Here is a 56302-nt window from a genome sequence, read left to right on the forward strand (position 1 = left end):
TGCTACCGGCTGATGGATGACGACGTCCCTACCCCAGCACCCTCCCACTGCGGAAGGCGCATCTACACCATACAAGGATGACGAAGGGGCAGTCCGGAGCGAACGCTCCGGACCGCAATCGTAGCCCCGCCATCCCCCGCCTGCCCCGACACCCGCGGCTAAAGAACCCAACCCGCCGCAAAAAGAACTCTAAGCAAGTTCCTTCAACAACAACTCCCAAAACTTCAACCGCTGCTCCAACGTAGAAACCAAGATGTACTCATTCAACGTATGTGCGCCGTCTCCGTCCGCCCCAAGGCCATCCAGCGTCGGAATCCCCATGGCCGAGGTGAAGTTGGCGTCGCTGCCGCCGCCGGTCATCGGCGCGTCTTCCAGCAGGAAGCCGGCGCGTTCCGCGTAGCCTTGCACCAGCGCCAGCAGCGCGGCGGCTTCTTCGGTCTTCACCATCGGCGGGCGGTTCAGTTCCACGTCGATGTCCAGTTCCACATCCGGGCCCACCGCGCACAGCTCGCGCATGCGGCGCAGCACGTCTTCGGCCGCGCCCATGTCGGGCACGCGGAAGTCCACCACGCAGCGGCACAGCGCCGGCACGGTGTTGGTCACCGTGCCGCCGGCGATGGTGCCCACGCTCACGGTGATGCCGCGCTCGTAGTCCGTCATCGCTTCCAGCGCCAGCACCTGGTGCGCCATTTCGCGGATCGCGCTGCGGCCCTTCTCGTGCCGCATGCCGGCGTGGGCCGGGCGGCCCTTGACGTTCAGGTTCAGCATGCCGGTGCCCTTGCGCGCCGTCACGCACTTGCCGCCGTTGGGGCGGGCCGGTTCGCACACCAGCGCGTACTTGGCGTTGGCGGCGAAGCGCTCGATGTGCACGCGCGAGGCGTGGCTGCCGGTCTCCTCGTCGGGCACCACCAGGAAGTCCACCGGCAGTTGCGTCGCGCCGGGGCGGGCCACGCTGGCCAGCGCCGTCAGCGCCAGGTAGATGCCGGCCTTCATGTCATAGCTGCCGGGGCCGTAGAGGCGGTCGCCGTCGATGCGCACCGGATTCTCCAGCAGCGTGCCGACCGGATGCACCGTGTCCATGTGCGCCAGGATCAGGATGCCGGGGCGGGTGTCGCCGGGGGCGCGGTTGGTGGCGTACAGCAGCGGGCCGGTGGTGGGGCCGAGGGACGACAGTTCCACCGTCAGGCCGGCCGCGGCGGCGTAGTCGGCGATGATGCGGGCCATCGCGGCGATGCCGTCGGGGAAGTTCGAGGGCGATTCGCATTGCAGCCAGCTCTGGATGCCGGCGACGAGTTGTTCAGTGCGGGAAGTGGACATGGCGATTCTGCTAGCGGGAATGAAAGGGAACGTTCAGGCGACCTGCTGGCCGGCCAGGCGGGCCAGCTCGGCATCGCTCGGCATGGCGCCGTCGAACCACAGGCTGGCGCAGACCGCGGACATGGCGCGGCCGTCGTGGCCGATGCCGGGCACCACCTGCAGCGTCCAGTTGAACGGCACGCCGCGGCGCTCGGCTTCCTTGCGGCCGGCCTCGAAATAGTTGTGGGCGCGAGCGAAGCGGTGCGGGCCCTGGCGCATGGCGGCCGGTTCCGACGGCAGGTTGGGATCGTCGGTGGCGATGTCCTGGTCGCCGGCCAGGATCGTCATCGGGTACGCCAGCAGTTTGACCAGGTGGTCTTCGGTCAGGCCGACGCCGTCCATGCCTTCGGGGAACGGATGGTCGAAGGTCGGCAGCGTGTACCAGCCCGGGTTGCCGGCCGCCACGGCCTTGAACGGCGCGTGCGACTGGCTGCTCATCAGGCGGTGCACGAACTGGCCGCCGGCGGAGTGGCCGAACAGGTAGACGTTCTGGCCGTCGGTGATCTCGGCGTCGATCATGTCGCGGATCACGTTGCCCACCAGCGCGTAGGTCCAGCCGTCGATGTGGCGCGGGTTGCCGCCGGCCGAGAACACGCGGCCGTTGTTGTAGCTCTCGACGCCCGGCCAGATCTCGTTGGAGAAGGTCAGCGCCACGATCAGCAGCTTGTGCTTGTCGGCGGCCTCGACCCAGAAGTCGCGGTATTCGTCGCCGTTGCGCAGCACGCCGTGCTGCACGATCACCACCGGACGGTCCGGGGTGTAGCCGTAGGGGCGATAGGTCTGCAGCTTGAACGGGCGATCGGAATTGCGATCCTCGTCGATATAGGCGATGGCGTTGCGGCCGGCATGGCCCATTTCGATGGCGATGCGGTCCACGTTGGACATGTCAGAGGGTTTCATGGCGTTCAGGCGGTGGCTTCGTTCAGATGGCAGGCCGACCAGTGGCCCGGAGAGATTTCCTTCAACGTCGGCGCCTGCTCGCGGCAGCGCGGCATGGCGTGCGGGCAGCGCGGGTTGAAGGTACAGCCCGACGGCGGGTTCAGCGGCGACGGGATTTCGCCCTTGATGGGCGTGAACTTGCGGCCGCGGCGGGCCACGTCCGGCACCTCGGCCATCAGGGCCTGGGTGTACGGATGGTTGGCGCGCGCGAAGATCTCGGCCGAGGTCGAGATCTCGACGATCTTGCCCAGGTACATGATAGCCACGCGATCCGAGATGTGGCGCACCACGCCCAGGTCGTGGCTGATGAACAGGTAGGTGAAACCGTGCTGCTCGCGCAGGTCCATGAACAGGTTGATGACCTGCGCCTGGATCGACACGTCCAGCGCCGCCACCGGTTCGTCGCACACCAGGAACTTGGGCGCCACCATCAGCGCGCGGGCGATGCCGATGCGCTGGCGCTGGCCGCCCGAGATCTGGTGCGGGAAGCGGTCGCGGTACTCGGTGTCCAGGCCGACTTCGGTCAGCGCCTGGTCGATGCGCGCGGGAATCTCGGCCGACGGCGCCAGCTTGTGCACCTTGAGCGATTCGCCCAGGATCTGGCGCAGGCGCTGGCGCGGATTGAGCGAGGCCTGCGGATCCTGGAAGATCATCTGCACGCCCAGCGTATAGGCGAGCTTGTCGGCGCCGCGCAGGCGGCGCGCGTCCTGGCCCTGATACAGCAGGTCGCCTTCGGTCTGGCGGTGCAGGCCGGCGACGACGCGGCCCAGGGTGGACTTGCCGCAGCCGGACTCGCCCACCAGGCCGACGACTTCGCCGCGGCCGATGCGCAGGTCGACGCCGTTGACGGCATACACGGTGCGGCGGTCGATCGGGCGGCCGCCCAGGGCCAGGATGCGCTGGGCCAGGTCGGGACGCTGTTCGAAGCGCTTGTGGACGTTCCTGAGCTCGATGACAGGGGTATCGGCTTGACTCATGCTTGCTCGGCCTCGCGGGCGATCGGGACGTAACAGCGATAGCTGCGCGAACCTTCGGTGGTGACGGTGGGGGCTTGCTCGGTGCAGCGCGTGACCGCGTGGGTGCAGCGCGGCCGGAAGGCACAGCCCGACGGGCGGCCGGCCAGGCTCGGCGCCATGCCGTTGATCTGGTGCAGGCGCGCGCCCGGCGTGGTGGCGCCAGGCATCGAGTCCAGCAGGCCCCGGGTGTAGGGATGGCGCGGCGCGTCCAGCACCTGTTCGACCGGGCCGCTCTCGACGATGCGGCCGGCGTACATGACCGCGACGCGGTCGGCCAGCTCGGCCACCACGCCCAGGTCGTGGGTGATCCAGATCAGCGCCGTGTTGTGCTCGCGGCAGATCTCCTGCATGCGGTACAGGATCTGGCCCTGGATGGTCACGTCCAGCGCCGTGGTCGGCTCGTCGCAGATGATCAGGTCGGGCTTGTTGAGCATGGCGATGGCGATCGCCACGCGCTGGCGCATGCCGCCCGAGAATTCGTGCGGGTAGCTCTTCAGGCGCTTCTCCGGCGACGGAATGCCGACCATGGCCAGCGCCTCGCGGCAGCGTTCCATGGCCTCGGCGCGCGGCACGTCCTCGTGCGTCAGGATGGCTTCCATCATCTGCTCGCCGATGCGCAGGACCGGATTGAGCGTCATCAGGGGGTCCTGGAAGATCATGGCGATGCGGTTGCCGCGCAACTGGCGCATCTGCTCTTCTGAGAGCTTGCGCAGGTCGTTGCCCTTGAACTTCACTTCGCCGTCGACGACTTCTCCGGGCGGATCGATCAGCCCCAGCAGCGAGAAGCCGGTGACCGACTTGCCCGAGCCGGACTCGCCGACCAGGCCCACGATCTCGCCGCGGCGCACGGTCAGGTCGACGCCGTCGACCGCCAGCCAGGCGCCGGCCTCGGTATGGAATGCGGTGCGCAGGCCGCGCACATCAAGAAGGACGTCACTCATCGCTTGGGGTCCAGGCTTTCGCGCAGGCGGTCGCCGACGATATTGATGGAAAGGATAAGCAGCAACAGCGCAATGCCCGGGAACAGACTGATCCAGTAGTCGCCCGACAGCAGGTACTGGAAGCCGTTGGAGATCAGCAGGCCCAGCGAGGGTTCGGTGATCGGCACGCCGACGCCCAGGAACGACAGCGTCGCTTCCAGCGCGATGGCAGTGGCGATCTGGATGGTGGCGAACACCATGACCGGACCCAGGCAGTTGGGCAGCAGGTGGAACACCATGATGCGCCAGGCCGGAAAGCCCAGGTTGGCGGCGGCCTCGACGTATTCCTTGCGGCGTTCCTGCAGCGCGCGGCTGCGCATGATGCGGGCATAGTGGCCCCACTGCACCAGCACCAGCGCCAGGATCACCTTGTCGACCCCGCGCCCCAGCACCACCAGCAGCACCAGCGCCACCAGGATGGTCGGGAAACCCAGGATGAAGTCGACGATGCGCATCAGCACGGTGTCGACCAGGCCGCCAATATAGGCGGCCACCAGGCCGACCGCGCCGCCCACGGCGGTGGCCAGCACCACGGCCGACAGGCCCACCATCAGGCTGATGCGCAGGCCATAGAGAATGGCGCTGAGCATGTCGCGGCCCTGGTCGTCGGTGCCGAGCCAGGCGATGCTGCCGTCCATCAGCGCCTGGCGCGGCGCCAGGCGGCCGTCCATCAGCGACAGGTTGGCCAGGTCATAGGGATTCTGCGGCGCGAAGTAGGGCGCGAACACCACCAGCAGCACCAGGATGGTGAGCGCGATGACCGAGCCGCGCACGGTCGGCCGGGCCCGCAGTTTCTTCAGGATCGAGGCGCGCTTGGGCGTATCGGCCAGGGGCTGGACGGTACGGGTGCGGCCGGTATTGGGAGATTGAGCCATGGCGATTATTGAGCGGGGGTCACGAGCTGCACGCGCGGATCGAGCGCGGCGTACAGGATGTCCACAACCAGGTTGATGACCACGAAGATCAGGGTGACCAGCATCACGTACGCGACCACCACGGGCCGGTCGAGCTGGTAGACGCTGTCGATCAGCAGCTTGCCCATGCCGGGCCACGCGAACACGGTCTCGGTGATGGTGGAATAGGCGATCAGGCTGCCGAATTCCATGCCGATGACGGTGACCACCGGGATCAGGATGTTGCGCAGGATGTGGCGGCGCACGATGCGGCCGGGCTTGATGCCCTTGGCGCGCGCGAACTTCACGTAGTCCTGGCTGCGGGCCTCGACCACGCCCGAGGCGGTCAGGCGCAGCACCAGCGCGATGTTGGCCAGCGCCAGGTTGATCGCCGGCATGATCAGGTGCGACCAGCCGTCGGCCGTCAGGATCGACAGGCGCACGCCGAGCACCGTCACGGTGTCGCCGCGGCCGGTGGCGGGCAGCCAGCCGAGCCACACCGCGAACAGCAGGATCAGCATCATGCCCTGCCAGAAGTTGGGCAGCGAGAAGCCCAGCACCGACGACGCCATGATGCCGCGGCCCAGGGGTGCATCGCGGTACAGGCCGGCCACCAGGCCCAGCGGAATGCCGATCACACAGGTCAGGCCGATGGCCACGATCACCAGCTCGAAGGTGGCGGGGATGCGTTGCACGATCAACTCGATGGCCGGGATGCCGTGCACGAACGACGTGCCCAGGTCGCCGTGCAGCGCGCGCCACAGGAATCCTGTGTATTGCTGCCACACGGGCAGGTCCAGGCCGAGGCGGGCGATCATCGCCTCGCGCGCCGCCTGGCTGGCTTCGGGGCTGACCAGCAGTTCGATCGGGTCGCCCACGGCATACACCGCGAAGAAGACCACGACCGAGACGGCCAGCAGCACGAACAGACTCTGGATCAGTCTGCGTAGGATGAAAAGGGCCACGTGATATTTCCTTGGTGGGCTCGGGGTTGCAGGCGCCGGAAACGGCGATCTTAATTAGCGGGCTTGGCCGACATGGCCAGGGTGTATTGGTCGGCGCGGCCTTCGTACGTCAGGCCCTTGCGGAACGCCCAGATGCTGCTCTCGAAATGCAGCGGAATGCTGGGCAGGTCGGCCAGCGCCAGGGTCAGGGACTCCTGCAGCAGCTTTTCGCGCACCGCCGGATCGACGGTGGTCAGGGCGCGCTTGAAGACCTTGTCGAAGGCCGGATTGTTATAACCGCCGTAGTTGCTGGTGCCCAGGCCGTGTTCCTTGTCGAAGGCGCTGACCCAGTACTGCAGGAACGACGAGGCCTCGCCGGTTTCCGACGACCAGCCGCCCATGGCGAAGCTGAACTCGCGCTTGGCGCGCTTGGGGAAGTAGACCGAGCGCGTCATGGCGTCCACGGTCGTCTTGATGCCCACGCGCGACAGGTACTGGGCCACGGCCTGCGAGATCTGCGCGTCGTTGATATAGCGGTCGTTGGTCGACGAGATGGTCAGCTCGAAGCCGTCCGGGTAGCCGGCCTCGGCCAGCAGCTTCCTGGCGGCGGCCGGATCGTACTTCAGTTCGGGCGGCGGCTGCAGCGTGCCGAACATGCCGTCGGGCAGGAACTGGTTGGCCGGGGTGGCGGCGCCGTCCATGATGCGGTCGGTGATGGCCTTGCGGTCGATCGCCATCGAGATGGCGCGGCGCACGCGCACGTCCTGCAGCGGGTTCTTGCCGTCGGCGGCGCGCACCATCGGGCTGGGGCTGCGCGCCACGTCGAACTGGAAGTACACCACCCGCACCGACGGCGTGATGACGTAGCCGAAGCCCGGCGTTTCCGAGATGCGCTTGACGTCGCGCGCGGCGGGGTTCTCGATCAGGTCGAAGTCGCCGGCCAGCAGGCCGGTCAGGCGCGGGCCGGCGGCCGGCACCGGGATCAGGCGCACGTTCGGCCAGGCCGGCTTGTCGCCCCAGTAGGCGTCATTGCGCGCCAGCTCGATGGCGCTGCCCTTGACATAGGACTTGAGCGTGTACGGGCCGGTGCCGATGGCGGACTTGCCGCTGTTGAAGTCGCTGATGGTCGGCCAGGGGCCGGTCACGCCGCAATTGTTCTTGGGCTCGAAGCGGATCGGGCCATGCTCGACGATGCCGCTCCACAGCATGGCGTTGCGGGTCAGGTCGTTGGGCAGCAACGGGTAGGGCAGGTGGGTCTTGATGACCAGCACGTTGCCGTCGCGCACGTCGATGCTGGCCAGCTTCTGCACCACGCTCAGGTACGAGCCGCCGATCGACTGCTCGTTGTGGAACGCGCGGCACAGCGTGAAGATCACGTCCTGCGGCGTGAACGGCTGGCCATTGGAAAATTTCACGCCGTCGCGCAGCGTGAATTCCCAGGTGGTGTCGTCCACCGCCTTCCAGGCGGTCGCCAGCCGCGGCACCAGGTTCATCTTGGCGTCCTGGCCGATCAGGGTCTCGAAGATGTGCGAGGTCATCGCGTCGTTGGGCGTGACCTGGTGGTAGTGCGGGTCCATCGCCGTGGGTTCGGACGACAGGCCGATCCGCAGCGTCTGCGGGGCCGTTTGGGCCATGGCGCCGGGCGCCCCGGCGGCCAGGGCGGCCGCCAGCGTACAGGTCGATAACGCGCTGCGGATGAAAACGTTTGCGGACATGCTGCTTCCCTTGGTGGTTTTTTATAGAAGGCGGCGCGCCGTCGAGGGCGCGCCGCGCAATGGCTCTAGCCGATCGGTTGCGCCAACCGCACCACCGTCACCCCGGCCCGCAGGTTGGCGGTCGACGGCATGATCAGGACGCAGTTGTCGTACGGCGTGGTCACGGCCTCGCCCTCGGACCAGCCGATGACGGTGCCGGCGCGCGCCAGCGTCTCCAGGCCCTTCCAGGGCTCGGCGAAACGGAAATCTGCGCTCTTGGCGGCGATCGCGTGGGTCACGCGCAGCGCGCGCTGGGCGCTGGCCTGGGGGGCGAACCAGGCAGCGGGCAGGTCGGCCTCGTCCACCGTGCCGGCCGCCACCAGGAAGCGCGCCATCTGGTCGAGCGCCACGCCGCGCGCCTCGGGCGCGCCATGGAAGCCGCATTCGATCAGCAGCGAGCGGGTGCCGTTGTCGCCGGCTTCGCCGAAGCGGCCGTAGTCGCGCATGCGCACGCCTGCGGCGTGGCCGGCGTCGGCGATGATGGTGGCGGGGTTGCCCAGCGACAGGGCCAGGTCGATGTTGCGCTGTTCCATGCCGGTCAGCTGCAGCGGCACGTCGGAATTGCTCATCGAGTGGAAGTCCAGCAGCCAGTCGGCCTGCGCCACCCACGGACGCAGGGCGGCGGCGCGGCGGCGTTCCTGGCTGATGGGCTGGGCCAGCTTGTCGTCGCTCCAGACCCGGTTCATGTCTTCGTCGACGAAGCGCGCCGGCGCGTAATTGGCGGGATCGAAGCGGTCGAACGCGGCCAGGTTGCAGAACGCCAGCGTCAGCGAACCGCGGCGCGGGCGCAGGCCGGCGGCCAGCGCGTCCTTCAGGGCCCAGGCGCCGCACAGCTCGTTGCCGTGGACCAGGGCGCTGAGCATCACGCGCTTGCCCGGCACGCCGGAGTCGAAATGCCAGACGCCGGGGGTATCCGTGTTGCCCACGCGCTCGGCCGCCAGATCCGGACAGGCGAGAAGGAAGGGACGCGGACGGGGCGCGGGAGAGGACGAGGACATGGGAACTCCGATCAAGCGAGGGGGATTGTATAAGGGATGGCGCCCGGAGGCGGTCAGGTGGCGGTCAGGCGCCCGCGTTGCGCGGCCACGGCCGAGCCTTGCTCGCCCAGGTCCCAGAACAGGCCGGCCATCACGGCCGCGCCCTCGCGCGCCACCGAGGCGAGCAGATGTTCGTCGGGGCCATGCTGGCAACAGGCGGGATACGAGTGCGGCACCCACACGGTGGGCAGCCCCAGCACGTCCGAGAAGGCGTCGTTGGGCACGGTGCCGCCCAGGTTGGGCAGCAGCGCGGGCGTCTTGCCGGTGGTGGCGGCCAGCGAGGCCACGGCCCAGCGCGCCCACGGATCGTCCGGGTCCAGCCGGGTGGCCGGCGTGCCGCGCCGCACGCGGACCTGGACCTGCCGCAGGCCCCGCGCGTCCAGGTGCCGGCGCAGGATGCCCTCGGCCTGGCGCCAGTCGGTGCCGACCACGAAGCGCAGGTTGCAGGTGGCGCTGGCGCGCGGCGGAATCGCGCCCACCGGGTTGTCGGGGTTGCCGGTCTTGTAGGCCAGCACTTCCAGCGTGTTCCAGCCGAACAGGCGCTCGGCCAGCGACAGGCCGGGCTCGCCCCAGTCCGGGTCGATGTCGGGGGCGTCGTCGTCCTGGCCGACCTGGATGTCCGCCAGCGCCTGGCGCACGGCGGGCGGAATCGCCGGCGGACGCAGGCCGTCCACCAATAGCCGGCCGCGCGCGTCCACCAGGCTGGCCAGCGCGTTCGCCAGGATGATGCCGGGATTGGGCAGCACGCCGCCCCAGTTGCCGGAGTGGTGGGCGTGGCCGCGCAGGTCCACCGTCAGGTCGAACAGCAGCGTGCCGCGCGACCCCAGGAACAGCGTCGGCAGGTCGGCCGCCAGCCGCGGCCCGTCGGAGGCGATGAAGAAGTCCGCCGCCAGCGACTCGCGCCACGCGGCGCAGGCCTGGTGCAGGCCGGGCGAGCCGACTTCCTCGCCGCATTCCACCAGCATGCGCAGATTGAAGCCCAGGCGTCCGCCGCGTTCGGCCCGCACCTGTTCCAGCGCGGTCATGTTGACGCAGTACTGTCCCTTGTTGTCGGCGGTGCCGCGGCCGTACCAGCGGTCGCCCTCGGCGGTCAGCCGCCAGGGCGCCAGGCCGTCGCGCCACTGCTCGTCGTAGCCGCGCACCACGTCGCCGTGGGCGTACATCAGCACGGTGGGCAGGGCGGGGTCTTCGATGCGCTCGGCCAGCAGGAACGGCGGGCCGCCGGCGACGGGGGTGTCCTCGACGCGCCAGGAACAGCCCAGCGCTTCCAGGCGCGGGGCGACCGCCGCGCGCAGGTAGTCGTAGAGCGCGGCGCGCTGGTCCGGGTTCTGGCTTTCGGTGCGGTGCGCGACCAGCTCCGCCAGGTCGCGCTGCAAGGCGCCGCTATCGGCGTACGCGACCGCGCGGCCGATGGCGGCGGCGCGGCTGGCGCTCGTGACTGCTGCTGGCACGGACTTCCCCTTGTCTGGCGGGGCGCGTCATTGCGCACCCTGCTGAATCGTTGCGCAAATTCTAGGATCAGGGAAGCTTTCTCTACAATTAGAATATTTATCGGAAGCTTTGCAAAAAAGGCAAAGCTATTTTCATCGGCGTCAGGCCCCAGCGAGGGGGAAACATGCACAGCATCGCCCTGCGTTACTTTGTCGAGGTTGCCCAGGCGGGCAGCCTGAGCGGGGCGTCCGAACGCCTGCACGTGGCGGTGTCCGCCATCAGCCGCCAGATCGCCAAGCTGGAGGAAGAAGCGGGCGCGCCGCTGTTCGAGCGCGCCGCGCGCGGCATGGTGCTGAGCGAGGCCGGCCGGCTGCTGCTGACCCATGCGCGCCGCACGCTGCTGGAATCGGATTCGGTGCTGCAGGAGATCGCCGCGCTCAAGGGCATGGCGCGCAACGAGATCCGCATGGCGGCCGTCGAGGGCGTGGCGCGCATTTTCCTGCCGTCGGCCATGGCGCGCTTTCGCCGCGACTGGCCCGAGGTGCGCTTCGACCTGCACGTGGGCACGCCGGCCGATGTCGCGCGCCGCGTCGCCGAAGGCAGCGTCGAACTGGGCATGACCTTCAACGTCGAGCGTCTCAGCGGCGTCAGCGTGCGTTATTCGCGGCGCGCGCCGGTGCACGCCGTCATGGCCGCCGGCCATCCGCTGGCCAGCCGCAAGAGCGTCAGCCTGCAGGACCTGGGCCGCTATCCGCTGGCGCTGACCGGCCCGGGCACCACCACCCGCCACCTGTTCGAGATGGGCTGCCTGCTGGAGTCGGTGCAGCTCGAACCCACCCTGACCTGCAACGATTCCTCGCCGCTGCATGGTTTCGTGTTCGGTTCCGACGCCATCATGCTCAGCGGCTACATCTCGGTGGCCTGGAGCCTGAAGCGCGACGAACTGGTGGCGGTGCCGATCTCCAACGCGCAGTTGCAGTCGCGCACCTTGCAGCTGCACGTCATGCAGGGGCGTCAGCTGCCTTCCAAGACGGAAGCCTTCATCGACCTGTTGTCGCGCGAGCTGGACGTGCTGCTGGCGCAAGGGCCGGGCGCCTGAGGCGGCCGCTGGCTCGCGACGCCAGCCGGGGGCGCTGCAGGCGCGCAAAGAAAAACGGCTGCCCGAAGGCAGCCGTTTTCATAGGGCGCGCGCCGGATTACTTGGCGTCGGGCTTGACCGAGGTGGCCAGCGTGAACTGGTCGCGGCGGCCTTCATAGGAGATGCCCTTGCGGAAGGCCCAGATGCTGCTTTCGAAGTGCAGCGGGATCAGCGGCACGTTGTCCAGCGCGATCTGGGTGGCTTCCTGCAGCAGCTTCTCGCGCTTGGGCGCGTCGACCGTCACGATGGCCTGCTTGTAGACCTTGTCGAAGTCGGCGTTGGTGAAGCCGCCGTAGTTGCTGGTGCCCAGGCTGTTGGGCGAGTCGAGCGAGGCGACCCACAGCTGGAACAGCGCCGAGGCTTCGCCCGTTTCCGCCGGCCAGCCGCCCATCGAGAAGCTGAACTCGCGCTTGGCGCGCTTGGGGAAGTAGATCGAGGCGGTCATGGCGTCGACGTTGGTCTTGATGCCGACGCGGGCCAGGTACTGGGCCACGGCCTGCGCCACCTGGCCGTCATTGACGTAGCGGTCGTTGGTCGACGACAGCGTCAGCTCGAAGCCGTTGGGGTAGCCGGCTTCGGCCAGCAGCTTCTTGGCGCCTTCCGGGTCGTACTTGATTTCCGGAGCCTTGGGCAGCGCGCCGAACATGCCGTCCGGCATGTACTGGTAGGCCGGGGTGGCCATGCCGTCCATGATGCGGGCGGTGATGGTCTTGCGGTCGATGGCCATCGAGATGGCCTTGCGCACTCGCAGGTCCTGCAGCGGGTTCTTGCCGTCGGCGCTCTTGACGAACGGGCTCGGGTTGCGCGCCACGTCGGGCTGGAAGAACACCAGGCGGGTCGAGGGCGTGGCCACGAAACCGAACTTGGGATTGTCCTTCAGGCGCTGCAGGTCGCGCGCGGCGGGGTTCTCGATCATGTCGAAGTCACCCGACAGCAGGCCGGTCAGGCGCGGGCCGGCGGCCGGCACCGGCACGAACTTCACTTCCTTCCAGTAGGGCTTCGGGCCCCAGTAGTTCTCGTTGCGCACCAGTTCGATGCCGGTGCCCTTGACGTAGGACTTCAGGGTGTACGGGCCGGTGCCGATGGCGTCCTTGCCGTTGTTGAAGTCGGCCACCGTCGGCCAGGCGCCGGTCACGCCGCAACCCTTCTTCGGGTCGAACGTCAGCTTGCCGTGCTCGACGATGCCGTTCCAGATGATCGGCAGCGAGCGCGCCATTTCGGCGGGCATCAGCGGGAAGGGGGCGCCGGTCTTGATGATGACGGTATGCGCATCCGGCGTCTGCACGTCGGTGATCAGCTTGGTCGTGTCCATGTAGGACTGCGACACGTTGGTCTCGTTGTTCAGCGTGCGGCAGATCGTGAACAGCACGTCTTCGGACGTGAACGGCTTGCCATTGGAGAACTTGACGTCGTCGCGCAGCTTGAATTCCCAGGTCAGGTCGTCCAGGTTCTTCCAGGACGTGGCCAGCGCGGGCACCAGCTTCATGTCGGCACTGCGGCCCACCAGCGAACTGTAGACGTGCGCGGAGAACGCGTCGTTCTGCGTCATCTTGTGGTAGTGGGGGTCGGCCGAGGTGGGTTCGGCGGACAGGCCGATCTTCAGCGTCTGGGCCTGGGCAGCGGCCAAGGGAATGGCGGCGGCCACGAGGGCCAGGGTGGTGCGCAACTTCATGGTGACAACTCCGGATGGGGAACGAACCGGATCGTGCTGGCGGCGGGGAACAGCGGGCGGGCCAACCGGGGAAACGCAACGTCGGCCGGGGGGGGGCTTGCGGTGTTTTTGGCGCCAGGCACGACGGCAAGGGGCCGATTATCGGTAGGGGGTTCGCGCGCTGTCAATGCGCGCCGGGCCGACGCTAGGGTAAACGCCGAGAGGGGAGAATGCCGCCGTTGCCGCGCACAAAATGACCATCGCCCCGGTGCGAGGCGGTCCCGCTTCGGGACGGCTTCGCGCTGGGGCGACAGGGGTATTGCGTCGTGGAGGGCGTCGCGGGGGCCCCGTGAAGGGGCCGGCGCGGCGCGATGGCGCCCGGTGAGGGGGAGGGCCCGAGGCCCCGGGCGCCGGGTCCGATGCGACGGGCGCCGCGTGGGCGGCGGGCGTCACACCGGCAGCGCGCCGGGCCGAATCGCGGGAGATCGGTCGCGACTCAGCCTGGCACGGCTGGTCTTACCACTGCGAACCGGAGAAGCGCGAGCTGGCGGCGCGGGCCTTGTTCATCGATTCGTTGACTTCGTCGATGAAGGCGAACACGCCAGCAACGGCGGCGGCGATCGCCTGGCCAGCCTTCTTCAGGTTGGTCAGCGGGTGGGAATTCGGTTGGTTCTCGAGGGCGCCGCGGAGCAGGTCACGCTCCAGCGCGTCGGTCAGGCGGGCAGTGTGGTTCAGGGTCAGTTCGCTCATGGTTGGCTCCAGTCCGTTTCGTCTTGGGGTAAACCATTATAGGGATAACCCTAAATCAAAAGCAACGCGTTTTTAGGGGAAAACCCTAGTATGTTGTAAAAATGTATTTGCCCCGGGGACTTAGGCCTGCGGACCGCCATTGCGCAGCTCCCGGGCGGCGTCCGCCAGCTCCCCGGCGGTCAGCCCGATCGGCCCGATGCCCCGGGCCACCAGGGCGTCGGCGGCAGCGCCATGCAGCCAGACCGCGCCGGCCACGGCCTGCGCCAGCGGCAGGCGCTGGGCCAGCAGCGAGCCCAGGATGCCGGCCAATACGTCCCCGGTTCCGGCCGTGGCCAGGCCAGGGTTGCCGCTGGTGTTGCGGCGCCACGTGCCGTCCGGGGCACAGACCACGGTGCCCGCGCCCTTCAGGACCACCCAGGCGCCAAATCGTCGCGCCAGCGCCTGGGCGGCGGCGGGGCGGTCGGCCTGGATGCCGGGGGTGTCCAGGCCGAGCAGCCGGCCGGCCTCGGCCGGGTGCGGGGTCAGCACCACCGGGCCGTCGCCCCAGTTGGGCTGGATGCCGCCGTTGGCCAGCAGGTTCAGGCCGTCGGCGTCCAGCACCAGCGGCGCGCCGCCGCGCAGCACGAACAGTTCCGACAGGGCGTTGGCGGCGGCCGCGCCGGCGCCGATGCCGCACCCGGCGACCCAGGCGGTGACGCCCCAGTCCGCCTCCAGCAGCGAGCGCGCGTCGCGCAGCATCAGTTCGGGTTGCAGTGGATCGCAGGGCAGCGGCGCCGTTTCCTGGGCGAAGCCCACCAGCACCTTGCCGGCGCCGGTCTTGAGCGCGGCGCGCGCGGCCAGCAGCGCCGCGCCTTCCATGCCGCGCCCGCCGCCCACCACGCCGACGGTGCCGAAACTGCCCTTATGGGTGTCCGGGTCGCGCACGGCGAACAGGGCTGGCAGGTCGTCGCGGCGGATCTCGCCGGCAAAGGAGGGGGCGGGGGTGTTCATGGGCTGAGGCTCCGGGATCGGCGGGGGCGTCGGGGCAGGGGCTATCCACTATAGTGCCCCAAAACGCGCGGCCTTCCGCCCGCGCCACCGGAGACGACGATGACCGATATCACGCTGGAACACTATTCCGCCTACGAGTCCCTCAAGCTGCGCCGCCATCCCAACGGCGTGCTGGAACTGATCATGGGGTCCAAGGACGGCAAGCCGGGCAAGCTGTCCACCGCCGACGACCGCATGCACCGCGAGCTGGCCGACATCTGGCGCGATATCGACACCGACCCCGATACCCGCGTGGTGGTGATCCGCGGCGAGGGCAAGGGTTTCTCGGGCGGCGGCGACCTGGACCTGGTGCAGCAGATGGCGGACGACTTCGACGTGCGCACCCGCGTCTGGCGCGAGGCGCGCGACCTGGTCTACAACATCATCAACTGCAGCAAGCCGATCGTGTCGGCGATGCACGGCGCCGCCGTGGGCGCCGGCCTGGTGGCCGGCCTGCTGGCCGATATCTCGATCGCCGCGCGCGACGCCCGCATCATCGACGGCCACACCCGCCTGGGCGTCACGGCCGGCGACCACGCCGCCATCGTCTGGCCGCTGCTGTGCGGCATGGCGCGCGCCAAGTACTACCTGATGCTGTGCGAAACCGTCAGCGGCGAAGAGGCCGAGCGCATCGGCCTGGTGTCGCTGTGCGTGGACGAGGCCGAGCTGATCGGCCGCGCCTTCGAGGTGGCCAACCGCCTGGCGGCCGGTTCGCAGACCGCGATCCGCTGGACCAAGTATTCGCTGAACAACTGGCTGCGCATGGCCGGCCCGACCTTCGATACGTCGCTGGCGCTGGAGTTCATGGGATTTGGCGGCCCGGACGTGCGCGAAGGCGTTCAGTCGTTGCGCGAGCGGCGCGCGCCGAACTTCCGGCCCGACTCGCCGTTCTGAGGGGGCGGCTGCCGACCGCATCCGGCCGCGCGCCGGGCCGGATTCACTTCTTGAAGAACGCCGCGAACGCGGCTTGCGCTTCGTCTGTCTGCAGGCGGGCGCGGAACTGCTGCGCCTCGTAATCGAGCGTGTCCTGGATTGCTTGCCTGTCCGGCCGCTTGAGCATGGCCTTGGTCAGCCGCAGCGCGGCTGGCGGCTGCCTGGCGAGGCTGGCGGCGGTGGCCTGCGCGGCCGCCAGGGCGCCGCCCTTGGCGGTGACCGCGGTGGCCAGGCCGGCGTCGCAGGCTTCCTGCGCCGAGAACGCCTTGCCCTGCAGCAGCCATTCGGCGGCGCGGCGGGCGCCGGCCAGGCGAGGCATCAGCAGGCTGGACGCGCCTTCCGGACAAAGGCCCAGCGCCACGAACGGCATGCGCAGGGTGGCGCCCTCGCCGACATAGACGAAGTCGCAATGCTGCAGCAGCGTCACGCCGATGCCGATGGCATAGCCCTCGACGGCGGCGATGACCGGCACGTCGGCCTGCGTCAACGCGCGCAGGAAGGTCAGGCCGGCGCTGTCGCCGGCGCCGCGCTCGGCCTGGAAATCGCGCAGGTCGTTGCCGGCCGTGAAGTGTTCGCCGGCGCCGGCCAGGATCACCGCCGACACGCCGGTGTCGGCGGCGGCCAGCGAGAGCTGTTCGGTCAGCGCGGCGTAGGTGGCCGTGTCGAGGGCGTTGCGGCGGTCCTGGCGGTCGATCACCAGCGTCAGCACCGCGCCGTCGCGCGTGACCCGCAGCCCGGCGCTCATGCGAAGGTCCTGGCGGCCAGTTGCGTCCGGGCCTCGGCGTACTCGCGGCGCAGCGTATCGACGATCTGATGCGTCGGCTGCACGCTGCCGATGTTGCCCACGCCCTGGCCCGCGCCCCAGATGTCCTTCCACGGCTTGACGCGGCTGGAGCCGAAATTGGAGGCGCCGCTGTCCGGCTGCGGCAGGTTGGCCGGATCGAGGCCGGCGGCGCTGATGCTGGCCTTCAGGTAGTTGCCGGGGATGCCGGTGAAGAACGGGGTGTAGAGGATGTCGGAGGCGCTGGCCTCGACGATGGCGGACTTGTAACCCTCGCTGGCGTTGGCTTCCTCGCTGGCGATGAAGCGCGTGCCCATGTAGGCGAAGTCCACGCCCATGGCGAGCGCGGCCAGCACCTGGGCGCCGGAGGTGATGGCGCCCGACAGGATCAGCGGGCCGTCATAGAAGCGGCGCACTTCGGATACCAGCGCGAACGGGCTGAGGGTGCCGGCATGGCCGCCCGCGCCCGCGCACACCAGGATCAGGCCGTCCACGCCCGCTTCCAGCGCCTTTTCGGCGTGGCGGATGGTGGTGACGTCGTGGAACACCTTGCCGCCCCAGTCGTGGACGCCTTTGACCAGGTCGCCGGGGGCGCGCAGGCTGGTGATGATCAGCGGCACGCGATGGCTGGCGCACACCGCCAGGTCCTGTTCGAGCCGGTCGTTGGACTGGTGGATTATCTGGTTGACGGCATAGGGCGCGACCGCGGCGCCGGGGTTGGCCTCGCGGTACGAGGCCAGGCCGGCCTGGATCTCGTCCAGCCAGTCGGTCAGCAGGCTCTGCGGGCGCGCGTTCAGCGCCGGAAACGAACCGACGATGCCGCTCGTGCATTGCGCGACGACCAGCTTCGGGTTGGACACGATGAACATGGGGGCGCTGATGACCGGCAGGGACATCTGGCCATACAGATCTGTCACTAGGGAGTGGGGCATAACGGCGTCACGTGTGGTTTCGGGTTGAGCGCCCAAGCCGCGCTTGCATGGCGGAAAGGGATGTGCCTACAATTACCTACCGACCGTCCGGTAATTAATTAATCTTTATTTAACGGCAAGCGTCGAACCGCTGTCAATGGAACGGAACCGCCCGTGGTCCGGCATTGGCTTCCTCGACGTCGCCCCAACCAGGCCTGCCCATGGCGACTTCCCCTGCCCCCGCTTCCAAACGCGCCCGCGCCGGCCGTCCGCCGACCCTGGCGGCGCCGCGCGAACGCATCCTGGCCGAAGCCGCCAAGCTGTTCGCGCGCAGCGGCTACGACGGCAGTTCGGTGTCGGACCTGGCGGGCGCCATCGGCGTGTCCAAGGCCGCCATCTATCACTACTTCACCACCAAGCAGGACATCTACGACGCCATCATCCTGGCGGTGCTCAATGGCCTGAACCAGAGCGTTGGCCAGGACGTGGCGCGCGCCGAGGGCGGCGCCGCCCGCCTGCGCGCCTTCATGGTGGGCCACGCCCGCTATTTCGAGCAGCACCACGCCGAGTTCGTCACCATGCTGATCGGCTATTCCGGCATGGCGCTGCCCGAGCGCGAGGACGCTGCGCGTCTGCGCGACGGCTACGAGAAGCGCCTGCGCGACCTGATCGCGCAGGGCGTGACCGAAGGCGCGTTCCGTCCGCTGGACGTGCCCGCCACCGGCCGCGCCGTGCTGTCGATGCTGAACTGGATGGTGCGCTGGTACAAGCCCGGCCAGGGCGACAGCGCCGAGGCCATCGCCGCCGGCTATTTCGATTTACTGGTTGGCGGCATGCGCCCCTGAGCGCCGCCGCCCCGCACACCCGAGAGACTCAGATCATGGCCCTGGATACCGAAACCCTGACCCTGTTGCTGGACGCCGTGCGCCGCTTCGTGCACGAACGCCTGATTCCCGCCGAGGACGAACTGGCCGCCAGCGGCCAGGTGCCGCCGGACATCGTGGCCGAAATGCGCGAGCTGGGCCTGTTCGGCCTGTCGATCTCGCCCGACCACGGCGGCCTGGGCCTGACGATGGAAGAAGAAGTGAAGGTGGTGTTCGAACTGGGCCAGACCTCGCCCGCGTTCCGTTCGCTCGCCGGCACCAACATCGGCATCGGCTCGCAGGCCATCGTGCTGGCCGGCACCGACGAACAGCGCGCCCGCTACCTGCCGCGCCTGGCCAGCGGCGAGCTGATCGGCTCGTTCGCGCTGACCGAGCCCGACGCCGGCTCCGACGCCATGGCGCTGCGCCTGTCGGCCGAACGCGATGGCGACCACTACGTGCTCAACGGCACCAAGCGCTACATCACCAACGCGCCCATCGCCGGCCTGTTCTCGGTGATGGCCCGCACCGCGCCCGAGCGCCGCGCCAATTCCATTTCGTGCTTCCTGGTCGAAGCCGGCACGCCGGGCCTGATCATCGGCAAGCCCGACAAGAAAATGGGCCAGGCCGGCGCGCTCACCAGCGACGTGGTCTTCGACAACTGCCGCGTCCCCGCCTCGGCCCTGCTGGGCGGCGAGGAAGGCAATGGTTTCCGCACCTCGATGCGCGTGCTGGACAAGGGCCGCCTGCACATCTCGGCCCTGTGCGTCGGCATCGCCGACCGCCTGCTGCGCGACGCCGTCAAATACGCCACCGACCGCAAACAGTTCGGCCAGCCCATCGCCGAATTCCAGCTGATCCAGGCCATGATCGCCGACAGCCAGGCCGAACTCTACGCCGCCCGCTGCATGGTCCTGGACGCCGCCCGCCTGCGCGACCGCGGCGAGAACACCACCATGCAGGCCGCCTGCTGCAAACTCTACGCCACCGAAATGGTCGGCCGCGTCGCCGACCGCGCCGTCCAGATCCACGGCGGCGCCGGCTACATGTCCGAATACGCCGTCGAACGCTTCTACCGCGACGTCCGCCTGTTCCGCATCTTCGAAGGCACCTCGCAAATCCAGCAACTGGTCATCGCCCGCGAGGTCATCAAGGCCAACAGCTGAGCAGGGCGACGGCGTGGCGGGCATCGACCGCCACGCCCGATACCGGAACCTCATCAATAGGGCAGGGCGCCATGCATCATGTGCCGCGGGCGCCCATGCAACCTGCAGGTCCTCCACCCACGCGCAGCATCATTAATCAAACGCAAGAGCCCATGTAAGCCAAAGAAGGCTGCCCGCGCAGCCGCCTTTGGCGGGCCCCGCACTACCTCTCCACCCCCCGATGGTCGTCACCAGAATGCCAAGCACACCGTCCGTCCCAGCACCCGCCATGAGCCTTCAGCGCAGCCCTTTGCTGTGGGGCGCGGGGTGCGGGGGGCGTGTAGATGCGCCCGACGGAATCCGAAGGAGTCGCCGCGGGCGAGGACGAGGATGAGGAAGGGGCAGTCCGGAGCGAACGCTCCGGACCGCAATCGTAGCCCCCCGCACCCCGCGCCCCACAGCAAAGGGCGTCCCAAGAACCCAGACGCGTCCGCCCACCGACCACCCCAACACACCCAAGCCCCCACCGGCTAATATCCCCACTGACCTAATACTCTTTGGCGAAAAGATAAAAGATGTCGCAACGTCCCGCTCCCCTGACAGGCATCCGCGTCCTGGACCTGACCCGCGTCCTCGCCGGCCCCTGGTGCACCCAGAACCTGGCCGACCTCGGCGCCGAAGTCATCAAGATCGAGCGCCCCGGCGCCGGTGACGACACCCGTGCCTGGGGCCCTCCGTACCTGAAGGACGCGGCCGGCGACGACACCACCGAAGCGGCCTACTACCTCTCGGCCAACCGCAACAAATTCTCCGTCGCCCTCGACATCGCCTCGCCGCGCGGCGCCGAACTGGTGCGCGAGCTGGCCTTGCAGAGCGACATCCTGGTCGAGAACTTCAAGGTCGGCGGCCTGGCCAAGTACGGCCTGGACTACGCCAGTCTCAAGGAAGTGAACCCGCGCCTGATCTACTGCTCCATCACCGGCTTCGGCCAGACCGGCCCCTACGCCAGCCGCCCCGGCTACGACTTCATGATTCAGGGCATGGGCGGCCTGATGAGCATCACCGGCGAGCGCGACGACCTGCCTGGCGGCGGTCCGCAGAAGGCGGGCGTGGCCGTGGCCGACCTGATGACCGGCATGTACTCCACCGTCGGCATCTTGGCCGCGCTGCACGAGCGCTCGGTCAGCGGCCTGGGGCAGCACATCGACATGGCGCTGCTGGACTGCCAGGTCGCCATGCTGGCGAACCAGAACCTGAACTTCATGACCTCCGGCAACGCACCGCGCCGCGCCGGCAACGCGCACCAGAACCTGGTGCCGTACCAGGTCTTCGCCGCCAGCGACGGCCACCTGATCGTCGCGGTCGGCAACGACAGCCAGTTCCGCAACTACTGCGGCGCCATCGGCCTGCCCGAGCTGTCGGCCGATCCGCGTTTCTCCACCAACCCGCAGCGCGTCAAGAACCGCGAGGCGCTGGTGCCGCTGCTGGCCGAACGCATGGCCACCGGCGCGCGCGACCATTGGCTCGCCTCGCTCGAGGCCGTCGGCGTGCCGGCCGGCCCGATCAATACGCTCGACCAGGTCTACGAAGACCCGCAGGTGCTGGCGCGCGGCATGAAGCGCGAGCTGCCGCACCCGACCGCGGGCACCGTGCCGATGGCCGCCAGCCCCCTGAAGTTCTCGGGCAGCCCGGTCGAATACCGCCGCGCGCCGCCCATGCTGGGCGAGCACACCGCGCAGGTGCTGACCGAAAAGCTCGGGCTGTCGGCCGCGGAAATCCAGGCGCTGGCGCAAAGCCCGTCCTGATTCGCCGGCGCCATCCGGTCGCCGCGCCTGGCGCGGCGCACACACCATTCCAATGACAGGCAGGAGAAGTTGATGACGGAGATTCAAACCATCGGCGTCGTGGGCGCCGGGGCCATGGGGCGGGGCATCGCCCAGATCGCGGCGCAGGCCGGCCTGCGCGTGCGCCTGTACGACACCAGCGCCGACGCCGTGGCCGCCGCGCGCGAGTCGCTGCGCCAGACCTGGGACAAGCTGGCCCAGAAGGGCAAGCTGACCGCCGCCGACGCGCAGGCCGCGCTGGCGCGCGTCGAGTCCGCCACCGCGCTGACCGACATGTCGCAATGCCAGCTGGTGGCCGAAGCCATCGTCGAGCGCCTGGACGTCAAGCGCGACCTGTTCGCCGCCCTGGAGGGCGTGGTGGCCGACGACTGCATCCTGGCCTCGAACACCTCGTCGCTGTCGATCACCGCCATCGCTGCGGCCTGCAAGCTGCCGCAGCGCGTCGCGGGCTATCACTTCTTCAACCCGGTGGCGCTGATGAAGGTGGTCGAGGTCATCGACGGCCTGCGCAGCGCGCCCGAGACCGGCGACGCGCTGGCCGAGCTGGCGCGCCGCATGGGCCACACGCCGGTGCGCGCCAAGGACATGCCCGGCTTCATCGTCAACCACGCCGGTCGCGGCATGAACACCGAAGGCCTGCGCGTGGCGCAGGAATCGGTGGCGAGCTTCGCGCAGGTCGACGCCATCATGCGCGAGCAGGCCGGCTTCCGCATGGGCCCGTTCGAGCTGCTGGACCTGACCGCGCTGGATGTCTCGCATCCGGTGATGGAATCGATCTACCGCCAGTTCTTCGACGAACCGCGCTTCCGTCCGTCGCCCATCACCACCGTGCGCCTGGCCGGCGGCCTGATCGGCCGCAAGGCCGGCGAGGGCTTCTACAAGTACGTCGACGGCCAGAAGCAGGTGCCGGCCGAGCCGCCCGTGCCGGCGCTGCCGGAAGGCCTGAAGGTCTGGGTCAGCCCGCGCCACCCTGAGGGCTACGCGCGCGCCATCGCGCTGCTGGAAAAGCTGGGCGCGCCGCTGGTGTCCGGTTCCACGCCGGCGGCCGACACGCTCATCATCGTCACGCCGTTCGGCGAGGACGTGTCCACCACCGTGTCGGCGCAGGGCCTGGATCCGGCGCGCTGCGTCGGCCTGGATACCCTGTTCGCCTTCGACAAGGCCGCCCGCCGCACCGTCATGGCGTCGCCGGCCACGCAGGAAAAGTGGCGCGACGCCGCGCATGCGCTGCTGGCGGGCGATGGCGTGCCGGTCTCGGTGATCGAGGATTCGCCGGGCTTCGTGGCCCAGCGCATCATGGCCATGATCGTCAACATCGCCGCCGACATCGCGCAGCAGCAGATCGCCACGCCGGAAGACATCGACCGCGCCGTGACGCTGGGCCTGGGCTATCCGGTGGGACCGCTGGCCCTGGGCGACGCGCTGGGCGCCGAGCGCATCCTCGAGATCCTCAAGAGCCTGCAGCGCGTCACGGGCGATCCGCGCTATCGCCCCAGCCTGTGGCTGCAGCGCCGCGTGCAACTGGGCATGTCGTTGCTGAAGACGTCCGCGGCCGATTGAGGCCGCGCCAAATGAAAAGCCCCTCGATGCATCGAGGGGCTTTTTTTCGCCTGCGCGGCGTTGGGGGCGCGCGGCGGGAGAGCGGTGCGCGGCTTACTTGGCCGCGTCCACCATGTACTGCACGGCCGCGCGGATGTCGTCTTCCGAGGCGTTGGCCGCGCCGCCCTTGGGCGGCATGGGCGGCTTGCCCTGCATGGCGACCTTGACCATCGCGTCCATGCCCGTCTTGATGTACGGGTCCCAGGCGGCCTTGTCGCCGAACTTGGGCGCGTTGGCGACGCCGGTGGCGTGGCAGGCGAAGCAGACGCTCTTGTAGAGCTTCTCGCCGGCGGGATTGACCGCGGCGGCCTGTTGCGGCGCGGGCGCGGCGGCGGGCGCCGGTGCTGCTGCGGCCGGTGCGGCCGCGACAGGAGCCGGGGCGGCCGGGGCAGCCGCCGCGGGGGCGGCAGCAGCCGGCGTGGCAGCGGCCGGCGTGGCAGCGGCCGGCGTGGCGTCGGCTTCCTTCTTGGCGCCTTCTTCAGCGGGCGCGGCCGGTTCGGGCAGCGAGCCGCCGGACTTGTTGGCCATGTAGACCACGGCGCGGGCGACTTCGAAGTCGGACAGCGTCGGGTTGCCGCCCTTGGCCGGCATGCCGCCCTTGCCGTGCAGGGCCACGTTCATCATGGCATCGAAGCCCGACTGGATGAAGGGCGCCCAGGCGGCGCTGTCGCCGATCTTGGGCGCGCCGGCGACGCCGGCGGTATGACAGGCCGTACAGACGGCGGTGAAGACTTGCTCGCCGGTCTTGAAGACCTTGGGCGCGTTGGCGTCGACGAGGGCGAAACCCGCGACCGGGGCAATGCGTTTAGTGACGGCTTCGCTGGACAGCGTATCCGAGCCGGCGCCCACTTTGGTGCCCGAGGTCACCATGTTCACCAATAGGATGATGATGGCGATGGGAACCACGAAGGCCAGAACGACCGTGACGATCAGTTGCTTCGGGGTCTTGATGGGGGAGGAGTGCTCTTCTATGTGTTCCTGCTCGTTGCTCATGACCAAATCCTGCTAACGGGTACCGGGGCGCCTGGCGGCGGCAACAGAAAATCAGTACTGCACAAAGGGCGGCAAAAAGCAGACCGCCTTGCAAGCAAACGCTGGATTATATAACGGTGTCATGGACACTCGTCCAACGGCCGGACAGGGGTTTTCGATGAGTTTGCGGCCGGATTTGATCCACTTCATGCAGACCGCATAAAACTAGGTACAATACCGCCTCCTTGCGCTGCGCCCGTAGTTCAATGGATAGAATGAGAGTTTCCGAAGCTCTTGATACAGGTTCGATTCCTGTCGGGCGCGCCAATTTCAGATAAACCCGTCAAAAAAACCGCCGCAAAGTCGCTGCGAAAGCGCGCCCAAAGCGCCGCGGACAAGGATAGCGTCGGGCCATGCTGGTTCAATAACCGGTCATCCAATCAGCCCATGCGCCTGCGGTCGCCAAGCTGCCTCGCCTGCTGGCGGGTTTTCTTCCCTTCAGTTCTTCCCTTCAGTTCTTCCCTGCGCTGACGGCATGGTCCGTTGCTTTCGTCTCGCCATGGCGGCGTCGCGCGGATGGTCATGCCAGGGGCGTGGTCCGCTTGATCTGATCGATGAAGTGGCGCACGGCCGGTGAGCGCTCATGCCGCCGGTAGAGCGCGGCGACCTCCGAATCGATGGCGGCCCCCGCCAGTTCCCGAAAGACGACGTTCGGCAGTTTCACGACCTCGACCAGCACGCTCGGCACGACGGCCACGCCCATGCCGAGCGAGACATGCGTCAGCACGGTCAACAGGCTGCCGGGAGTCGAGGCTACGCCGGGCGTGAATTTTCCGCGCCGCGCCACTTCCAGCAGGCCCAGGATCTGCTCGGGCACGATGAAGGCTTCCCTGGCCAGTGAACGCGCGGTGATGGCGCCCGTCGCCGATGCGAGCGGATGGTCGCCGGGCAGCGCGACGCAGAACCGGTCGCGGATCAGCATGTGGCTGGCGATCGACGGCGGCAAGGTGATCGGCATGCGCACGAAGGCGATGTCGATGCGGCCGTCCTCGAGCGCGCTCGCCAGTTGGTCCGTGGGCATTTCGCGGGTCTGCACCAGGACCTCGGGCCAGGCCGCGTGGAACCGCCGGCATTGGTCCTGCAGCACGCCAAAGAACACCGCCGAACCCACATAACCGATTTCGACTCGGCCCAATTCGCCACGCCCCGCGCGCAGCCCGACGTTGAGGGTGCGCTCGAGTTGTTCGAGCGTGTTGCGCGCCTCGATCAGGAAGACCTCGCCGGCCGAGGTCAGCGCGACGGACCGTTTGGTGCGGTTGAACAGGCGGACCTGCAGCGCGCGCTCCAGTTCCTGGATATGGGCGGTCAGCGTGGGCGCGGACAGGTCGAGCTGTTCGGCGGCCTGCGCGAAGTGCAGCGTGCCGGCGAGCGTCACGAAGGCCTTCAGATGGCGGATCTCCATGCGCTGGCCCCTGCCGCGTTGGTGGAAGTGACGCCATCATATCGCCTGCCCGGCCCGCCACAACCTGGCCTGGCATGACGACATGACACTGGGCGACACGGCGCGACACCGTGCGCTCAGCGCGCGGGGCGGGCGTCGCGCATCAACAGTTGGACCGCCAACGCGCAAGCCGCGGCCATGGCCGCGGCCAGGGCGAAGGCGCTGGCGAAGCCGACGGCGTAGCTGTCGCGGGCGATGGGCATCAGTACCGCGGCCACCGCGGGGGAGTAAGCCGCCATTGCCCGGTCGAGATCGCCAGCGATGATCTGGTCGTAGTAGTTGGCGGCAACGTGCAGGCCGGCGCGCTGCGTCGCCGCTTCGGCGTAGTGATGAATGCTGCTCGCCAGCACCGCGCCGAAGCCGGAGAACCCCAGCAGGATGCCGGTGAAGCGGGACGTGGTGCTGATGCCCGACGCCATGCCGGCGCGGCCATGGGGCAGGGTGCTCATGATGGCCTTCTGCGTCTCGCCGTTGAGCAGGCCGCCGCCCATTCCCAGGATGGCCATGCTGCCGATCAGCGGATAGCCGCTGGCCTGCCGGGTCGCCAGGATCATGAGCAGGTTGCCGATCGCCACCACCGCGAGGCCGATGCTGAGCACGCCGCGGGAATCCAGGCGCGCCGACAGTCTGCGGCCGACGTGGGGAAACACCAGCATCGCCAGCGCGAAGGGCAGCATGCTGGCGCCCGCCGTCAGTACGGTCTGTCCGCGCGCGTTCTGCAGGTACATGGGAAGCACCGATGCCATCACCTGCGCCGTCGAGGCGTAGGCGAACATCGCGATGACGGCGCCGACGAACGGCTTGCTGCGGAACAGTTCCAGTTCCACCAGCGGATGGGGATTGCGCGATTGCGAACGCAGGAACGCGCTCAGGCACAGCAGGCCGAGGACTGCGACGATGGCCACCGTCGGGCTGCGCCAGCCGATGGCCGGACCCACGATCAGCAGCCAGGTGGCGGAGAACATGGAGCCGGTGAAAAACAGGATGCCGACCGTGTCCAGCGGGCGGTTGTCCGGCTCCCGCGATTCATCGATGCAGCCGCAAGCCGCCAGATAGAGGATGACGCAAATCGGCAGGTTGATATTGAAGGCCCAGCGCCAGCCCAGCAGGCTGCCGATCAGGCCGCCCAGCAACGGCGCCAGCACCATCGTCAGGCCCATCACGCCGCCCCAGGCGGCCCAGGCGCGATTACGCGCCTCGGGCTGGTGGAACGCATTGCCGATGACGGCCAGCGCGGGCGCCAGGAGAAAGGCCGCGCTCAGGCCCTGGCCGGCCCGCGCCAGGTACAGCACCGTGGCCGAGGGGGCCAGGCCACAGAACAGCGAGGTCGCGGCAAATGCCAGGATGCCCAGTTTGAACACACGCTTGCGGCCGTACCGGTCGGCAATCGAGCCGGCAGGCAGCAGCATCGCCGCGAAGCACAGGACGTAAGCGCTGATCACCCACTCGATGTCGGCGAACGAGGCGTTCAAATCGCGGGCAATGGCCGGCAGGACCACGCCGACGACATTGGCGTCCAGCACCGTCATCGCGCAACCCGCGGAGGCGACGAGCAGCACGGCGCGGTCCCGGGTGGGGGATGGGGAGAGGGCGGAAGAGGGCAGCGCGGTGGGCAAGATGATGTCCTGTAAGCGTGGGAGGCGGTGGACCCGCCGCGCTCATTTCAGCATCGCCGTCTGCGAGGTTCAATACGCGAAAACCGATGAATAATTCGGATTTTCCGAATGCCGAATTCAGTGCGAATCCCCCATTCGCTCGGTTGGGCGGCCATCAACGGCGCCGCTTTTCTGGGCACATTGCGATGACTGGCCGTGGCGCGAGGGCGATGTCCGGGCGGTTGTCGGCTTCCCGACACGGATACGTCTGATTTCGGTCGAGCGCCGGGTCAATGCTGATAGCGCTCAAAATGGTTGAGTTGCAGCGTTCCTAGAATCGGTTCCAGTCATGCGCGGAAATGGCCGCCCGTGTGGCGTGCCGATCCGCATGCGCATGTCTTGTCAATCAACGGGAATCTGTAATGAAAAAAGCTCTGCTCGTCACTGCTCTGTTCGCCGTGCTGTCCGGCGCGGCGCAGGCTGAAACCGCGGTGACGCTGTATGGCCTGATCGACACCGGCGTGGGCTTCCAGCGCATCAAGGGTAACGACGGCTACAAGGAATCGAAGGTCGGCGTGGCCAACGGCGTGTCCAGCGGTTCGCGCTGGGGCCTGCGTGGCGCCGAAGACCTGGGCGACGGCCTGAGCGCCGTGTTCACGCTGGAGAGCGGCTTCAACTCGGCCAACGGCCAGTCGGGCCAGAGCGGCCGCCTGTTCGGTCGCCAGGCCACCGTCGGCCTGAAGGGGGATTCTTGGGGCCTGCTGGAATTTGGCCGCCAGACCAACGTCGCCTCGAAGTACATCGCCGCGATCAATCCGTTCGGCACCAGCTACGGCCAGGCCAGCGTCGGCACCGCCTTCAGCGCCGCAAACACGGTCCGCCACGACAACATGGTCATGTACCAGACCCCGTCGTTCAGCGGCTTCCAGTTCGGCCTGGGTTATTCGTTCAGCGCTGACGACACCAAGAATGGCGCCGCCCAGTTCAATGCCGATGGCACGCGCAAGAGCAACCCGTCGCAGACCGGATTCCGTACCGCCAACAACACCCGTGCCATCACGGCAGGCCTGCGCTACGTCAACGGCCCGCTGAACGTGGCCCTGACGTACGACCAGCTGAATCCGGCCAACCAGCTTGGCACTGACGGGAACCCGAAGCAGTGGATCCTTGGCGGTTCGTACAACTTCGAAGTGATCAAGCTGGCGCTGGCCTACGGCCAGACGCGCGAGGGCTGGTTGACCGGGCGGTCGCTCAACGCCTTCGGCAGCGGCAGCCCGGTCGCCAAGAGCTTCGGCAGCAACATCGTTGCGAAGGATTTCAAGTCGAATTCGTACCTGGTCGGCTTGTCGGCTCCGGTCGGCGGCGCGGGCAGCATCCTGGCCTCGTGGCAGCGTGCCGACGCCAACAACACCAAGCTGACCGGCGACGATGCGACCATGAACATCTTCAGCCTGGGCTACACCTACAACCTGTCCAAGCGCACCAACCTGTACGCGCTGGGTTCGTATGCCACGAACTTCGCGTTCATCGACGGTGTGAAGAGCACGGTCGGTATCGTGGGCGTGCGTCACCGCTTCTAAGCGGCGACCCGCTGTCCGGCGGCGCGTGCGGGTTGCGCGTCGCCGGACGCCGCGGTTGCATTGAGCGGACTGGGCGTCTTACCCGGCCACAGACGCGAAAAAAGCGGCCACCTCCCTAGCTCCACTCTCAGTCCGCTCACCCCAACCCTGTGTGGGATGAGCTCCCCGAAGCGGCATGTGCGCCGCCGGCATGCAGATGCCGGCGGCGTTTTGCTTTGCGCGCGGCGCTCAGTCGTCGAGTGACGGCACGGTGCCGATCTGCGCGAGGATGCGCGGCGATTCCATGTCGCCGGTCTCCTTGTCGATCATGACCTCGTAGGCGGCCACGCCGGCAAACTTGGAGGCCATGGAGTTGGCGATGCGGATGGCGCCGAACTCGCTGCTGGCGGGGCGGATTTCGCCGGGGGCGACGCCATTGGCGGCGGCGCGGTAGGGAATGACGATGTATTGGACGACGTGGGTCTGGGCGATTTGAGCGGCTTCGGACACAGGAGTCTCCTGGACGACGTTGTGCGGGCGAGCGAAATGTAGCATGTTGCACTGTGTTTTTGTACAGTGTTTTTCGTTGTTCCACAAATATTTTCGGGATGGGGCAGTCGCTCCAGGAAAACCCCTAGCGCGCAAAGATTGCCCAAATGCCTGCTCGCCTCTAATATTTTCGAAAATCTTCTGATTTTTATAAAAAAGAGGCAAGGGATGGAAGCGAACAGGTACGACGCCTATCGGGAAGACACCGCCGGCCGCGCCAATGTGGCGGACTCGCCGGAACGCATCGCCTACTACAAGGAGCTGGCGCGGCTCGAGACCGGCGCGCTCTGGACGGTGGCCAACAAGATCGAGCCGTGGGCGCCGCGCTCGGCGTCGGTGCCGGTGGTCTGGCGCTACCAGGAACTGCGCGGCCATGTGTTGCGCTCGGCCGAGCTGGTGTCGCCCGAGGAAGCGGGCCGCCGCGTGATCTACCTGAACAACCCGGGCCGGCGCGACGTCGCCGCCGCGGTCGGCTGGCTGTATTCGGGCCTGCAGGTGATGCGGCCGGGCGAGCTGGCGTCGGCGCACAAGCATTCGCATTCGGCGCTGCGCTTCATCATGGAAGGCAAGGGCGCGTTCACGGTGGTGGACGGCCACAAGATGACGCTGGGCGCGAACGACTTCGTGCTCACGCCCAACGGCACCTGGCACGAGCACGGCGTGGCCGAGGACGGCACCACCTGCATCTGGCAGGACGGCCTGGACATTCCGCTGGTCAACGCGTTCGAGGCCGGCTTCTACGCCGTGCATCCCGACCTGAACCAGACCGTGACGCACCCGGTGGACGACACCAGCGCGCTGTGGGGCAGCGCGGCGTTGCGGCCGCAGACGACGGGCTGGACCAAGCCGTATTCGCCGCTGTTCAAGTACGAATGGGAGCCCACCTACGAAGCGCTGCGCCGTCACGCTCGGGTGTCGGCGGGCAGCCCCTATGACGGCATCCTGATGGAGTACGTCAACCCGGCCACCGGCGGCCCGGTCATGCCGACCATCGGCGCCAGCATGCAGTTGCTGCGCCCGGGCGAGCACACCAAGGCCCACCGCCACACCGGCAGCTTCCTCTACCAGGTGGCCAAGGGCAGCGGCTTTTCGGTCATCGACGGCAAGCGCTACGACTGGACCGAGCGCGACATCTTCTGTGTGCCGTCGTGGGCCGTGCACGAGCACGCCAACCTGTCGTCCAACGACGACGCCTGCCTGTTCTGCTTCAACGACCTGCCGGTGATGCGATCGCTGGCGCTCTACCGCGAGGAAGCGGTCAAGGACAACGACGGCCACCAGAAACTGATCTAGCGGCTGGCGCCAACCCCCCACTGAATTTTCATCCGCCGCCCGGCGCAGGCCGGGCGCCTGTCTCAACTCGTCTTGAATTTCCTGGAGTTCCTATGCGCTTGGTAACTTTTCGCGCCCATCCCGCCGCCGCCGCCCGCCTGGGCGCGCTGGCCGAAGGCTATGTGATCGACCTGGCCCTGCTGGGGCAGGCCGGCGGCGTGGCGCTGCCGGACGACATGCTGGCCTTCATCGACCTCGGCCCCGTGGCCGTGGCGCAGGCCTCGAAGCTGATGGAGTCGTACCGCGGCGCCTGGCCCGTGGGCGCCGCGCTGCCGCAGGAGAACGTCAAGCTGCTGGCGCCGATTCCGCGTCCGCGCAAGAACATCTTCGGCATCGGCCTGAACTACGTCGAGCACGTGGCGGAATCGAGCCGCACGCTCGATACCTCGGCCGACCTGCCCAAGCAGCCGGTGATCTTCTCCAAGCCGCCCACCACCGTGATCGGCCCGGGCGACGCCATCGAGCACAACGCCAAGATCACCCAACAGCTGGACTGGGAAGTCGAACTGGCGGTGATCATGGGCCGCCGCGCCACGCGCGTGGCCGAGGCCGATGCGCTGTCGTACGTGTTCGGCTACAGCGTGATGCTGGACATGAGCGCGCGCGACTGCCGCCGCGCCGGCCAATGGATCTATTCCAAGGGCCAGGACACCTACGCGCCGTTCGGCCCCTGCATCGTCACGGCCGACGAGATCCCCGATCCGCAGGTGCTGGACTTGTGGCTGACGGTCAACGGCGAGAAGAAGCAGGGTTCGAACACGCGCCACATGCTGTTCAAGGTGCCGTTCCTGATCTCGGACATCAGCGCCGGCATCACGCTGGAGCCGGGCGACATCATCGCCACCGGCACGCCCGAGGGCGTGGGCGCGGGCCGCAAGCCGCAGGAGTGGCTGTGGCCGGGCGACGTGGTGGTGGCGTGCGTCGAAGGCATCGGCACGCTGCGGCATCCGGTGGTGGCGGTCTAGGCGAAATTCCAGCGCCCGCCACGAGACGGCGGGCGCGGCGGTCTCCAAGGGGAAAACAATGATCAAGCAAACCATGTTGGCGGCGGGCCTGGCCTGGACGCTGGGGGGCATCGCGCACGCCGCGGAGCCGGTCAAGATCGGCTTCATCGCCACGCTGTCGACGCCTGCCGGCTACATCGGCGAGGACGAGCGCGACGCCTTCAATCTGGCGATCAAGCAGGGCGGCGGCAAGCTGGGCGGGGTGCCGGTGCAGCTGGTGATCGAGGACGACGGCCTCAAGCCGGCCAATGCCAAGCAGGCGGCCGACCGCATGCTGCAGTCGGGCATCAAGCTTTTCACCGGCGTGAACTTCTCGAACGTGCTGGCGGCGGTGGCGCCGGGCGTGGTCAAGTCGGGCGCGTTCTACGTCAGCCTGAACCCCGGCCCGTCGAGCTTTGCCGGCGAGAAGTGCGACCCGAACTATTTCGTGGCCTCGTACCAGAACGATGCCTTCCACACGGCGGGCGGCGTGGCCGCCAATGAGCTGGGCTACAAGCGCGTGGCGCTGCTGGCGCCCAACTACCAGGCCGGGCGCGACGCCATCGAGGGATTCAAGCGCACCTACAAGGGCGAGGTCGTCGCCGAGATCTACACCAAGCTGGACCAGTCGGACTTCTCGGTCGAACTGGCGCGGGTGCGGTCGCTGGCGCCCGACGCCGTCTACCAGTTCCATCCGGGCGGCACCGGCATCAACTTCGTCAAGCAATACGCCGCGGCCGGCCTGAACAAGACCGTGCCCATGCTGATGCCGAGCTTTTCGATGGATGCGCGCATGATCAAGGCCACCGGCGACGCGGCGCAGGGCGCCTACATCACCGGCATCTGGTCGCAGGACTTCGACAATCCGCAGTCCAAAGCCTTCGTGCAGGCGTTCAAGGAAGCCTATGGCCGCGTGCCCACCGATTACGCCATGCAGGCCTATGACACGGCGCAGCTGATCGGCGTCGGCCTGAAGGCCACCGGCGGCGATCTGTCGCGCCAGGCCGAGTTCCGCGCCGCGCTGCGCAAGCCCGAGTTCGCCTCGCTGCGCGGCAAGTTCAGCATGAACACCAACCAGCATCCGGTGCAGGACCTGTACCTGATGCGCATCGACAAGGACGCCGACGGCGGCCTGTCGCCGCGCCTGGTGCGCAAGCTGGTGTCCGATGACAAGGACGCCTACGCCCAATTCTGCAAGATGCCGTCATGACATTGCTCTTCGAACAGTTGCTCAACGGGCTGCAGTTCGGCGCGATGCTGTTCCTGCTCGCCGCCGGGCTGACCCTGATCTTCGGGATCATGGGCGTGGTGAACCTGACCCACGGTTCGTTCTACATGGTGGGCGCGTACTGCGCGGCCTACGCCATCGGCACCACCGGCTCGTTCCTGGCGGGCGTGCTGGCGGCGTTGCTGGGGGCGGGGCTGTATGGCCTGTCGGTGGAAGTGCTGGTGATCCGCAAGCTGTACAAGCGCGACCACCTGTACCAGGTGCTGGCCACCTTCGGCCTGCTGTTGTTCTCGAACGAGGCGGTCAGCCTGATCTTCGGTCGGCGGCCGCCGCTGGTGGGCATCCCGTCGTTCCTGGAGGGCGCGGTGACGCTGGCGCCGGGGTTCCAGTATCCGTTGATCCGGCTGTCGTTCATCGCGGTCGGCGCGCTGGTGGCGGTGGGGCTGTGGTGGCTGGTGAACCGCACCCGCATCGGCATGCTGATCCGCGCCGGCGCCGACGACCGTGAAATGGTCGATGCGCTGGGCGTGGACATCAAGAAGCTCTACACCCTGGTGTTCGGCCTGGGCGCGCTGCTGTGCGGACTGGCGGGCGTGATGGCGGCGCCGTTGCTGGCCGTCGAGATCGGCATGGGCGAGCGCATCCTGATCACCACCTTCGTGGTCATCGTGATCGGCGGCGTGGGCTCGGTGCGCGGCGCGCTGGCGGGCGCGCTGCTGGTCGGCATGGTCGACAGCATGGGGCGGGCCTTCCTGCCGCAGTTGCTGGGCGCGGTGTTCTCGCCGGCCACGGCGGATCCGCTGGCGGCGGGCCTGGCCTCGGCCAGTATCTATGTGTTGATGGCGATCGTGCTGATCGCCAAGCCGGGCGGGCTGTTCCCGGCGCGAGGATGATGATGGCAAAGACACTTTCGAATCGCGCGCGCTGGGGGCTGGCCGGGTTGATCCTGCTGCTGGCGCTGCCGGGCGCGGCGGCGGCCACCGACACGCCTTTCCTGATCGGCGTGGTGACGCGCTTCCTGATCTACGGCCTGGCCGCGGTCAGCCTGGACCTGGTGATCGGCTATGGCGCCATGGTCAGCTTCGGCCACGCGATGTTCTTCGGGTTGGGCGGCTATGCGGTGGGCATCATCGCCTTCCACACCACCGAAGCCGGCCCGTTGTTCGGCTGGGCCGGCAGCAACGCCGCGCTGGTGGTGTGGCCGATCGCCATGGCGGTGTGCGCGCTGGCGGGCTGGCTGTTCGGCTACCTGGCGCTGCGCACGCGCGGCGTGCAGTTCATCATGATCACGCTGGCGTTCGGGCAGATGGTGTACTTCATCCTGGTGTCGCTGCAGTTCTACGGCGGCGACGACGGCCTGATGATCTCGCAGCGCAACGTGCTGCCGGGCCTGAACCTGGAGAACCCGCTGACGTTCTACTACGTCTGCCTGGCGCTGCTGACGGCCTGGACGCTGCTGTGCATCCGCATTACCAACTCGCGCTTCGGCATGGTGCTGCAGGCGCTGCGCCAGAGCGAGCGGCGCGCCATCAACCTGGGCGTGGCGCCCACGCCGTACCGCCTGAGCGCCTTCGTGCTGTCGGCGGTGGGCACGGGGCTGGCGGGCGTGCTGTGGGCCAACTATGCCGGACTGGTGACGCCGGACATGGCGGCCTGGACCAAGTCGGGCGAGCTGATGGCGATCGTCATCCTTGGCGGCGTGGGCACGCTGCTGGGCCCGATCGCGGGCGCGGCGGTGTTCCTGGGGCTGGAGCAGCTGCTGTCGTCGCTGACCGAACATTGGCTGCTGTACATGGGGCCGGTGCTGGTGCTGGTGGTGCTGTGGGGCCAGAAGGGCCTGTTCGGCCGCCTGTTGGAGACGCGCCATGCGGATTGAGCCCACCCCCGAGGCGCTTCGCGCTTCCCCCTCCAGGGGGCATGCCGACGGACCGGCGGAGCCGGATCCGTGGCATCCCGATAGTAAGCCGACACCAGGAATGAACGAGACGAAAACCCTGCTGCGCCTGACGCAGCTGCGCAAGGCCTTCGACGCGGTGGTGGCCACCAACGGCGTCGACCTGGACGTGCGCGCCGGCGAGATCCACGCCATCATCGGCCCGAACGGCGCCGGCAAGTCGACGCTGATCGCGCAGATCTGCGGCGAGATCCGGCCCGACTCGGGCGCCATCGAACTGGACGGGCGCGACGTGACGGCGCTGCGCGCCTTCGAGCGCGCCCGCCTGGGGCTGGGCCGCTCGTTCCAGATCACCGAGCTGTGCCAGGAATACACCGCGTTGGAAAACGTCATCCTGTCCAGCATGCTCAAGGGCGGCCGCGCCTTTGGCGCCTGGTCCGATCCGCGCCGCGACGCGGGCCTGAAGGCGCAGGCGATGCAATGGCTGACCCACGTAGGCCTGGCGGACCGGCGCCACGTGCGCACCGCCGACCTGGCGCACGGCGAGAAGCGCCAGCTGGAACTGGCGGTGGCCCTGGCGCGTTCGCCGCGCCTGCTGCTGCTGGACGAGCCCATGGCCGGCATGGGGCCGGAGGAATCGGCGCGCATGACGCGGCTGCTGCTGGGCATGAAGGGCGACTACGGCATCCTGCTGGTCGAGCACGACATGGACGCGGTGTTCGCGCTGGCCGACCGCATCAGCGTGCTGGTCTACGGCAAGGTGGTGTTCAGCGGCGCGCCCGACGAGGTGCGGCGCCATCCGGAAGTGCGCGCCGCCTACCTGGGAGAAGAACATGTTGAAGGTTGAGGGCCTGACCGGCGGCTACGGGTCGAGCAAGGTGCTGTTCGGCATGGCCTTCGAGGCCGCCGAGGGCGAGGTGATCTCGTTGATCGGCCGCAACGGCATGGGCAAGACCACCACCATCAAGACGCTGATGGGCATGCTGCCGGCCACCGGCGGGCAGGTCCAGTTCCGCGGCCAGACGCTGTCGCGGCCCGCGCCCAGCGTAGTGGCGCGGCTGGGCGTGGGGCTGGTGCCGGAAGGGCGGCGCGTGTTCGGCTCGCTGTCGGTGGAAGAGAACCTGGTGGCGACCTCGCGCGCCGCGCCTGGCGGCTGGGACCTGGCGCGGGTTTACGCGCTGTTCCCGCGCCTGAAGGAGCGCCGCGCGCAGTCGTCGCGCACGCTGTCGGGCGGCGAGCAGCAGATGCTGGTGGTCGGCCGCGCGCTCATGACCAATCCCAAGCTGCTGATCCTGGACGAGGCCACCGAAGGGCTGGCCCCGCTGATCCGCCAGGAAATCTGGCGTTGCCTGCGGGCGCTGAAGGCCGAGGGCCAGACCATCCTGGTGATCGACAAGAACCTGCCCGAGATGGCGACGCTGGTGGATCGTCACTACATCGTCGACAAGGGCCGGGTGGCCTGGTCGGGCGCGCCCGTGGAACTGTCCGCGCAGCCCGACCTGGCGCAACGTTATCTCGGCATCTGACCGCAATAGGAGCACACGCATGTTGAACCTGCCCGTTTTCAAGGCCGCCGCCGTCCAGGCCGCCCCGGTGTTCCTGGACACCGACGCCACCGTCGACAAGACCTGCGCGCTGATCGCCGAGGCCGCCGGCAACGGCGCCAGCCTGGTGGCCTTTCCCGAGGTGTTCATCTCGGCCTATCCCTACTGGAGCTGGGTGATGAACCCGGTGCAGGGCAGCCCGTGGTTCGAAAAGCTCTGCAAGAGCGCCATCGAACTGCCGGGGCCGGAGATCCGCCGCATCGCCCAGGCCGCGCGCCAGCACCGCGTCAACGTGGTGGTGGGCGTGAACGAGCGCAGCCGCCATGGCGTCGGCACGATCTACAACACCATGGTCTTCATCAACGAAGAGGGCCGCGTCCTGGGCCGCCACCGCAAGCTGGTGCCGACCTGGGCCGAGAAGCTGACCTGGGCCCACGGCGACGGCGAGTCGCTGCGCGTGTATGACACGTCCGTCGGCAAGCTCGGCGGCCTGGCCTGCGGCGAGAACACCAACACGCTGGCGCGCTTCTCGCTGCTGGCGCAGGGCGAGATGGTGCACGTCGCCAGCTATATCTCGCTGCCGGTGGCGCCGCCCGACTACGACATGGCCGAGGCCATCCGCCTGCGGGCGGCGGCCCACTCGTTCGAGGGCAAGGTGTTCACGGTGGTGTCGTGCTCGACCATCTCCACCGAGATCCAGGACGCCATCAGCGCCAGCCATCCGGAAGCGCGCGAGATGCTGGCGCGCCGCAACAGCGCGTTTTCGGGAATATTGGGGCCGGACGGCCGCGTCATCGGCGAACCGCTGATCGACGACGAAGGCATCGTCTACGCCGACATCGACCTGTCGCGCTGCATCCAGCCGCGCCAGATGCACGACATCGTCGGCCACTACAACCGCTTCGACGTGTTCGACCTGCGCGTGAACCGGCGGCCGCTGCAGGCGGCGCGCTATGACGACCAGGACGGACCTGCCGGCGACGAGGCGGGCTGGGACCTCGATCCGCAGCCGGAAACGGCGCGCGAGGCGCGCGGGTGAGCAGGGCCGGGCCGGCGGGTAGAATGGGCCGCCTGAGCGCCGGCTGGCCCCGGGGCCGGCCAGCCGGCCGCTGATATCTGGAGAGCAAGTTGAAGCCAAGAATCAAAGCTTCCCGCCAGGACGAGCCCGGAGCCGACGGGAACGCCGAGGTAGAGGAAATCACGCTGTCCGAGCAGGTCTACCGCCTGCTCCGGCGCGACATCATGAGCGGCGCGTTCGCGCCGGGCCAGTCGCTGCGCCTGGAATTGCTCAAGCAACGCTACGGCAGCAGCTTTTCCCCGATCCGCGAAGCCCTGAACCGGCTGCGCAGCGAACGCATGGTGATCACCACCACCTCGCGCGGTTTTCGCATCGCGCCGCTGTCGGTCGAGGAAATGTGGGACGCCTGCGAAACCCGCATCCTGATCGATTGCGACGCGCTGCGGCGCTCGCTGGCCAACGCCGATGACGCCTGGGAGGCGCGGCTGGTCGGCGCCTACCACGCGCTGACGCTGGCCGCGCAGCGCGCCGGCGAGGCCGTGCCGCCCAGCCAGGAGCTGGAGGAATCGCTCGAGGCGCGCCACCTGGACTTCCACCACGCGCTGATCGGCGCCTGCCGCTCGCACTGGCTGCTGGACCTGTCCACGCAGCTGTACGCGCAGACCGAGCGCTATCGGCGTCCGGCGCGCGCCGGCGCCACCGCCTACGGCCCCGAACGCAATGTCGACGACGAGCACCGCCAGCTGCTCGATGCCGCGCTGTCGCGCGACGTCGAGCGCTCGGTGGCGATGCTGGCGGCGCATTACCGCAAGACGGCGCAGTTCATCGAACACATCATTTCCCAGGACGACAGGCAGGCCATTCATGCGTGACGCGGACATCGATCTCTTTTTCCCCACCATCGCCGAGCGCGAGGTGCAATACAACGCCCGCGAGTCGGTGGCGGACTTCGACGCCTGCGTGCGCCGCTACGCCGAGTCGGCCGCCGCGGTGAAGTCGCGCCGTCCCGGCCTGCTGAACCTGCGTTACGGCATGGGCCAGGACGAGCGGCTGGACCTGTTCCTGCCGGCGGCGAACCGCGGCCCGGCGCCGCTGTTCGTGTTCATCCATGGCGGCTACTGGCGCGCGCAGCGCAAGGAAGACGCGCCGGTGATGGCCGAGGCCTTCAACGCGGCCGGCGCGGCGGTGGCGGTGCCGGAATACACGCTGGCGCCCGAAGCAACGCTGCCGGAAATCGTGCGCGAGATGCGCTCGGCGCTGGCCTGGCTGTATCACAACGCGGCGGCCTACGGCGTCGATCCCGAGCGCATCTACGTCGGCGGCAGCTCGGCCGGCGGCCACCTGGCCGCGATGCTGGCCGCGCCCGCCTGGCCGGCGAGCTACGGCGTGCCGGACGACGTGGTCAAGGGTACGCTGGCGCTGAGCGGCCTGTTCGACCTGCGGCCGCTGTGCGACGTCCTGCCCAACACCTGGTTGCAGCTGACGCCGGAGCAGGCGGCGCGCCACAGCCCGATCTTCAACCTGCCCGAGCGCGCCGGCCCCATGCTGCTGGCCGTCGGCGGCCTGGAGACGCAGGGTTTCAAGAACCAGACCGAGGCCTTCGAGCGCGCCTGGACCGGCGCCGGCCTGCAGGCCACGCGTATCCAGACGCCGCATTGCAATCACTTCGACCTGGTGAACGAGCTGGAGGATCCGGCCAGCGACCTGACCCGCGCCACCCTGGCGATGATGGGCCTGGCGCAAGCCTGAGCGCGTTCACGGAGACGGGCGCGCCATGGCCGACCTGAAGCTGCTCGAAGACCTGATCGCGCTGGCGCAGAGCGGCAGCTTCGTGCGCGCCGCCGAGGCGCGGCACGTCACGCATCCGGCCTTCGGGCGCCGCATCCGCGCCCTCGAGGCCTGGGCCGGCGCGCCGCTGGTGGAGCGCCAGCGCGTGCCGGTGACGCTGACCGCCGAGGGCGAGGCCCTGCTCAAGACCGCCACCCAGGTGGTCGAGCAGATGGGGCTGGTGCGCCACCGCATCCGCAGTTCCGGCGCGGGCGGCGAGGCGGTGCTGCGCATCGCCACCGGCCGCAGCCTGTCGCGCACCGTGGTGGGCGACTGGATCGCGCGGCTGCGCCATCGCGCGCCGAAGGTGCTGGTCGAAGGCACGCAGCTGGAGATCTCCACCGGCAAGATGGAAGACATGGCCATGCGGCTGGAGCAGGGCAAGGTCGACCTGCTGTGCTGCTACGAGCATCCGGCCCTGTCGATGCAGCTCAACCCGGTGCGCTACCGCTACATGACCCTGGGCACCGACAAGCTGGTGCCGGTGAGCCAGGCCGACGGCCGCGGCCGCGCCCGCTATGTGCTGGGCGAGGGCGGCCATCCGGTGCCGCTGATCACTTACGCCGGCGGCCTGTCGATGGAGCGCATCCTGGGCGACCGGCTCGAATCCACGCCCTATGCGCTGACGCCGTTCGTGCGCATCGATTCGCTCGATGCCGCGCATGGCGCGGCGCTCAAGGGCCTGGGCGTGGCCTGGCTGCCGTGGTCGATGGTGGCGGCCGACTGCCGTCGCGGCACGCTGGTGTCGCTGGGCGGGCGCAGCGACGAGATCGCCTTCGAGGTGCGGCTGTACCGCTCGCGGGCGCGGCTGGCCGAGCTGGCCGAGGCGGCCTGGGAAGCCACCGCCAATCGCAAGGCTTGACGCGGCCCATCGGTGTCCGCGCGGGTGGATTTGGCGAGCTGAATTAGCACGGCAATGTGCCGACTCGGCACGTCATGCCGCCCGCCCACGCGCAGAATGTCTCCCGAAACTCGAACGAGACGGCGCCGCCGTCCGCCTCAGCACCCCAGGGAGAAACTCATGAAATCCGTTCCGCACGCCTTGCGCGGCGCGTCGGCCGCGCTCTGTGCCGCCGCCGCGTTGATCGCCTCGCCGGCCATCGCCGCCGGTTATCCCGACCATCCGGTTTCGCTGATCGTCGGCTATCCGGCCGGCGGCAGCGTCGATCTGACCGCGCGCCTGTTCGGCGAGGAACTGGCCAAGCGCATCGGCCAGAGCGTGGTGGTCGAGAACGCCGGCGGCGCCGGCGGCACCATCGGTGCGCAGCGCGTGGCCCGCGCCACGCCGGACGGCTACACGCTGCTGCTGGGCTCGACCAATGAAATGGTGGTCGCCCGCATGATCAACAACGCCGTCAAGTACGACGGCGCCAAGGACTTCACCGCCCTGGGCGTGATCGCCACGCAGCCCATGATGCTGGCGGCCAGCAAGAATTCCGGCGTGAAGAGCGCCGCCGAGTACCTGCAGAAGCTGCGCGCCACCGCGCCGGGCAGTTTCAATTACGGCTCGTCGGGCGTCGGCACCACGCTGCACCTGGCCGGCGAGATGATCAACCAGGAGACCAATACGCGCGCGGAACATGTCCCGTACCGGGGCGTGTCGCCGCTGGTGACCGACCTGATGAGCGGCCAGCTGGATTTCGGCGTGCTGGTGTTGTCCTCGGGCCTGCCGCAAGTGCGCGCCGACAAGATCGTGGCGCTGGGCGTGACGCAGCCCAAGCGTTCGGCGGTGGCGCCTGACATCCCGGCGCTGGCCGAGACGCCGGGGTTCGAGGCGGTCGACCTCAGCATCACGTTCTCGCTGTACGGCCCGGCCGGCCTGCCGGAGCCGGTGGCCGCCAAGCTGCGCGAGGCGCTGGCCGATACGCTCAAGTCGGAACAGTTCCGCGCCAAGATGCTGGAGGCCGGCGGCGTGCTGGCGCAGCCGGGCCTGGATCCGGTGGCCTCGCAGGCCGCCGAGACGCGCAAGTACGGCGCGCTGGTCAAGGCGGCCAAGATCGAGGCGCAGTGATCATGGATTTCACGCTGCCCGTTCCCGACCTCGCCGCCGAGCGCCTGGGCAATACCGACACGCCGGGCGTCTGGCATTTCGACTCGGGCCTGCCCGGCCGCGGGCTGATGCTGTCCGCGCTGGTGCACGGCAACGAGCTGTGCGGCGCCTGGGCCCTGAAGGACCTGCTGGCGGCGGGCCTGCGCCCGCGCCGCGGCCGGCTGACGCTGGCGTTCTGCAACCTGCCGGCGTTCGACCGTTTCGACCTGGCGAGGCATGACGCCTCGCGCTTCGTCGACGAGGACATGAACCGCGTCTGGAGCGCCGAGCGCCTGGATCAGCCCACCAGCAGCGACCGCCGGCGCGCGGCGCAACTGCGTCCGTGGGTCGAGCGCGCCGACTGGCTGCTGGACCTGCACTCGATGCACGAGCCCGGCGCGCCGCTGCTGCTGACCGGCGTCCTGCCGCGCAACATCGCCCTGGCGCGGCGCCTGAAGGCGCCGCAGCACGTGATCGTGGACGCCGGCCACAAGGACGGCGTGCGCATGCGCGACTTCGCGCAGTTCGGCGACCCGGCGCGCGATGCGGCCTGCGCGTTGCTGATCGAATGCGGTTTCCACGGCGACCCGGCGGCGCGCGACGTCGCGCGCGACATGGTGGCGCGCATGCTGGTCGCTTCGGATGTGGTGGATGCCGCCGACATCCCGGCCGGCTGGCTGCGGCCCGACGCCACCGCGCAGCGCGTGCTGGAAGTGACCGAAGCGGTGGTGGCGCCGTCGATGGATGTGACCTTCGCGCAGCCCTGGCAGGGCCTGGAGACGCTGGAGAAGGCGGGGTCGGTGATCGGCTGGGCCGATGGCCGGGCGATCGTCTCGCCCTATGACCGCTGCACGCTGGTGATGCCGTCGCTGCGCCAGCTCAAGCCGGGCGTGACGGTGGTGCGGCTGGCGCGCGACTACGCGGGCTGAATGGCGTCGACCGCTGGCGCGGCGTGATCGCCGCGCCCGTCACGCGGTCGCGGGACCCCCGGCGCATCGCCGCGGGTCGGTCGCCGCATCACTTCTGCGGCGTATAACGCAATTCGTCGAGCTGGTAACCCTGCGCCGTCGCGGCGGCCAGGGCGCGGTCCAGGTCTTCCTTGGGCAGTTGCGGCGAGCGCGACAGGATCCACAGGTACTTGCGGTCGGGGGTGCCAACCACGGCCCAGCGGTAGTCCGGGTCCAGCCCGATCACCCAGTAGTCGCCCTTGATCGGCTTGAAGAACGAGACCTCGAGCTTGGCGTTGTTGCTGCCTTGGACCACCGTGGCGGTGCCCGAGGCCGAGTCGACGTCGCCGTCCTTGGTGCGGCAGCGGTTGTTGACCCCGACGGTGCCGTCGGGGTGCAGGGTGTATTCAGCGGTGGTGTCGCCAACGCAGTTGCGCTGGAAGAACATCGGGAAGTTGGCGATCTCGTACCACATGCCGGCATAGCGCTTCAGGTCGACCGACTCCACGGTTTGCATGGGCGGCGGCGCGGCGTGGGAGATCCCCGCCGCGCTGGCGGCCAGGGCCAGCAATAATGTTGCGATGCGGCGCATGGGGATAGTCTCCTGATCCAAAACCCTAACGATACGCCTTATTTGCGCGGGGCCTTCAGCGCGGCGTGATAGCGGGCGACATAGGTGTCGAAATCGACGTCGTCGGACTGCTCCAGGCGCAGCTGTTCGGCGCTGGAGTCGAGCGCGCCCTGGCGGTATTCGGCCGCCACGTCCGCCGGCAGCGGCTGGGCGCGCAGGGCTTGCGCGTGTTCGTGGCTCTGGCGCAGCGAAAAGTCGTGGAACGATTCGCCGCTGGCGGTCAGCGCGGCCAGCAGGCGCGCGGACGGCGTGGCGTCGGGCTGGCCCAGCTTGGCGCGCTGCGCGGCCAGGCTGTCGGCGTAGGCGCTGCCGCCCAGGGCCGAGTCGTACAGGGCCGCGTAGGGCGCGATCTGGTCCAGCAGTTCCTGGCCCCATTGCGCCAGGCCGATGGCCTTGCCGTCGCGGTCCAGCTGCAGGCCGGGCTTGCGGCCTTCCTTGACCACGGTGGAGAAGTTGTCGGCGCTGCGCTGACAGTAGCCGTTGGCCGGGAAGAAGGGGCTGTCGGAGGCGGCGCAGAACAGCAGGAAGGCGTCGACGAAACGGCTGGTGTCGGCATCGATGCCCACCGGCGATTCCGGGTTGATGTCCAGGCAGCGCACTTCCACGTACTGCACGCCGCGCTCGGCCAGCGCGGTGATCGGGCGCTCGCAGCGGCCGGTGGCGCGCTTGGGGCGGATGCTCGAGTAGTACTCGTTTTCGATCTGCAGCACGTTGGTGTTGAGCTGGATCCATTCGCCGTTGCGATGCGTGCCGATCTTCTGGTAGTCGGGCCACGGTTGCGTGACCGCGTCGTACAGGCGGCCGAGGAAGGTATCGAGATCGTTGTAGCAGAGCTTGAGCTGCGACTGGGCCTTGTTCTGATAACCCAGGTCGCTCATGCGCAGGCTGGTGGCGTGGGGCAGATACAGGGTGTGCTGGCCCAGGTGCTGCAGGCCGTGTTCGCCATCGCGCAGGAAGTCGCGGGAAAGCGCCGGCGCCGCGCCGAACAGGTACATCAGCAGCCAGGAATAGCGCGTGAAGTTGCGGATCAGGCCGATGTAGCCGCGCGAGCGGCGGTCCTGGTCGGTGCCGGGCTGGGTGTCGAGCACCGACCACAGCGCCTCGGGCAGCGAGAAGTTGTAGTGGACGCCGGCGATGCACTGCATGGTCTTGCCGTAGCGCTCGGCCAGGCCGCGGCGATAGACGTGCTTGAGCATGCCCGTGTTGGAGGTGCCGTACCAGGCAATGGGAATGTCGGCCTCGCCCGGCAGGGTGGCCGGCATCGACTGGTTCCAGATCAGCTCGTGGTCCAGCACGCTGTAGACGTGGCGGTGGGTGGCGGTCAATTCGGCCAGGAGGGCCTCGACGTTGTCGTGCGTGCCGGTGATCAGTTCGAGCAGCGATTCCGAATAGTCGGTGGTGACGTGTTCGTTGGTCAGCGCGGAACCAAGCCCGGCCGGGTGCGGCGTGCGGGCCAGGATGCCTTGCTCGTCGACGCGCAGGCCTTCTTTTTCGATACCCCGCAGGGTCTGGGTCAGGAGCGAGCGGTTGGCCTCTAGGCGGGCGAGGCGTTGGGCGGCGGTATCAGTCACGGAATCTTCTCGATGGGGTCTGTCGCCGGATTTTACGGGGTGCTGGCCTCCTCTGCCGAGGGAGCCAGTACTGGGGACAGGGACAATTGCGCGGCGGTGCGCGCCAGCCACTCGTCCAGGTCGGCGTAGACCGGGTCGGCGATGGGGGGCGGTTTCGTTGAAAATCTCGTGCCAGGCGGTGTCGTACCAGCGCAATGTCAGCAATTCCGCGGGCGCGCGCTGGGCGAACTGGCGGCTGCCCTCGGCCGCCACGATGGAGTCGTCGCCGGCCACCATCAGCAGGGTGCGGCAGGACAGCAGATGGGCCTCCCGCAGGGAATCGCGGCCGCCGTCATCGACGAACCGGGCCAGCCGGCCCGTCATGCTGCGCCGCACCAGCGGGTCGGACCGGTAGGCCTTGACCACCGCCCGGTCGTGCGAGATGCGGGCTGGCGCCAGGCCATGGGGCACCCGCAGGTCGGGCGCGTGCAGCGACATCCAGGTCAGGGTGCGGCGCACCCACGGCGGCACGTTGACCACGAACGGCGGCGAACTGAGCACCAGGGCGTCGATCTGGGCCAGCCGCTGCAGGGCGATCCGCACCGCCACCAGGGCGCCCAGGCTGTGGCCCAGCAGGATCGGCGGGCGGCCGTGGACGGCGGTCCAGTCGGCCAGGCGCGCCACGGCGTCGGTCACCAGGTCCTCCTGGTGCGCCAGGGTGGCCGGCCGGCCGCCGGAGCGGCCATGGCCGCGGTGGTCATGGGCGCCCACCGTCCAGCCGCGCGCGGTCAGCCAGCGCGCCAGCCGGTCATAGCGCCCGGCATGCTCGCTCAGGCCATGCAGCAGGTAGATGCCGGGCGTGCCGGGGCCGATGATCGGCGGGGGCACATTCGGGGCGGCGGGCCAGACATAATTGGCCAGGGGCGTGCCGTCGGGCGCTGGGGTCATCGAAATCGGCGACAATTTGGGGCTGTCCTCGAAATGAAAAGACCGTGGGGTCTTTACGGTAATGACGATTTCATCGCTGTTTCGTTTCATGTTCAAGAAAGCCGGCCTGATTCTTGTGATGGCCCTGCTGGTCAGCGCCTGCTCGCCCCGTTACAACTGGCGCGAAGTGGACGTGGCGGACGGCCGGGTGCGGGCGGCATTCCCGGACCGGGTGCAGACCGAGACCCGCCAGCTGCGGCTGGACACCCATACGCTGTCGTTCACCCTGGCCACGGCCACCGTGGGCGAAGCGGTGTTCGCGATCGGGTCGGCGCCGCTGCCGCCGGAGATCGCGGCGGACCCCGTGGCCCGGCAGGCGCTGGGCATGGCGCTGATGCGCTCGCTGTACGTCAACATGCAGGCGCCGCCGCCCACCGAGTGGCCGCCCTATGGGCAGGACATCGACGTGCAGGGCAAGGCCATGGGCAAGCCCGGCTGGCTGCGGGCGCGGGTGTGGGTGACCGACACCATGCTGATCGAGGCGGTGGCGGCGGGCACCGAAGCCAGCCTGCCCGAGGAACGGGCCCGTGAATTCCTGAGGTCGGTGGTCGTCAAGCCGTGACGGAGTACAGCAGCCCCCGCCGGATCGCCACCGCCACCGCGGCGCGGCGGCCGCGCACCTGCAGCTTGCGGCAGGCGTTGCGCAGATGGAAATTGACGGTGCTTTCGCTGATGTCCAGGATGCGGGCGGTTTCCCAGCTGGTCTTGCCGGCGGCGCTCCAGTGCAGCGAAGCCGATTCGCGCGGCGACAGCCGGACGCTGGGCGGTGCAAGCGGGGCGACGACAATGGGGGCGGCGGACATGACGGCGGGGACGCGGGTTCCTGGCAAAAGACAACCCATGTTCCGGCCGGCGATCGGCCGTGGACAAGCGACGATGCCGTTGCGTATCACCCTTTGAATCTCTGACGGAATAAACGGATGCTGGCCATCGCGCAGTTCTATTTGTCGGCCATCGTGCTGATGTTGCCGCTGTTGTCGTGCGTCGGCATCGGCGTCTTCTGGGGCAAGCGCGACCTGCCGTTCGGCGGCGCCTTCATCACCACGCTGGTCACGTCCGTGACCACGCCGGCGCTGGTGTTCCACACCTTCGTCACCACCCACCTGGACGACCGCGCGCTGGCCGACGTGGCGGCCGCCACGCTGCTGGCGCTGCTGTTGTGCGCGCTGGCCTGCGCCCTGCTGCTCAAGCTGGGCCGCCTGCCGGTGCGCACGCTGCTGCCGACGGCCTTCCTGCCCAACGCCGGCAACCTCGGCCTGCCGATCTCGCAACTGGCGTTCGGCGATGCCGGCCTGTCGGTGGCGGTGGCGTTCTTCGCCGTCAACTCCTTTGTCATGCACACCATCGCGGTGCGGCTGCTGCCCGGCGTCAATACCAAGGGCAGCTGGAAAAGTCCGATCCTGCTGGCCTCGGTGGTGGCCGTCGCCATGCGCCTGCTGCACATCCCGGTGCCGGCCTGGCTGATCGAGACCGCGCGCATGCTGGGCGCGGTGACGGTGCCGCTGATGCTGCTGAGCCTGGGCCACGCGCTGGCGCTGATCCCGGCCAACGGCCTGCGCGACGGCGCCAAGGTGGCGGTGATGCGCCTGGTGACCGGCCTGGCCGCGGGCCTGGCGATCGTCTGGGTCCTCGACCTGGAACCGGTGCCGGCCGGCGCGCTGACGCTGCAGATGGCGATGCCATGCGCCGTGGTCAGCTACATGTACGCCAAGCGCTACACGGACATGGGCGACACCGCCGCCGGCGCGGTGCTGGTGTCGACGGTGGTTTTCCTGCTGCTGGCGCCGCTGATGCTCTGGTTCAGCCACGCCGGCCCATAGGGCCTGTTCACTCTGGCAAGAGCCTCGCGCAGGCCGGCAATCGGGCGCCCGGCCTGGCGGGGTCGCCACCGCGCGGCGCCGGGCAACGGCGGCCGCGTTTTTTTGCGTGCGCTCATGCGGTCGGCGCCGCCGGCATGTGATGCCTCGTGTCATTTTTCCACCCCGATTTCCGCCCTTTGAGGACTGCGCATTCCGGCCGTCCGATTCTGGATGGCGCGCGCTTCTTTCGCCGCAGGCATTCAGATATTTTGCTTATCCAATTGACCGTGGTGGTCGATTCACTCACTTAATTTTGTGCGTCGGCCGCGCGGTCATTTCGCCCCTTCCTGGTACCTAGAATCAACGCATCCCTCGTGATTCAGGTTCCGGCGACATCGCCGCGGCCGATGTTGGAAATATCAAAATGCCTCAGCCCGTTCCCTTGCGGAAATCCATCGCCCATCGCGCGGCCCATCCCAATACGGAATCGTCTCCTGGCAAGATGCCTGTCGCCCGTGGCGGGGCCCTGTCCTGCTACGGCATGCGGGCGCTGCTGCTGGCGCTGGCCGCGGCTTTCGCCTCGCCCACGCCCGCCAAGGCGGCCGGGTTGCCCGACTTGCCGGCGCCGCAAGCCGGCGACAAGCGCGAACTCGAACGGGCCTTCGCTTCGTTCCTGCAGGAATCCGCGCGGGCCGAGCAGGCGCGGCGCGATGCCCGCGGCAATCCCATGATGGCCGCGGCGTCCGACACGCGCATGGGCGCGTCGAATGCCAACCTGACCGTGCCCGTGGGCGACGGCACCCTGTCGCTGGGGCGGGATTCCTTCGCGCTGTCCACGCCCGATTCGCGTTTCAGGGTCGGCGGCGGCGCCATGGACAACGCGCCGATCGGCCGCATCGAATACTCCCGGCTCATCACCGATCGTTTCGCGCTTGGCGCCAGCATGCAGCTCGGTGAATACCAGCGCGAACTGATCGGCCGCGGCATTTTCGTCGACGCCAGCAAGCAATACGAATTCGACGCCGCGGTGTCGCTGATGAAGGGCAGGCCGTCGTTCGATTTCGATTCCGGCAGCGCGCGCGTGCCGGTCACCCAGTTGGCGGGCATCGTGGCGGCGCGCCGCCTGTTCGCACCGGAATCGGGGCTGGGACTGCATGCGCTGGGCGCATCCGCGTGGGGCGCGCGCGCCCACAGCCCGAACGACCTGTCGAGCCGCACGGTGGTCGAGGACTACGCCAACTACACCCGCGTGCTGTACGACCCGCGCCGCATCTCCACGGGCCGCTTGTTCGGCGCCAGCGTGGACCTGCAATACGCGCCGTTCTCTTCGCTCGTGCTCAGCACCTCGCTCGGCATGGAACACGAACGCTACCCGATGGGCGACGGCTCGGTCGAGAGCCGCCACCGTCCCTATCTGTCCGGCGGCGTGAAGTTCGCGGTCTACAAGGACTACCTGTTCGACATGCGCGTATCGACCGGCGTGTCGCGCGATCTGGTCGCCAGCCTGTCGGGCGACAAGGCGCGCCTGTCGTTCGGCATGTCGCGCGGCCGCGATGGCGCGCTCAACAGCAAGACGGTCATGGTCTACGTCGACCTGATGAAGCTGATCTCGCCGTCGCGCTATACGGCCGACGGCAGCTCGCTGGCCATGCGCGAATCGCTGCAGCAGTACACCGGCGAGCGCCTGCTGGACAAGGCCGTCACGCGGCCCGACCGCATTCCGCAGACGTTCCTGGCCAAGGTCGACCGCACCGGCGTGCAGGAAGTCTTCATCGAGAAGGCCGGCCTGCCGCCGGGCGCCAAGGTCAGCGCCGATGGCCAGCGCCTGACCATCGCCGTGGGCAGTGGCGCGCTGACGCTGGCGGCCGTGCAGAAAAACGGCGCCGCGGTGGCGACGCCACCGCAATTCACGGTCGCGCCGGCGCAACTCTCGGTCGACCTGTTCAGGTTGCCCGTGCCGGCGCAGACCGACGAGTACGTCGTGCGTGTCAGCGACGCCACCCTGGCGACCTACAACGTCAAGATCACCGTGGGCCGCAAATGAACGGCCGGATGAAGATGTCAAAATACCTCCACACCCTTTCCGACCTGGTCCTCTATACCCTGGTCGGGGCCTGCTTTGTCCTGGGCTTGTCATGGGCCGGCGCGACGTTCGCGCAATCCCGGCTGAGCGTGATCAATGTCGTCGTCGAGAAGGCCACCGCCACCCCGAGGCTGAGCTTCGCGCAACCAGCGCTCACCCTGGCGCTCGGCGAAACGGCCCCCAATCCCGCGCGCAGCGACCAGCCGGCCAGCAAGGGGGCCATCACCTACCGTTCCAGCGATGACGCCATCGCGCGTGTCGCCGCCGACGGCACGGTCACCGCGGTGGCGGCGGGCACCGCCACCGTCACCGCCACGCAGGCGGCCGACCTGCCCGCGTTCGAGTCGGGCAGTGGCAGCTATCAGGTGACTGTCGTCGGGCCGCTGTCGGCCAAGGCCACGCTCGCCGCCGGGACGTGGCTGGTCGGCGAGCCCTTTGCCGACATGGTGCCGGTGACCGCCAGCGGCGGCATCGGCAAGCTGAGTTACGCCATCGCGCCGACCGTGCCGGCGGGGCTGGCCTTTTCCACGGATACGGGCGTCCTGTCCGGCACTGCGACCGTCGACTCGCCGGAGACGACCTACACCGTCACGGTGAGCGATGCCGCCACCCCAGCGCATACCGCCAGCGCCACGTTCGATATGACCATCGGACCGGCATTTGTCGCCACTGGCGGCGGTGATCGTATTGGCTTCATGCTGAATGAATACAACATGGTCGAAGGCCTGTTGCAGGTCAGAGGGGGGATCGGCGCGTTCCATGCTGCCGTCTCGCCGCCGCTGCCTCCTGGCGTGAGCGTCAGCGTGGCGAAGGATCGTACCGATGCGGGGCTTTACCTGGTCAATATCGACGGCTCCGGCACGGTCGCGTCTCCCTGGACGACGTACACGGTGACGGTAACGGACAGTGCCGTAATAGCTCACTCATATACGGCCAATTTCTCGCTCGCCGTTGCCGATGTGCTCACCGCGACAGTCGTGGACGGAAACAAGATCGCCACGGTCGGCGAGTCCATCAACTATCGTCCGGTCACCGGCTCGGGCGGGCTGCCCGAGGTTTCGGCGTTTGCATACGCCTACGCCGTGTCGCCGGCGCTTCCCGCCGGACTGGCAATGGACGGGGCAACCGGTGTGATCACGGGATCCGCCTCCAGCGCGGCGCCGGCCACGAGCTACACCGTGGCGTTGTCCGTCGATGGGTTGGTGTCGGCGGTGCCGCCGGTCACTGCGAACTTCACGCTCGAGATCGTCGACGGCCTGGCGGCCACGACCGTCATCTCCACGCAAACCATCGTCGTTGGCGACCCCGCGCTCGACATCACGCCGGTGACGGCCATTGGCGGTGTCGGCACGCGCCATTTCGCGGTCGCGCCGACGTTGCCCGAGGGGCTTTCGATGAGTGCCGCCACCGGCGTCATCACCGGTGCTGCGTCCGGCGAGTCCAAAGAGGCGGTCTACACCGTCACGGTCACCGATGACGCGGGGCATAAAGCCGCCGCGACCTTCTCGCTCGCCGTCAATGCGGGGCTGAAGACGTCGGTGTTCAACCATGGCGAGGAGCATCGGGTCACGGATCCGGTCGACTACACCCCGCCGATGACCTCGGGCGGCGTCCGTCCTTATCAGTACACCGTGACGCCGGCGTTGCCGACGGGGCTGGCCATGAATGCGGGAACCGGCGCCATCACGGGGGCCGCGACCGCGCCGTCCGCGATCACGACGTACACCTACACCGTGACGGACAGCGCCACGCCGGCGCATTCGGCGACCGGCACCTTCACCCTGGCGATCGCGCCGGCACTCACCGCGACGGCCGTGGGCACGACGACGATCTCGGTCGAGGTCGGCAAGCCCGTCACGGAAAGCCCGGTCAAGGCCGAAGGCGGTTTGGGACTGCCCCAGTTCAGCGTCCAGCCGGCTTTGCCGAGCGGGCTGGGCATGGATGCGCGCAGCGGCGAGATCACCGGCACGGCGACGGCCCCGTCGCCCGAGACCGAGTACACCGTCACGGTCACGGATGGCGCCAGCCCCCCGCAGACGGCCTCGGCCACCTTCAAGCTGAGCGTGTCTTCCAACCCGGGCATCGCCATCACGATGAATGCGCCGGTGAAGCCCCAGCGGATATCCATGGTGTTCCCGCCTTACGCGCCGGTGACGGCGTCCAGCGGTATCGGCAGCGCGCTCACGTACACGGTGGCGCCCGCATTGCCGAGCGGTTTGTCGATGGATCCTGCCACTGGCATCATCTCGGGCACACCGACGGTCGAACAGGTCGATAGCAGTGACGCCAGGTACACCGTCACTGTCACCGACAGCGCTTCGCCTGCGCATGAGGCCGAGGCCCGTTTCGGTCTGGTGACGTACCAGTTGCCGACGGCGACGGTCCTGGTGTCGTCGAAAACGTATCAGGCCGGGGAAGCCGTCAACTATCAACCCGTGTCAGGCGTCAGTGCCGCGGGGCGGCCGGTCACCTATCGCGTGGCGGGAGGCGGATTGCCCCGTGGGCTGAAGATGGATCCCAGCACGGGCGTCATTACCGGCACGACCCACGAAAAGATGAAGAGCGAGTTCTTCGTCTATGTCTCGGATCTTCCCCTGGATGGCGTCTTGTTCGCCTCGGCCTTGTTCATACTGGAGATCGTGCCGCCTGCGGCCCCGTGACCGTCAGCATGGCAGCGGATGGGGCGCGGGCCGCGTCCCGCGGCCTGTCCGGCCGCGGGGCGCCGCCAGGAAAGTGTCAGGCCACGCCCGACATGGCGCGCAACTGCGTCATCAGCGCTTCGGGGACTTCCACGCCGTGCTTGAGCGCCTCGTCGCGCAGCTTGCGGCGGCGGTCGCCGGGCAGGCGCACGCCGTCGTCTTCCAGCATGGCTTCCACCAGCGTCTCGACGCGTTCGAGGTAGGCCTCGTTGCCGGCCAGCGCACCGGGGTCGATGGCCATGAAGGCCTGGCCCAGGCGCGCCGGGCCGCCTTCGTCGACGAAGAACGACTCGGTCTCGAAACCGAAGTGCGAGCCGGTCAGGGCGCAGGCCAGCAGTTCGATGATCAGCGCCAGCATCGCGCCCTTGACGCCGCCGGCGGGCAGCATGCTGCCCGCCAGGCCGGCCTTGGGATCGGTGGTGGGCTGGCCGTCGGCGTCCAGCGCCCAGCCCAGCGGGATCGGCTGGTTGTCGCGCGCGGCGATCATGAGCTTGCCGCGCGCCACTTGCGACAGCGACAGGTCGATGACGATGCGGCCGCCGCCGCGACGCGGGAACACGGCGGCGATGGGATTGGTGCCAAATAGCGGACGCTTTCCGCCCCAGGCCGGCATGGCCGCGGGCGAGTTGCTCAGCGCCAGCGCCACCAGGCCGGCGTCGGCCAGGGCTTCCAGGTGGTAGCCGGCCTCGCCGAAATGGTGGCTGTTGGCCACGCCGATGAAGGCCACGCCGTGCTCGCGGGCGCGGCGGGCCGCTTCCTGGACCGCCAGCGCGCAGGCGGGAAACGCCAGGCCCGAGCCGGCATCGATCAGCGCCGCGCCGCCGCGTTCGTGCGCGATGCGCGGCACGGCGCTGCCGATGGCGCGGCCGGCGCGCAGGTGGCCGGCGTAGAACGGCACCCGTGACAGGCCGTGGGAACTGAGCCCCTGGCTTTCGGCGAAGACCAGCGCGCGCGCGGTGGTGTCGGCCATGGCCGGGTTGGCGCCCGCGGCGGCCAGGCTGGCCGCGGCCAGGTGTTGAAGTTCGTCCAGATAGATGTGAGCCATATCCTTCCTGTCAGGGGGGGGCGCGCCGCGTGTCATCGGGCGCCGCCGGTAAGCGCTATTGTCACACCGGCGGCCACCATCTCGGAAACGCGGGTGTTGGCTTCCTGTGTCAGGCCGGCGATGTGGGGGGGTGAGGATCAGGTTGGGCGCGCCGGCCAGGGGGCCGCCGGCGGGCAGCGGCTCCTGTTCGAACACGTCCAGCGCCGCGCCGCGCAGGTGGCCCGAGCGCAGCGCCGCCGCCAGGGCGGCTTCGTCCACCACGCCGCCACGGGCCGTGTTGACCAGGATGGCGCCCGGCCGCATGCGGGCGATGCGGCCGGCATCCAGCAGGCGGTGGGTGTCGGCGTTCAGCGGCACGTGCAGGGTGACCGCGTCGGCGCGGGTCAGCAGCTCGTCCAGCTCCAGGCGGGTGGCGCCGGTCTCGGCCCAGGCCGGATGGGCGGCCGGCAGCGCCGCGTCGCAGGCGACGATGCGCATGCCCAGGCCGGCCGCCAGCCGCGCCGTCAACTGGCCGATGCCGCCGAAGCCGACCACCCCCAGCGTGCGGCCATGCGCCTCCAGGCCCTGGGACAGCGCCGCGCGCGGCCAGGCGCCGGCCGCCACCTCGGCGCTGGCGGCGTAGGCGCCGCGCAATAGCGCCAGCACGGTGCCGATGACGTACTCGGCCACGGCGCGCGCGTTGGCGCCGGTGGCCGGCACCACCTGGATGCCGCGCGCGGCGCAGCCGGGCAGGTCGATGTTGTCCAGCCCGACGCCCAGCCGGCCGACCGCGCGCAGGCGCGGCGCGGCGGCCAGCAGCGCCGCGTCCACCTGGCTGCGGTTGCGCACGATGAGGGCGTCGGCCCCGGCGGCGGCTTGCAGCAGGGCGTCGCGCTGCTCCACCAGGTCGGGGGCGTAGCGCACGTCGAAGCGCTGCCGCAGGCTGTCGACCGCGGGCGCGTCCATGAACTCCGAGATAAGCACGTGCATGAAGGGCTCCGGGGTCAGGCGATCTGGATGTTGGCGTCGCGGATGATCTTGGCCCAGCGATCCACTTCGGACCGCACGTAGGCGCCGAACTCCGCCGGCCCGCGTGGCTGCGGCACGAAGCCCAATTGCAGCAGCGCCTGCTGCATGGCCGGTTGCGACACCTGTTTGACGATGGCGTCGCCGATGCGCTGCACCAGTTCCGGCGGTGTGCTGGCGGGGGCCATCACGCCGGTGAAGTTCTCCACGATCAGGTCGGGCAGGCCGGCCTGCGCCACCGTGGGCACGTCGGGCAGGTCGGCGCTGCGTTCGCGGGTGGTGATGGCCAGCGCCCGCAGCGAGCCGTTCTTCACATGCGACAGCGACTCGGGGTAGTTGGAGAACACCACGTCCAGGTGGCCGCCGATGAGATCGGTCAGCGACGGCGCGCCGCCCTTGTACGGCACGTGCATCAGCGGCGCGCCGGTCAGCTTCTGGTACAGCGCCAGGGTCAGGTGCGGCGGCGTGCCGTTGCCGCTGGAGCCGGCCGCCAGCGGCTTGGCGGCGGCCGCGCGCGCCAGGTCGGCCATGGTCTTGATCGGGCTCTTGGCGTTGACCACCACCATGATGGGCGAGGACGCCAGCCCCGCCACCGGCGTCAGGTCGCGGGTCAGGTCGTAGCCGGCCTTGCCGGCGAACAGCGTGGCGTTGGCGGCGTGCGATAGCGTGATGGCCAGCCAGGTGTAGCCGTCGGGGGCGGCGTGCGAGACGTGGGCCGCGCCGATGTTGGCGCTGCCGCCGGGCCGGTTCTCGACCACGATGTTCCAGCGTTCGGCGTCGCTCAAGGCCTTGCCGACCTGGCGCGCGGCCACGTCGGTCAGGCCGCCGGGCGGGAAGGGCACCACGTAGTTGATGGGGCGTTCCGGCCAGGCGCGCTTCTGCGCCAGGGCCTGTTGCCATGGGGCCAGCGCACAGAGGCCGGCGGCGCCCAGCGCGCCGAGCAGGCGTCGGCGCTGGGCGTCGTCGATCGGGGGGTGTTGCTCGCGATTCATCTGTCTTCCTCCTTGGGGGTGGCGCCCGGGTAGGAATGCTTACGCCTGTGCTGCCGTGGCGGCTTGCGCCCGGGTCTGCATGCTTTTGTGCGTGTGTTGCGAGGAACTGCGGGGGCGGCCGGCGCGCGTGGCGCGCCGGCCGGGCGCCGTCAGGCGCTTTCGAAGATGCGGGTCAGGACGAACTCGCGGTGGCCCAGGGCCTCGGCCGCGGTCCAGCGGCCGTTGGCGGTGGCGAGCATGCATTCGAGCAGCTTGTCGCCGGCCTGGTTCAGGTCGATCTCGCGTTGCAGCAGGGCGCTGGTGTCGACGTCGATGTGTTCCGACATGGTCCGCACCGTGCGCGGATTGGCGCAGATCTTGATGACCGGCAGGATCGGGTTGCCGATGACGTTGCCCTGGCCGGTGGGGAAGAAGTGCACCGCGTAGCCCGAGGCCGCGCACAGCGTCACCATCTCGGCCGCGGCCGAGGACGAGTCCATGAACCACAGGCCCGGCCCGTCGGGGATCTCGGCCTTGTCGATCACGCCGTCGACGCGGCACTGCTTGCCGATCTTCTGGATGTTGCCCAGCGCCTTTTCCTCGATGGTGGTCAGGCCGCCGGCGATGTTGCCCTTGGTCGGCTGCGATTCGGACAGGTCGCTGGTCTTCCAGCGGTCGATCATGGCCTGGTAGCGGTCGAACATGAACATGAAGCGTTCGCGCACGGCGTCGTTGGCGCAGCGCTCGGCCACGATGTGTTCGCCGCCGGTCAGTTCCGAGGTCTCGCCGAACACCAGGGTCGAGCCCAGCGCGTAGAGCTTGTCGAAGGCGTTGCCCACGGTCGGGTTGGCGCCGCAGCCCGAGGTGGTGTCGGACTCGCCGCACTTGGTCGAGACCCACAGGTCCGAGATCGGACACGTGCTGCGCGTGAGCGCGGTGGCGTAGTGCACGAATTCCTTGGCGCAGCGCGAGGCGCGCATGATGGTGTCGTGGTCGCCGTGCAGCTCGATGCTGAAGCCCATGACCGGCTTGCCGGTGGCGGCGATGCCGTCGACCACGCGCTTGGTCCAGCCTTCCTCGATGCCGATCACCACCACCGCCGCCACGTTCGGGTTGCAGCCGGTGCCGATGAGGGTGCGGAAGTGCAGTTCCAGGTCTTCGCCGAACTGCAGGCGGCCGTAGGGGTGGGGCAGGGCCAGGGTGCCCTTGATGTTGTTGGCGACGGCCTCGGCCGCGGCGTTGGAGATGTCGTCCACGGGCAGCACGATGACGTGGTTGCGCACGCCGACCCGGCCGTTGTCGCGGCGGTAGCCCTGGAAGGTGGTCTGAGCATTGATGACGGACATGATGGTTTCCTGTGTGGGCGAGGGGAGGCGGCTTACCAGCGCTTGGTCTTGATGTTGTGCACGTGGGCGTGCTGGCCGGCCTGGATCGGCGCGACCACGCGGCCGATGTCCACGCCGTACTTGAAGACCGTGTCGCCCACGGCCATGTCCTTGATCGCGACCTTGTGGCCGATGGGGATGTCCTGCGAGGCCCGCACGTGGACGATCTTGTCCT

At 68.8% G+C, this 56302-nt stretch carries 49 protein-coding genes, 1 tRNA gene and 2 pseudogenes (1 of these 52 cut by a window edge); 25 read left to right on the forward strand and 27 right to left on the reverse strand.

Annotated features, from left to right (window positions below):
- Positions 1-189: 189 nt before the first annotated feature.
- The 9 genes from AOZ49_RS23305 to AOZ49_RS23345 all read right to left on the reverse strand — a co-directional run bounded on the left by AOZ49_RS23305 (position 190) and on the right by AOZ49_RS23345 (position 10370).
- Entirely contained in the window at positions 190-1317 is a 1128-nt protein-coding gene (locus AOZ49_RS23305; protein WP_054477997.1) for a M20 family metallopeptidase, read from the reverse strand.
- A gap of 33 nt (positions 1318-1350) precedes the next feature.
- Complete coding sequence (locus AOZ49_RS23310; protein ID WP_006392547.1) at positions 1351-2256, reverse strand: prolyl oligopeptidase family serine peptidase; 906 nt, start codon at positions 2254-2256, stop codon at positions 1351-1353.
- A gap of 5 nt (positions 2257-2261) precedes the next feature.
- Entirely contained in the window at positions 2262-3272 is a 1011-nt protein-coding gene (locus AOZ49_RS23315) for an ABC transporter ATP-binding protein (protein ID WP_006392548.1), read from the reverse strand.
- On the reverse strand, positions 3269-4252 hold the full coding sequence (locus AOZ49_RS23320) for an ABC transporter ATP-binding protein (protein ID WP_054433093.1): 984 nt from the start codon (positions 4250-4252) through the stop codon (positions 3269-3271). Before AOZ49_RS23320 ends, AOZ49_RS23315 begins: the two co-directional genes overlap by 4 nt.
- Positions 4249-5166 (reverse strand): ABC transporter permease, encoded by a 918-nt coding sequence (locus AOZ49_RS23325; RefSeq protein WP_054433094.1) that lies wholly within the window; start codon positions 5164-5166, stop codon positions 4249-4251. Before AOZ49_RS23325 ends, AOZ49_RS23320 begins: the two co-directional genes overlap by 4 nt.
- 5 nt (positions 5167-5171) lie before the next feature.
- Positions 5172-6149, reverse strand: a complete 978-nt coding sequence (locus AOZ49_RS23330; protein ID WP_054477998.1) for an ABC transporter permease — start codon at positions 6147-6149, stop codon at positions 5172-5174.
- Positions 6150-6199: 50 nt separating this feature from the next.
- The gene (locus tag AOZ49_RS23335; RefSeq protein WP_054478001.1) at positions 6200-7843 is read right to left on the reverse strand and encodes an ABC transporter substrate-binding protein; all 1644 of its coding nucleotides are present in this window, start codon (positions 7841-7843) and stop codon (positions 6200-6202) included.
- A 65-nt stretch (positions 7844-7908) separates the two neighbouring features.
- Positions 7909-8880, reverse strand: a complete 972-nt coding sequence (locus tag AOZ49_RS23340) for a M14 family metallopeptidase (protein WP_054478002.1) — start codon at positions 8878-8880, stop codon at positions 7909-7911.
- A gap of 53 nt (positions 8881-8933) precedes the next feature.
- Positions 8934-10370, reverse strand: coding sequence for a M20 family metallopeptidase (locus AOZ49_RS23345; RefSeq protein ID WP_054478005.1), 1437 nt, complete (start codon positions 10368-10370; stop codon positions 8934-8936).
- A gap of 164 nt (positions 10371-10534) precedes the next feature.
- Here AOZ49_RS23345 and AOZ49_RS23350 point away from each other — a divergent pair, with 164 nt between their 5' ends.
- On the forward strand, positions 10535-11449 hold the full coding sequence (locus AOZ49_RS23350; protein WP_054478007.1) for a LysR family transcriptional regulator: 915 nt from the start codon (positions 10535-10537) through the stop codon (positions 11447-11449).
- Between the two features lie 97 nt (positions 11450-11546).
- On the opposite strand, the gene AOZ49_RS23355 is transcribed toward AOZ49_RS23350, so the two are convergent.
- From AOZ49_RS23355 to AOZ49_RS23365, 3 genes are all read right to left on the reverse strand, one after another.
- The gene (locus AOZ49_RS23355) at positions 11547-13160 is read right to left on the reverse strand and encodes an ABC transporter substrate-binding protein (protein ID WP_054419285.1); all 1614 of its coding nucleotides are present in this window, start codon (positions 13158-13160) and stop codon (positions 11547-11549) included.
- A gap of 495 nt (positions 13161-13655) precedes the next feature.
- On the reverse strand, positions 13656-13889 hold the full coding sequence (locus AOZ49_RS23360; RefSeq protein WP_006392557.1) for a hypothetical protein: 234 nt from the start codon (positions 13887-13889) through the stop codon (positions 13656-13658).
- A gap of 120 nt (positions 13890-14009) precedes the next feature.
- Complete coding sequence (locus tag AOZ49_RS23365) at positions 14010-14879, reverse strand: NAD(P)H-hydrate dehydratase (RefSeq protein WP_054433100.1); 870 nt, start codon at positions 14877-14879, stop codon at positions 14010-14012.
- Positions 14880-14978: 99 nt separating this feature from the next.
- Here AOZ49_RS23365 and AOZ49_RS23370 point away from each other — a divergent pair, with 99 nt between their 5' ends.
- Positions 14979-15812 carry an enoyl-CoA hydratase/isomerase family protein gene (locus tag AOZ49_RS23370; protein WP_006392559.1) on the forward strand — a complete coding sequence of 278 codons (834 nt, stop codon included), beginning with the start codon at positions 14979-14981 and terminating at the stop codon, positions 15810-15812.
- A gap of 43 nt (positions 15813-15855) precedes the next feature.
- Here AOZ49_RS23370 and AOZ49_RS23375 read toward each other — a convergent pair whose 3' ends face one another.
- Together AOZ49_RS23375 and AOZ49_RS23380 are read right to left on the reverse strand one after the other, a co-directional pair.
- Complete coding sequence (locus tag AOZ49_RS23375; protein ID WP_054478010.1) at positions 15856-16596, reverse strand: enoyl-CoA hydratase-related protein; 741 nt, start codon at positions 16594-16596, stop codon at positions 15856-15858.
- Positions 16593-17564 (reverse strand): NAD(P)H-dependent flavin oxidoreductase, encoded by a 972-nt coding sequence (locus tag AOZ49_RS23380; protein WP_054433102.1) that lies wholly within the window; start codon positions 17562-17564, stop codon positions 16593-16595. The genes AOZ49_RS23375 and AOZ49_RS23380 overlap by 4 nt, the downstream gene beginning before the upstream one ends.
- A gap of 200 nt (positions 17565-17764) precedes the next feature.
- On the opposite strand from AOZ49_RS23380, the gene AOZ49_RS23385 reads away from it, so the two are divergent.
- The 4 genes from AOZ49_RS23385 (at position 17765) to AOZ49_RS23400 (ending at position 22955) form a co-directional block, all read left to right on the forward strand.
- Positions 17765-18388 (forward strand): TetR/AcrR family transcriptional regulator, encoded by a 624-nt coding sequence (locus AOZ49_RS23385; RefSeq protein ID WP_054433103.1) that lies wholly within the window; start codon positions 17765-17767, stop codon positions 18386-18388.
- A gap of 35 nt (positions 18389-18423) precedes the next feature.
- A complete protein-coding gene (locus tag AOZ49_RS23390; protein WP_054433104.1) occupies positions 18424-19572 on the forward strand; it encodes an acyl-CoA dehydrogenase family protein in 1149 nt (382 codons plus the stop codon).
- Positions 19573-20126: 554 nt separating this feature from the next.
- Positions 20127-21356 carry a CaiB/BaiF CoA transferase family protein gene (locus AOZ49_RS23395; RefSeq protein ID WP_054478012.1) on the forward strand — a complete coding sequence of 410 codons (1230 nt, stop codon included), beginning with the start codon at positions 20127-20129 and terminating at the stop codon, positions 21354-21356.
- Between the two features lie 27 nt (positions 21357-21383).
- Entirely contained in the window at positions 21384-22955 is a 1572-nt protein-coding gene (locus AOZ49_RS23400) for a 3-hydroxyacyl-CoA dehydrogenase (protein ID WP_369815856.1), read from the forward strand.
- Between the two features lie 93 nt (positions 22956-23048).
- Here the strand turns inward: AOZ49_RS23400 and AOZ49_RS23405 are convergent, their stop codons facing one another.
- A complete protein-coding gene (locus AOZ49_RS23405) occupies positions 23049-23987 on the reverse strand; it encodes a c-type cytochrome (RefSeq protein WP_054478016.1) in 939 nt (312 codons plus the stop codon).
- 231 nt (positions 23988-24218) lie between these two features.
- On the opposite strand from AOZ49_RS23405, the gene AOZ49_RS23410 reads away from it, so the two are divergent.
- Positions 24219-24293: transfer RNA gene (locus tag AOZ49_RS23410), tRNA-Arg, on the forward strand.
- Between the two features lie 253 nt (positions 24294-24546).
- Here AOZ49_RS23410 and AOZ49_RS23415 read toward each other — a convergent pair.
- Both AOZ49_RS23415 and AOZ49_RS23420 read right to left on the reverse strand, forming a co-directional pair.
- A complete protein-coding gene (locus AOZ49_RS23415; protein WP_054433108.1) occupies positions 24547-25428 on the reverse strand; it encodes a LysR substrate-binding domain-containing protein in 882 nt (293 codons plus the stop codon).
- A gap of 116 nt (positions 25429-25544) precedes the next feature.
- Entirely contained in the window at positions 25545-27083 is a 1539-nt protein-coding gene (locus AOZ49_RS23420; RefSeq protein ID WP_231690421.1) for an MFS transporter, read from the reverse strand.
- Between the two features lie 401 nt (positions 27084-27484).
- Between AOZ49_RS23420 and AOZ49_RS23425 the strand changes: the two genes are divergently transcribed.
- Positions 27485-28642 (forward strand): porin, encoded by a 1158-nt coding sequence (locus tag AOZ49_RS23425; RefSeq protein WP_054433109.1) that lies wholly within the window; start codon positions 27485-27487, stop codon positions 28640-28642.
- Between the two features lie 228 nt (positions 28643-28870).
- On the opposite strand, the gene AOZ49_RS23430 is transcribed toward AOZ49_RS23425, so the two are convergent.
- On the reverse strand, positions 28871-29131 hold the full coding sequence (locus AOZ49_RS23430; RefSeq protein ID WP_006392578.1) for a hypothetical protein: 261 nt from the start codon (positions 29129-29131) through the stop codon (positions 28871-28873).
- A gap of 207 nt (positions 29132-29338) precedes the next feature.
- On the opposite strand from AOZ49_RS23430, the gene AOZ49_RS23435 reads away from it, so the two are divergent.
- From AOZ49_RS23435 to AOZ49_RS23495, 13 genes are all read left to right on the forward strand, one after another.
- Positions 29339-30463, forward strand: a complete 1125-nt coding sequence (locus AOZ49_RS23435; RefSeq protein WP_054433110.1) for a cupin domain-containing protein — start codon at positions 29339-29341, stop codon at positions 30461-30463.
- Between the two features lie 92 nt (positions 30464-30555).
- The gene (locus AOZ49_RS23440; protein ID WP_054433111.1) at positions 30556-31467 is read left to right on the forward strand and encodes a fumarylacetoacetate hydrolase family protein; all 912 of its coding nucleotides are present in this window, start codon (positions 30556-30558) and stop codon (positions 31465-31467) included.
- A 58-nt stretch (positions 31468-31525) separates the two neighbouring features.
- Complete coding sequence (locus tag AOZ49_RS23445; protein WP_054433112.1) at positions 31526-32695, forward strand: ABC transporter substrate-binding protein; 1170 nt, start codon at positions 31526-31528, stop codon at positions 32693-32695.
- Positions 32692-33606 (forward strand): branched-chain amino acid ABC transporter permease, encoded by a 915-nt coding sequence (locus AOZ49_RS23450; protein ID WP_006392582.1) that lies wholly within the window; start codon positions 32692-32694, stop codon positions 33604-33606. The genes AOZ49_RS23445 and AOZ49_RS23450 overlap by 4 nt, the downstream gene beginning before the upstream one ends.
- Positions 33603-34589 carry a branched-chain amino acid ABC transporter permease gene (locus tag AOZ49_RS23455; protein ID WP_054433113.1) on the forward strand — a complete coding sequence of 329 codons (987 nt, stop codon included), beginning with the start codon at positions 33603-33605 and terminating at the stop codon, positions 34587-34589. Before AOZ49_RS23450 ends, AOZ49_RS23455 begins: the two co-directional genes overlap by 4 nt.
- 100 nt (positions 34590-34689) lie before the next feature.
- On the forward strand, positions 34690-35454 hold the full coding sequence (locus AOZ49_RS23460) for an ABC transporter ATP-binding protein (RefSeq protein WP_054433114.1): 765 nt from the start codon (positions 34690-34692) through the stop codon (positions 35452-35454).
- A complete protein-coding gene (locus AOZ49_RS23465; protein WP_054433245.1) occupies positions 35441-36133 on the forward strand; it encodes an ABC transporter ATP-binding protein in 693 nt (230 codons plus the stop codon). The genes AOZ49_RS23460 and AOZ49_RS23465 overlap by 14 nt, the downstream gene beginning before the upstream one ends.
- Before the next feature lie 19 nt (positions 36134-36152).
- Complete coding sequence (locus AOZ49_RS23470; RefSeq protein WP_054478018.1) at positions 36153-37190, forward strand: carbon-nitrogen hydrolase family protein; 1038 nt, start codon at positions 36153-36155, stop codon at positions 37188-37190.
- An 89-nt stretch (positions 37191-37279) separates the two neighbouring features.
- On the forward strand, positions 37280-38041 hold the full coding sequence (locus AOZ49_RS23475) for a GntR family transcriptional regulator (protein WP_006392587.1): 762 nt from the start codon (positions 37280-37282) through the stop codon (positions 38039-38041).
- The gene (locus AOZ49_RS23480) at positions 38034-38918 is read left to right on the forward strand and encodes an alpha/beta hydrolase (protein ID WP_054478020.1); all 885 of its coding nucleotides are present in this window, start codon (positions 38034-38036) and stop codon (positions 38916-38918) included. The genes AOZ49_RS23475 and AOZ49_RS23480 overlap by 8 nt, the downstream gene beginning before the upstream one ends.
- A 25-nt stretch (positions 38919-38943) precedes the next feature.
- On the forward strand, positions 38944-39858 hold the full coding sequence (locus AOZ49_RS23485; RefSeq protein WP_054433117.1) for a LysR family transcriptional regulator: 915 nt from the start codon (positions 38944-38946) through the stop codon (positions 39856-39858).
- 159 nt (positions 39859-40017) lie between these two features.
- Positions 40018-41007 (forward strand): Bug family tripartite tricarboxylate transporter substrate binding protein, encoded by a 990-nt coding sequence (locus AOZ49_RS23490; RefSeq protein WP_054433118.1) that lies wholly within the window; start codon positions 40018-40020, stop codon positions 41005-41007.
- Positions 41008-41009: 2 nt separating this feature from the next.
- Positions 41010-41954 carry a M14 family metallopeptidase gene (locus AOZ49_RS23495; RefSeq protein WP_054478022.1) on the forward strand — a complete coding sequence of 315 codons (945 nt, stop codon included), beginning with the start codon at positions 41010-41012 and terminating at the stop codon, positions 41952-41954.
- 88 nt (positions 41955-42042) lie between these two features.
- On the opposite strand, the gene AOZ49_RS23500 is transcribed toward AOZ49_RS23495, so the two are convergent.
- From AOZ49_RS23500 to AOZ49_RS31930, 3 genes and pseudogenes are all read right to left on the reverse strand, one after another.
- Positions 42043-42564 (reverse strand): lipocalin family protein, encoded by a 522-nt coding sequence (locus AOZ49_RS23500; protein WP_054433120.1) that lies wholly within the window; start codon positions 42562-42564, stop codon positions 42043-42045.
- Positions 42565-42602: 38 nt separating this feature from the next.
- Entirely contained in the window at positions 42603-44174 is a 1572-nt protein-coding gene (gene gshA / locus AOZ49_RS23505) for a glutamate--cysteine ligase (protein ID WP_054478049.1), read from the reverse strand.
- A gap of 32 nt (positions 44175-44206) precedes the next feature.
- Positions 44207-45101, reverse strand: a pseudogene (locus AOZ49_RS31930) (lysophospholipase).
- Between the two features lie 61 nt (positions 45102-45162).
- Between AOZ49_RS31930 and AOZ49_RS23510 the strand changes: the two are divergent.
- On the forward strand, positions 45163-45702 hold the full coding sequence (locus AOZ49_RS23510; RefSeq protein WP_054478024.1) for a hypothetical protein: 540 nt from the start codon (positions 45163-45165) through the stop codon (positions 45700-45702).
- Here the strand turns inward: AOZ49_RS23510 and AOZ49_RS23515 are convergent.
- Positions 45692-45943 (reverse strand): helix-turn-helix domain-containing protein, encoded by a 252-nt coding sequence (locus AOZ49_RS23515; protein ID WP_054433124.1) that lies wholly within the window; start codon positions 45941-45943, stop codon positions 45692-45694. The two genes, AOZ49_RS23510 and AOZ49_RS23515, sit on opposite strands and share 11 nt — an antisense overlap.
- 117 nt (positions 45944-46060) lie before the next feature.
- Between AOZ49_RS23515 and AOZ49_RS23520 the strand changes: the two genes are divergently transcribed.
- The 3 genes from AOZ49_RS23520 to AOZ49_RS23530 all read left to right on the forward strand — a co-directional run bounded on the left by AOZ49_RS23520 (position 46061) and on the right by AOZ49_RS23530 (position 51682).
- Positions 46061-46960 carry an AEC family transporter gene (locus tag AOZ49_RS23520; protein ID WP_054478025.1) on the forward strand — a complete coding sequence of 300 codons (900 nt, stop codon included), beginning with the start codon at positions 46061-46063 and terminating at the stop codon, positions 46958-46960.
- 481 nt (positions 46961-47441) lie between these two features.
- Positions 47442-48983 (forward strand): hypothetical protein, encoded by a 1542-nt coding sequence (locus AOZ49_RS23525; protein ID WP_156355729.1) that lies wholly within the window; start codon positions 47442-47444, stop codon positions 48981-48983.
- Positions 48984-48991: 8 nt separating this feature from the next.
- Entirely contained in the window at positions 48992-51682 is a 2691-nt protein-coding gene (locus AOZ49_RS23530) for an Ig domain-containing protein (RefSeq protein WP_054478029.1), read from the forward strand.
- Between the two features lie 76 nt (positions 51683-51758).
- Here AOZ49_RS23530 and AOZ49_RS23535 read toward each other — a convergent pair whose 3' ends face one another.
- The 5 genes and pseudogenes from AOZ49_RS23535 to AOZ49_RS23550 all read right to left on the reverse strand — a co-directional run.
- Positions 51759-52766, reverse strand: coding sequence for an Ldh family oxidoreductase (locus AOZ49_RS23535; RefSeq protein WP_054433128.1), 1008 nt, complete (start codon positions 52764-52766; stop codon positions 51759-51761).
- A 32-nt stretch (positions 52767-52798) separates the two neighbouring features.
- Positions 52799-53735, reverse strand: a pseudogene (locus AOZ49_RS31935) (hydroxyacid dehydrogenase).
- A 14-nt stretch (positions 53736-53749) separates the two neighbouring features.
- Complete coding sequence (locus AOZ49_RS23540) at positions 53750-54763, reverse strand: Bug family tripartite tricarboxylate transporter substrate binding protein (protein WP_054460883.1); 1014 nt, start codon at positions 54761-54763, stop codon at positions 53750-53752.
- Positions 54764-54912: 149 nt separating this feature from the next.
- Positions 54913-56088 carry a UxaA family hydrolase gene (locus tag AOZ49_RS23545; RefSeq protein WP_054433131.1) on the reverse strand — a complete coding sequence of 392 codons (1176 nt, stop codon included), beginning with the start codon at positions 56086-56088 and terminating at the stop codon, positions 54913-54915.
- A gap of 32 nt (positions 56089-56120) precedes the next feature.
- Positions 56121-56302 carry the 3' portion of a UxaA family hydrolase gene (locus tag AOZ49_RS23550; protein WP_054433132.1) on the reverse strand. Its footprint extends 100 nt past the window's final position, so the window shows 182 of its 282 coding nt (coding positions 101-282); its start codon lies beyond the right edge, outside the window — the gene reads right to left on this strand; the stop codon is at positions 56121-56123.

The sequence above is a fragment of the Achromobacter sp. 2789STDY5608615 genome, assembly GCF_001298995.1.
GTDB classification, from domain to species: Bacteria; Pseudomonadota; Gammaproteobacteria; order Burkholderiales; family Burkholderiaceae_B; genus Achromobacter; species Achromobacter insuavis.

Bases quoted from the DNA above. Each gene is read 5' to 3' on its own strand.
- AOZ49_RS23305 (WP_054477997.1), bottom strand. From the start codon at position 1,317: ATGTCCACTTCCCGCACTGAACAACTCGTCGCCGGCATCCAGAGCTGG.
- AOZ49_RS23310 (WP_006392547.1), bottom strand. From the start codon at position 2,256: ATGAAACCCTCTGACATGTCCAACGTGGACCGCATCGCCATCGAAATG.
- AOZ49_RS23315 (WP_006392548.1), bottom strand. From the start codon at position 3,272: ATGAGTCAAGCCGATACCCCTGTCATCGAGCTCAGGAACGTCCACAAG.
- AOZ49_RS23320 (WP_054433093.1), bottom strand. From the start codon at position 4,252: ATGAGTGACGTCCTTCTTGATGTGCGCGGCCTGCGCACCGCATTCCAT.
- AOZ49_RS23325 (WP_054433094.1), bottom strand. From the start codon at position 5,166: ATGGCTCAATCTCCCAATACCGGCCGCACCCGTACCGTCCAGCCCCTG.
- AOZ49_RS23335 (WP_054478001.1), bottom strand. From the start codon at position 7,843: ATGTCCGCAAACGTTTTCATCCGCAGCGCGTTATCGACCTGTACGCTG.
- AOZ49_RS23340 (WP_054478002.1), bottom strand. From the start codon at position 8,880: ATGTCCTCGTCCTCTCCCGCGCCCCGTCCGCGTCCCTTCCTTCTCGCC.
- AOZ49_RS23350 (WP_054478007.1), top strand. From the start codon at position 10,535: ATGCACAGCATCGCCCTGCGTTACTTTGTCGAGGTTGCCCAGGCGGGC.
- AOZ49_RS23355 (WP_054419285.1), bottom strand. From the start codon at position 13,160: ATGAAGTTGCGCACCACCCTGGCCCTCGTGGCCGCCGCCATTCCCTTG.
- AOZ49_RS23360 (WP_006392557.1), bottom strand. From the start codon at position 13,889: ATGAGCGAACTGACCCTGAACCACACTGCCCGCCTGACCGACGCGCTG.
- AOZ49_RS23365 (WP_054433100.1), bottom strand. From the start codon at position 14,879: ATGAACACCCCCGCCCCCTCCTTTGCCGGCGAGATCCGCCGCGACGAC.
- AOZ49_RS23370 (WP_006392559.1), top strand. From the start codon at position 14,979: ATGACCGATATCACGCTGGAACACTATTCCGCCTACGAGTCCCTCAAG.
- AOZ49_RS23375 (WP_054478010.1), bottom strand. From the start codon at position 16,596: ATGAGCGCCGGGCTGCGGGTCACGCGCGACGGCGCGGTGCTGACGCTG.
- AOZ49_RS23380 (WP_054433102.1), bottom strand. From the start codon at position 17,564: ATGCCCCACTCCCTAGTGACAGATCTGTATGGCCAGATGTCCCTGCCG.
- AOZ49_RS23385 (WP_054433103.1), top strand. From the start codon at position 17,765: ATGGCGACTTCCCCTGCCCCCGCTTCCAAACGCGCCCGCGCCGGCCGT.
- AOZ49_RS23390 (WP_054433104.1), top strand. From the start codon at position 18,424: ATGGCCCTGGATACCGAAACCCTGACCCTGTTGCTGGACGCCGTGCGC.
- AOZ49_RS23395 (WP_054478012.1), top strand. From the start codon at position 20,127: ATGTCGCAACGTCCCGCTCCCCTGACAGGCATCCGCGTCCTGGACCTG.
- AOZ49_RS23405 (WP_054478016.1), bottom strand. From the start codon at position 23,987: ATGAGCAACGAGCAGGAACACATAGAAGAGCACTCCTCCCCCATCAAG.
- AOZ49_RS23415 (WP_054433108.1), bottom strand. From the start codon at position 25,428: ATGGAGATCCGCCATCTGAAGGCCTTCGTGACGCTCGCCGGCACGCTG.
- AOZ49_RS23425 (WP_054433109.1), top strand. From the start codon at position 27,485: ATGAAAAAAGCTCTGCTCGTCACTGCTCTGTTCGCCGTGCTGTCCGGC.
- AOZ49_RS23435 (WP_054433110.1), top strand. From the start codon at position 29,339: ATGGAAGCGAACAGGTACGACGCCTATCGGGAAGACACCGCCGGCCGC.
- AOZ49_RS23440 (WP_054433111.1), top strand. From the start codon at position 30,556: ATGCGCTTGGTAACTTTTCGCGCCCATCCCGCCGCCGCCGCCCGCCTG.
- AOZ49_RS23445 (WP_054433112.1), top strand. From the start codon at position 31,526: ATGATCAAGCAAACCATGTTGGCGGCGGGCCTGGCCTGGACGCTGGGG.
- AOZ49_RS23450 (WP_006392582.1), top strand. From the start codon at position 32,692: ATGACATTGCTCTTCGAACAGTTGCTCAACGGGCTGCAGTTCGGCGCG.
- AOZ49_RS23455 (WP_054433113.1), top strand. From the start codon at position 33,603: ATGATGATGGCAAAGACACTTTCGAATCGCGCGCGCTGGGGGCTGGCC.
- AOZ49_RS23460 (WP_054433114.1), top strand. From the start codon at position 34,690: ATGAACGAGACGAAAACCCTGCTGCGCCTGACGCAGCTGCGCAAGGCC.
- AOZ49_RS23465 (WP_054433245.1), top strand. From the start codon at position 35,441: ATGTTGAAGGTTGAGGGCCTGACCGGCGGCTACGGGTCGAGCAAGGTG.
- AOZ49_RS23470 (WP_054478018.1), top strand. From the start codon at position 36,153: ATGTTGAACCTGCCCGTTTTCAAGGCCGCCGCCGTCCAGGCCGCCCCG.
- AOZ49_RS23480 (WP_054478020.1), top strand. From the start codon at position 38,034: ATGCGTGACGCGGACATCGATCTCTTTTTCCCCACCATCGCCGAGCGC.
- AOZ49_RS23485 (WP_054433117.1), top strand. From the start codon at position 38,944: ATGGCCGACCTGAAGCTGCTCGAAGACCTGATCGCGCTGGCGCAGAGC.
- AOZ49_RS23490 (WP_054433118.1), top strand. From the start codon at position 40,018: ATGAAATCCGTTCCGCACGCCTTGCGCGGCGCGTCGGCCGCGCTCTGT.
- AOZ49_RS23495 (WP_054478022.1), top strand. From the start codon at position 41,010: ATGGATTTCACGCTGCCCGTTCCCGACCTCGCCGCCGAGCGCCTGGGC.
- AOZ49_RS23500 (WP_054433120.1), bottom strand. From the start codon at position 42,564: ATGCGCCGCATCGCAACATTATTGCTGGCCCTGGCCGCCAGCGCGGCG.
- AOZ49_RS23510 (WP_054478024.1), top strand. From the start codon at position 45,163: ATGACGATTTCATCGCTGTTTCGTTTCATGTTCAAGAAAGCCGGCCTG.
- AOZ49_RS23515 (WP_054433124.1), bottom strand. From the start codon at position 45,943: ATGTCCGCCGCCCCCATTGTCGTCGCCCCGCTTGCACCGCCCAGCGTC.
- AOZ49_RS23520 (WP_054478025.1), top strand. From the start codon at position 46,061: ATGCTGGCCATCGCGCAGTTCTATTTGTCGGCCATCGTGCTGATGTTG.
- AOZ49_RS23525 (WP_156355729.1), top strand. From the start codon at position 47,442: ATGCCTGTCGCCCGTGGCGGGGCCCTGTCCTGCTACGGCATGCGGGCG.
- AOZ49_RS23530 (WP_054478029.1), top strand. From the start codon at position 48,992: ATGAAGATGTCAAAATACCTCCACACCCTTTCCGACCTGGTCCTCTAT.
- AOZ49_RS23535 (WP_054433128.1), bottom strand. From the start codon at position 52,766: ATGGCTCACATCTATCTGGACGAACTTCAACACCTGGCCGCGGCCAGC.
- AOZ49_RS23540 (WP_054460883.1), bottom strand. From the start codon at position 54,763: ATGAATCGCGAGCAACACCCCCCGATCGACGACGCCCAGCGCCGACGC.
- AOZ49_RS23545 (WP_054433131.1), bottom strand. From the start codon at position 56,088: ATGTCCGTCATCAATGCTCAGACCACCTTCCAGGGCTACCGCCGCGAC.